Source organism: Streptomyces sp. NPDC004629, assembly GCF_042873595.1.
Lineage (GTDB): Bacteria > Actinomycetota > Actinomycetes > Streptomycetales > Streptomycetaceae > Streptomyces.
The window spans coordinates 1-57,671 of sequence record NZ_JBIALO010000003.1 but is presented as its reverse complement, the minus strand read 5'-3'; the positions used below and the strand labels follow the sequence as shown (position 1 = coordinate 57,671).

At 71.4% G+C, this 57,671-nt stretch carries 36 protein-coding genes and 1 pseudogene (1 of these 37 running past the window's edge); 30 read left to right on the top strand and 7 right to left on the bottom strand.

From position 1 onward, the window contains the following. Positions 1 to 557, top strand: the 3' portion of a protein-coding gene (locus tag ACFYTE_RS05545) for an ArsR/SmtB family transcription factor (protein ID WP_388705292.1). It extends 133 nt beyond the left edge of the window; the window shows 557 of its 690 coding nt (coding positions 134-690); its start codon lies beyond the left edge, outside the window; the stop codon is at positions 555 to 557. Between the two features lie 62 nt (positions 558 to 619). On the opposite strand, the gene ACFYTE_RS05540 is transcribed toward ACFYTE_RS05545, so the two are convergent. Further along, positions 620 to 1,792, bottom strand: coding sequence for a glycosyltransferase (locus ACFYTE_RS05540; RefSeq protein WP_388705290.1), 1,173 nt, complete (start codon positions 1,790 to 1,792; stop codon positions 620 to 622). Between the two features lie 185 nt (positions 1,793 to 1,977). On the opposite strand from ACFYTE_RS05540, the gene ACFYTE_RS05535 reads away from it, so the two are divergent. The 25 genes from ACFYTE_RS05535 to ACFYTE_RS05415 all read left to right on the top strand — a co-directional run bounded on the left by ACFYTE_RS05535 (position 1,978) and on the right by ACFYTE_RS05415 (position 48,648). Then, positions 1,978 to 3,495, top strand: a complete 1,518-nt coding sequence (locus ACFYTE_RS05535; protein ID WP_388705287.1) for a glycosyltransferase family 39 protein — start codon at positions 1,978 to 1,980, stop codon at positions 3,493 to 3,495. Positions 3,496 to 3,595: 100 nt separating this feature from the next. After that, complete coding sequence (locus tag ACFYTE_RS05530; protein ID WP_388705285.1) at positions 3,596 to 13,210, top strand: amino acid adenylation domain-containing protein; 9,615 nt, start codon at positions 3,596 to 3,598, stop codon at positions 13,208 to 13,210. A 14-nt stretch (positions 13,211 to 13,224) separates the two neighbouring features. Then, entirely contained in the window at positions 13,225 to 25,797 is a 12,573-nt protein-coding gene (locus ACFYTE_RS05525) for an amino acid adenylation domain-containing protein (RefSeq protein WP_388705282.1), read from the top strand. Next, positions 25,794 to 27,152, top strand: coding sequence for a serine hydrolase domain-containing protein (locus ACFYTE_RS05520; protein WP_388705281.1), 1,359 nt, complete (start codon positions 25,794 to 25,796; stop codon positions 27,150 to 27,152). The genes ACFYTE_RS05525 and ACFYTE_RS05520 overlap by 4 nt, the downstream gene beginning before the upstream one ends. Before the next feature lie 7 nt (positions 27,153 to 27,159). Then, positions 27,160 to 28,440 (top strand): MFS transporter, encoded by a 1,281-nt coding sequence (locus ACFYTE_RS05515; RefSeq protein ID WP_388705278.1) that lies wholly within the window; start codon positions 27,160 to 27,162, stop codon positions 28,438 to 28,440. A 226-nt stretch (positions 28,441 to 28,666) separates the two neighbouring features. Beyond that, positions 28,667 to 29,689 carry a guanitoxin biosynthesis L-enduracididine beta-hydroxylase GntD gene (gene gntD / locus ACFYTE_RS05510; RefSeq protein WP_388705275.1) on the top strand — a complete coding sequence of 341 codons (1,023 nt, stop codon included), beginning with the start codon at positions 28,667 to 28,669 and terminating at the stop codon, positions 29,687 to 29,689. A 62-nt stretch (positions 29,690 to 29,751) separates the two neighbouring features. After that, complete coding sequence (gene mppP, locus ACFYTE_RS05505) at positions 29,752 to 30,915, top strand: enduracididine biosynthesis enzyme MppP (RefSeq protein WP_388705272.1); 1,164 nt, start codon at positions 29,752 to 29,754, stop codon at positions 30,913 to 30,915. Then, complete coding sequence (mppQ, locus tag ACFYTE_RS05500) at positions 30,912 to 32,132, top strand: enduracididine biosynthesis enzyme MppQ (RefSeq protein WP_388705269.1); 1,221 nt, start codon at positions 30,912 to 30,914, stop codon at positions 32,130 to 32,132. The genes mppP and mppQ overlap by 4 nt, the downstream gene beginning before the upstream one ends. 91 nt (positions 32,133 to 32,223) lie before the next feature. Further along, positions 32,224 to 33,060 carry an enduracididine biosynthesis enzyme MppR gene (gene mppR, locus ACFYTE_RS05495; RefSeq protein WP_388705266.1) on the top strand — a complete coding sequence of 279 codons (837 nt, stop codon included), beginning with the start codon at positions 32,224 to 32,226 and terminating at the stop codon, positions 33,058 to 33,060. Positions 33,061 to 33,063: 3 nt separating this feature from the next. Continuing rightward, positions 33,064 to 33,999 carry an ArsR/SmtB family transcription factor gene (locus ACFYTE_RS05490; RefSeq protein WP_388705263.1) on the top strand — a complete coding sequence of 312 codons (936 nt, stop codon included), beginning with the start codon at positions 33,064 to 33,066 and terminating at the stop codon, positions 33,997 to 33,999. 35 nt (positions 34,000 to 34,034) lie between these two features. Further along, positions 34,035 to 34,250, top strand: coding sequence for an MbtH family protein (locus tag ACFYTE_RS05485; protein WP_362334231.1), 216 nt, complete (start codon positions 34,035 to 34,037; stop codon positions 34,248 to 34,250). Between the two features lie 59 nt (positions 34,251 to 34,309). Continuing rightward, entirely contained in the window at positions 34,310 to 34,981 is a 672-nt protein-coding gene (locus tag ACFYTE_RS05480) for a response regulator (RefSeq protein WP_388705259.1), read from the top strand. Positions 34,982 to 35,011: 30 nt separating this feature from the next. Continuing rightward, entirely contained in the window at positions 35,012 to 36,181 is a 1,170-nt protein-coding gene (locus ACFYTE_RS05475) for an acyltransferase family protein (RefSeq protein WP_388705256.1), read from the top strand. A 10-nt stretch (positions 36,182 to 36,191) separates the two neighbouring features. After that, a complete protein-coding gene (locus ACFYTE_RS05470) occupies positions 36,192 to 37,406 on the top strand; it encodes a sensor histidine kinase (protein WP_388705253.1) in 1,215 nt (404 codons plus the stop codon). A 145-nt stretch (positions 37,407 to 37,551) separates the two neighbouring features. Next, complete coding sequence (locus tag ACFYTE_RS05465) at positions 37,552 to 37,929, top strand: hypothetical protein (protein WP_388705251.1); 378 nt, start codon at positions 37,552 to 37,554, stop codon at positions 37,927 to 37,929. A gap of 11 nt (positions 37,930 to 37,940) precedes the next feature. Then, positions 37,941 to 38,858: an ABC transporter ATP-binding protein gene (locus ACFYTE_RS05460; protein WP_388705248.1), complete on the top strand. Its 918-nt coding sequence runs from the start codon at positions 37,941 to 37,943 to the stop codon at positions 38,856 to 38,858. A 47-nt stretch (positions 38,859 to 38,905) separates the two neighbouring features. Further along, positions 38,906 to 40,471, top strand: coding sequence for a hypothetical protein (locus ACFYTE_RS05455; RefSeq protein ID WP_388705247.1), 1,566 nt, complete (start codon positions 38,906 to 38,908; stop codon positions 40,469 to 40,471). 4 nt (positions 40,472 to 40,475) lie between these two features. Continuing rightward, positions 40,476 to 41,087, top strand: a complete 612-nt coding sequence (locus ACFYTE_RS05450) for a DedA family protein (RefSeq protein WP_388705244.1) — start codon at positions 40,476 to 40,478, stop codon at positions 41,085 to 41,087. 122 nt (positions 41,088 to 41,209) lie between these two features. Then, a complete protein-coding gene (locus ACFYTE_RS05445) occupies positions 41,210 to 41,980 on the top strand; it encodes a DUF998 domain-containing protein (protein ID WP_388705242.1) in 771 nt (256 codons plus the stop codon). Positions 41,981 to 42,338: 358 nt separating this feature from the next. Further along, positions 42,339 to 42,977: a hypothetical protein gene (locus tag ACFYTE_RS05440; protein WP_388705240.1), complete on the top strand. Its 639-nt coding sequence runs from the start codon at positions 42,339 to 42,341 to the stop codon at positions 42,975 to 42,977. Between the two features lie 33 nt (positions 42,978 to 43,010). Beyond that, entirely contained in the window at positions 43,011 to 44,270 is a 1,260-nt protein-coding gene (locus ACFYTE_RS05435) for a helix-turn-helix domain-containing protein (RefSeq protein ID WP_388705238.1), read from the top strand. A gap of 872 nt (positions 44,271 to 45,142) precedes the next feature. Further along, on the top strand, positions 45,143 to 45,424 hold the full coding sequence (locus tag ACFYTE_RS05430) for a hypothetical protein (protein ID WP_388705235.1): 282 nt from the start codon (positions 45,143 to 45,145) through the stop codon (positions 45,422 to 45,424). 397 nt (positions 45,425 to 45,821) lie between these two features. Continuing rightward, the gene (locus ACFYTE_RS05425) at positions 45,822 to 47,252 is read left to right on the top strand and encodes a DUF2252 domain-containing protein (protein ID WP_388705233.1); all 1,431 of its coding nucleotides are present in this window, start codon (positions 45,822 to 45,824) and stop codon (positions 47,250 to 47,252) included. Positions 47,253 to 47,429: 177 nt separating this feature from the next. Next, positions 47,430 to 48,242: a hypothetical protein gene (locus ACFYTE_RS05420; RefSeq protein WP_388705231.1), complete on the top strand. Its 813-nt coding sequence runs from the start codon at positions 47,430 to 47,432 to the stop codon at positions 48,240 to 48,242. A gap of 76 nt (positions 48,243 to 48,318) precedes the next feature. Continuing rightward, positions 48,319 to 48,648 (top strand): rhodanese-like domain-containing protein, encoded by a 330-nt coding sequence (locus tag ACFYTE_RS05415; RefSeq protein ID WP_388705929.1) that lies wholly within the window; start codon positions 48,319 to 48,321, stop codon positions 48,646 to 48,648. A 44-nt stretch (positions 48,649 to 48,692) separates the two neighbouring features. On the opposite strand, the gene ACFYTE_RS05410 is transcribed toward ACFYTE_RS05415, so the two are convergent. The 6 genes from ACFYTE_RS05410 to paaA all read right to left on the bottom strand — a co-directional run bounded on the left by ACFYTE_RS05410 (position 48,693) and on the right by paaA (position 53,794). Next, complete coding sequence (locus tag ACFYTE_RS05410; RefSeq protein ID WP_388705228.1) at positions 48,693 to 49,826, bottom strand: acyl-CoA dehydrogenase family protein; 1,134 nt, start codon at positions 49,824 to 49,826, stop codon at positions 48,693 to 48,695. Positions 49,827 to 50,120: 294 nt separating this feature from the next. Next, the gene (locus tag ACFYTE_RS05405) at positions 50,121 to 51,185 is read right to left on the bottom strand and encodes a 2Fe-2S iron-sulfur cluster-binding protein (protein ID WP_388705225.1); all 1,065 of its coding nucleotides are present in this window, start codon (positions 51,183 to 51,185) and stop codon (positions 50,121 to 50,123) included. Then, positions 51,185 to 51,772, bottom strand: a complete 588-nt coding sequence (gene paaD, locus ACFYTE_RS05400; protein WP_388705222.1) for a 1,2-phenylacetyl-CoA epoxidase subunit PaaD — start codon at positions 51,770 to 51,772, stop codon at positions 51,185 to 51,187. The genes ACFYTE_RS05405 and paaD overlap by 1 nt, the downstream gene beginning before the upstream one ends. Continuing rightward, positions 51,766 to 52,485: a 1,2-phenylacetyl-CoA epoxidase subunit PaaC gene (paaC, locus tag ACFYTE_RS05395; RefSeq protein WP_388705220.1), complete on the bottom strand. Its 720-nt coding sequence runs from the start codon at positions 52,483 to 52,485 to the stop codon at positions 51,766 to 51,768. The genes paaD and paaC overlap by 7 nt, the downstream gene beginning before the upstream one ends. Continuing rightward, on the bottom strand, positions 52,482 to 52,769 hold the full coding sequence (gene paaB, locus ACFYTE_RS05390; protein ID WP_351731070.1) for a 1,2-phenylacetyl-CoA epoxidase subunit PaaB: 288 nt from the start codon (positions 52,767 to 52,769) through the stop codon (positions 52,482 to 52,484). The genes paaC and paaB overlap by 4 nt, the downstream gene beginning before the upstream one ends. After that, positions 52,766 to 53,794 carry a 1,2-phenylacetyl-CoA epoxidase subunit PaaA gene (gene paaA / locus ACFYTE_RS05385; protein ID WP_388705216.1) on the bottom strand — a complete coding sequence of 343 codons (1,029 nt, stop codon included), beginning with the start codon at positions 53,792 to 53,794 and terminating at the stop codon, positions 52,766 to 52,768. Before paaA ends, paaB begins: the two co-directional genes overlap by 4 nt. Before the next feature lie 707 nt (positions 53,795 to 54,501). Between paaA and ACFYTE_RS05380 the strand changes: the two genes are divergently transcribed. The 4 genes and pseudogenes from ACFYTE_RS05380 to ACFYTE_RS05365 all read left to right on the top strand — a co-directional run. Beyond that, a complete protein-coding gene (locus ACFYTE_RS05380) occupies positions 54,502 to 55,167 on the top strand; it encodes a DUF5819 family protein (RefSeq protein ID WP_388705214.1) in 666 nt (221 codons plus the stop codon). Then, positions 55,164 to 56,381, top strand: coding sequence for an HTTM domain-containing protein (locus ACFYTE_RS05375; protein ID WP_388705211.1), 1,218 nt, complete (start codon positions 55,164 to 55,166; stop codon positions 56,379 to 56,381). Before ACFYTE_RS05380 ends, ACFYTE_RS05375 begins: the two co-directional genes overlap by 4 nt. A 186-nt stretch (positions 56,382 to 56,567) precedes the next feature. Further along, a complete protein-coding gene (locus tag ACFYTE_RS05370; protein ID WP_388705208.1) occupies positions 56,568 to 57,323 on the top strand; it encodes a TrmH family RNA methyltransferase in 756 nt (251 codons plus the stop codon). Positions 57,324 to 57,381: 58 nt separating this feature from the next. Beyond that, positions 57,382 to 57,671, top strand: a pseudogene (locus tag ACFYTE_RS05365) (IS982 family transposase); the annotation flags it as partial.

Here is a 57,671-nt window from a genome sequence, read left to right as displayed (position 1 = left end):
CCGTGGGAGGTGTGGAACGCATGCTGTCCACGCTGCATCCCCGCATCATCTGGAATCCGCCAGTGCTCGAGATTCACGACGGCCCCGACCAGGACATCGCCCTGGACGGACGGGGCCTGATCCTCAAGCCCTCGGTCTTCCTGCCGGCCATGGCAGGCCGGGGCGTCGAACTGGCGAAGCCTGCGTTGGTCTTCGCCGCGTCACCGAGCATCATCAACGGCTGGGACGAGAACCCGACGCCCGAATCGGGGCATGAGCGCTGGTCCCTCGGCGCACTCCTTGGAAACACCAGGGCAGCCGTGCTGCGGGCCCTGATCGACACCTCCACCACGTCACAGCTCGCGGAGCGCCTGGGAATTTCGCAGGGAACGGCCAGTCAGCACACTGCGGTACTGCGAGAGTCGGGGCTCATCACGACGCGACGTGTGCGTACCAGCGCGCTGCACACGGTGACCCCCCTGGGCATGGCGCTCCTCACAGGCCGGTTGCGCACCCGGCTTCCGGCCTTCTCGGGACACTCCGTCGAGCCGTCGGAGCCGGATTGCATGCTGTCGTAGGGGCGCGGAAACCGCGCACGAGGGGCCGCGAGGTGTTCGTGACGGGCGAAACCGTCCCTGCCTCAGCGATAGAGGAAGCGGTCCACGCAAAGGAAGCGCAGGAGGGAGACCAGGCAGAGAGCGATCGCCGTGGCCGGCACGGGAGTGAGGCCCACGCCTGACACGAGAAGCACCATCAGAGGGATGCGGACCACGAGATCGGCGTTGGCCAGGGCGATGAAGCTCAGCAGCCTCGTGTGGCGGCCGAGGCGCCCTCGGCCCCGGTACAGCAGCCTGTCGGTGAATACGAAGTTCCAGAGCGCCCCCACCTGGTTGGCGACGACCTCGGCGGTGGCGTAGTGAAGATCAGTGCTGTGGGTCAGGACCCACCGCACCGCCAAGTTCGGCAGGAACCCGGACAGGCCGATCGCTCCGAAGGCGAGCGCGCGGCTCGGCATACCGCCGGTGCGCAGGCGTATGAGGTGCCGCAGGAATCGCAGTCCCTCCCGGACGGTCGACTTGGACTCGCCCGCATGACGTACGCCGAAGTCGTAGGCCACTTCGGCGATGGCGTGGGGGCGGCAGCGGACGATCAACTCCAGCAGGATCTTGTATCCCAGGGGTCGCAGGGCCCCGGAGCGTTCGGCTCGGCCGACCAGCTCCCGGCGGATGGCGAAATAGCCGCTCATCGGGTCGCTGGTGTCCCGCAAGAGCCTCGGGAACAGGGCTTTGGCCAGCGAGGTCGACGCTCCCGAGACCAGGACGCGATATCTGCTGCCGAGTCCGCTGCGGTTACCGCCGTCGGTGTAGCGGCTGGCGACCACGAGCCCGGCGCCGCTCTCCTCGCCCTTGGCGATCAGTTGCGGCAGCAGGGCGGGAGGGTGCTGGAGATCCGCGTCCATCACCACGATCCACCGGGTGTTGCTGCGGGCGATGCCCTCCATGACGGCGCCGCCCAGACCGCCCACCGGATCGGCCCGATGGTGCACGGAGACCTCAAGGGGCAGTCGCGCGGCCTCCTTCTGGATCACCTCGGGGGTGTCGTCCGTCGAATCGTCGACGAAGAGCACCGAAGTCTCCTGCCCGGGTGGCACGGAGGCGGATATGCGGCTCAATAACTCGGCGATATTCGCGGCTTCGTTGTATGTCGGAATCACGATGGTGACCCCGTGCTCGGCGGTCGAGTCCGTGGCTTTGTCCGCCTCCGGGACACTGGGCTCCAGTCGGGACTCCGAGGGTGACGAACTGGTGGTCACCATTCCTCCCCAGGAGGGTGCGATTCATGCCGGAGGACGAGTTTCCGGGGAGGCGGCCGGGATCGACATCCTGTTTCGCTGACAAGTCAAGTTGATGGAGTCGCAAGGGGGCGGGCGCGAAGAATTTCCGGTGACCGTGCCACGTCCCATCAGGACCCATCGAGGGAGCCAGTGCCGTGTTGCCGATGACCGCCGAGCAACCGAGAACGCAGTCCACCGACTCCTTGGCCGTACGACTGCACCGACGTCCGGTATGGGCCGTCGCGGCGGCGCTGGCCGTCGTACTGCTGGCCTTCGCCAACGAGTACGGCTACCACCCGGACGAGATGTACTTCCGGATGCTGGGCGAACACGACCTGGCCTGGGGGTACGTGGACCAGCCCCCGATGCTGCCGCTGCTCGTCCACGCCTGCACCCTCGTCCTCGGCGACAGCCTGTGGGCGATCCGGGTGCCGGGGGCCCTGGCGGCGGCCGCGATCGTCGTCCTGGGCGCCTCGATCGCCGCCGAACTCGGCGGTCGGCGCCGAGCGCAGCTGATGACGGCCGCGGGGCTCGCGACTTCGGCGATGGTGCTCGGCTTCGCGCACTGGATCCTGACCAGCACGATCGACACCGTCGCCTGGTGTGCGGTCCTGCTGTTCATGCTGCGCGCCGTGCTTCGCGGCGACGGACGGTGGTGGCTGGCCGCCGGCGCCACGGTCGGCGTCGCCCTGTACGCGAAGTTCATCATCCTGCTTCTGCCCGTCAGCCTGCTCGCCGGACTGCTGCTGGTCGGGCCCCGGTCCGTGTTCAGGGACCGACGGCTTTACCAGGGGATGGCGCTGGCCCTCGTCATCGGGTCCCCGAACCTGATCTACCAGATCGCCAACAACTTTCCGCAACTGCAGATGGCGGAGGGGCTGGCGGAGGCGGACGGCTCGGTCAACCGCCAGGTGTTCTTCATCAACCTGGTCTTCCTGTTCGGACCCGCCCAGGCGTTCTTCTGGGTGACCGGCCTCATCAAGGTCTTCCGGGAGCGGCGCTGGCGGTACGTGCGGGCGCTGGGCGCCGGTTACCTGGTGGCCACCGCCGCCGCGCTGATGATCGAAGGCGGGCGTTCGGACTACACGGGCGGCTTCCTGATGGGCCTGTTCGCCGCGGGCTGTGTGATCGCCGAGCGCTGGACCGCGCACCGCAAGGGGCGGCTGGCCCTGGTGGCGGGCGGACTCGCCGTCGGCGGCGCGCTCCAGGTCGCGCTGGCCCTGCCCGTGGTGCCGGAGCGCAAGCTGGCCGACTTCCAGTACTTCTCCCTCTCTTTGGAGAGCGTCGGCTGGCCGCACGTAGTGCGGCAGGTCACCGACGCGTACCAGGCGCTCCCGGCGGCCGAACGGGACCGGGCCGTCATTGTGACGGAGAACTTCGGCGAGGCCGGCGCGCTCGACAGGTTCGGCTCGCCCTCCTCGCTGCCCGCCGTGTACAGCGGGCACAACCAGCTCTACGCGTGGGGCCCGCCACCGGAATCGGCGGACGTCGTGGTGGCCGTCGGAATCGACCGCGCCCTGCTCGACCGTGAATTCGAGAGCTGCTCGGTCGTTGCAGAACTCGACAACGGCCTCGGGGTGACGAACCCGGAGAAGGGCAAGAAAATCACCGTCTGCCGTGAGCCGCGCAGGCCTTGGATGAAGATGTGGCCCGATTTCCGGCACTACAACGGATACATGTGAGCCGCGGCTGCCCAGCCCTCGGGAAGGAAAGGGGGGATTTTCGGCGCGGAAACAGGGAAATCGGGATCGGATCATGCGGAATGGGCGAGGGGAAATATCGATGTTTGACGGGGAAAGCCAGCTGCTGGACGAACTGTTCGCCGAGCAGGCGGCCAGGACACCGGACGCGACGGCCGTCGTCTTCCAGGACAGGTCGCTCACCTACGCGGAACTCGACGCCGAGGCCGACGGGCTCGCCCGTCTGCTGGCCGACCGGGGCGCCGGTCCGGAGCGGTTGGTGGCGCTCGTCCTGCCGCGCTCGGAGCGAATGGTCGTGGCGATCCTGGCGGTCCTGAAGACGGGCGCCGGCTATGTGCCCGTCGACCCGGAGTACCCCGCCGAGCGCATCGGGCACGTGCTGGAGGACTCCCGCCCCGTCCTGGTCCTCACCGAAGAGGAGGTCGCCGGGCGGGTGCTCGGGCCGGCCAAGGACACACCCGTACTGCTCCTGGACGCTCCGGACGTCCGGAACCGGCCGGCCGCCCCTCCCGCGGCGATGCCGGTGCGCGGCCCCGGTTCCCGGTCGCCGCAGAACCCCGCCTACGTCATCTACACCTCCGGCTCCACCGGTCGCCCCAAGGGCGTGGTCATCCCGCACAGCAACGCCGTACGACTGCTGGGTTCCACCGACGCCTGGTACGCCTTCGGCGAGCAGGACGTCTGGCCGCTCTTCCATTCCTTCGCCTTCGACGTGTCAGTGTGGGAGCTCTGGGGCGCACTGCTGTACGGCGGCAGACTCGTCGTGGTGCCTCAGGCGGTCACCCGGTCTCCCCGTGACTTCCTGCGGCTCCTCGTGGACGAGCGGGTCACCGTGCTCAACCAGACTCCCTCGGCCTTCTACCAGTTGCTGGCAGCCGAGCGCGATGAACCGGAACTCGGCGACCGGCTCGCCCTGCGCCGGATCGTGTTCGCCGGCGAGGCGCTCGACCTGGGCAGGCTCGAGGAGTGGTACGAGCGGCACTCCGATGATGCGCCGGTCCTGGTCAACATGTACGGGATCACCGAGACCACCGTGCACGCGTCCTACATCGCGCTCACCCGCGAACTCGCCGCGCAGGCGGCGGGCAGCGCGATCGGCACGGCGATCCCAGACCTCTCCTTCCATGTGCTCGACGAGGGCCTGCGCCCGGTCGCCCCCGGGGAACAGGGCGAGCTGTACGTCAGCGGCCCCGGACTGGCCCGCAACTACGCGAACCGGCCCGACCTGACCGCTGAACGCTTCGTGGCCTGCCCGTTCGGTGTGCCCGGGGAGCGGATGTACCGCTCGGGCGACCTTGTCCGTCGCGCCCACGACGGCAGCGAGGACCTGGAGTACGTACGCCGCGCCGACGACCAGGTCAAGCTGCGCGGCTTCCGTGTCGAACTCGGCGAGATCGAGGCCGCGCTGACCCGCGAACCCACGATCGAGCAGGCCGCCGTCGTGGTGCGCGACGACCTCGCCGACGAACGGCGCCTGGTGGCCTATCTGCTGCCCGCGCCGGGGCGGCGGGTGCCCTCGCCGTCCCGGCTGCGCACGCTGCTGGCCGCCCGGCTGCCCTCGTACATGATTCCCGCGGCCTTCATCCTCCTGGACGCCTTCCCTCTCACCACGAATGGCAAGCTCGACCGCCGGGCCCTGCCCACACCGACTCGCGAGGACAGCGTGGACGCCCGGCTCGTCGCCCCGCGCACCGAGCGCGAACGGGCCCTCGCCGCCGTGTGGAGCGAGGTGCTCGGGCTCGACGAGATCGGTGTCACGGACGACTTCTTCGCGCTCGGCGGCGACTCCCTGTCCGCGGTACGCGTGCTCACCCGGGTCGCCGCGGCCACGGGTGTCGAGCTGCCCCCGCGTGCCCTCTTCGAGACCCCCACCATCGAACGGCTCGCCGTCCGGGCCGAACTGGCGGACGCCCACGACGGCGGCCCCGCGGCCGGCGCCATCCCCGCGGTGTGCGGTGCCGACGAGGCCCCGCTGTCCTTCACCCAGCAGCGTTTTTGGATCCAGCATGAGGCCGACCCCGGCGAGGTCGAGTACAACGTTCACTCCGCCCTGCGGGTCCAGGGGGCCCTCGACACCGGGGCGCTGCGCGCGGCGCTGCGCGAACTCGCCGTACGCCACGAGCCGTTGCGCACCACCTACTACGCCGCCGACGGACAACCGTCCGCCCGCGTGACCCCGGTCGCCGACACCGACGTGCCGCTCCGCCTCGTGGACCTGTCCGGACTGCCGCGGCACGACCTTGTAAGCGAACTGGAGCGTGTGCTGCGCGAGGAAGTGGACCGGCCCTTCGACCTGGCCAGGGGACCGGTGTTCCGCGCGCTGCTGGTGCGCCGCGGCGAACGCGACCACGTCCTCGCGCTCGGCGTCCACCACATCGCCACCGACGGCTGGAGCGCCGAGCTGATCACGGACGAGCTGAGCGCCCTGTACACGGCGGCCCGGCAGGGCACGGACAGTGGCCTGGTCCCGCTCCCGGTGCGCTACGCGGACTACGCCGCGTGGCAGCGCCACACCTTCGACGCCGCCCGGCGTGCGCCCCAACTTGCCTACTGGCGTGGTCAGCTGGACGGTGTCGTACCGCTGGACCTGCCCACGGACCGGCCGCGCCCGGCGGTACGAGGCGGGGCCGGTGCCGCCTACCGGTTCACGCTCGACCGGCAGCTCACCGACGAGCTCAGGCAATTGTCGGCGCACAGCGGGACCACGCTGTTCATGACCCTCGTGGCCGCCTGCCAGCTGCTGCTGTCCCGCTACAGCGGCCAGCGGGACATCGTGGTCGGCACCGCCCTCTCGGGGCGCGACCACCCCGCGCTGGAACGGCTCGTCGGAGCCTTCATCAACACCCTGGCCCTGCGCACCGACGTGGACGGCGCCCAGCCGGCCACCGAACTGCTCAGCCAGGTCCGGGACTGCGTGCTCGGCGCCTTCTCCCACCGTGACCTGCCGTTCGACCGGCTGGTGGAGGAACTGGCACCGGAGCGCGACCCCAGCCGTACCCCGCTGGTACAGGCGATGGTGCTGCTGCAGAACGCCCCCGTCGCGCCGGACGAGTTCGGCGGGCTGCGCACCGAGCGCGTCCCCCTGCCGCGCACTGCGTCGATCTTCGACCTCACCTTCGAATTCACGGAGCGGGCCGGGGCGCTCGACGTCATGGTCGAGTACGACACCGCGCTCTTCGACGAGTCCACCATCGCCCGCGCTGCCGGCCACCTGCGCACGCTCGCCTCGGCAATGGCGGCCGGCCCCGAACGCCCGGTGGGCGATCTGCCCCTGCTCGACGAGGACGAGCGCCGACTCGTGCTGGCGGACTGGAACGGCACGGCTGCCGAGCCGCCCACCCAGCTCCCGGTCCACCGACAGTTCGCGGAGCAGGCCCGCCGCACGCCGGACGCGGTCGCCGTCTCCTCGCACCGCGCCACGCTCACCTACGCGGAACTCGACGAGCGCTCCAGTCGACTCGCGCACCACCTCGGACGGTACGGCGTCGGCCGCGGGGTGCCGGTGGTGCTGTGCCTGGGACGCGAACCCGAGCTGCTTGTCGCGATGCTCGCAGTGCTCAAGGCCGGCGGCGCCTACGTCCCGCTGGCCCCGGACGTGCCGGCCGGCCGGCTGCGGCACATCGTCGCCGAGACGGATACGCCCGTCGTGGTCACCGGCGCGGCCGTCGCCGCGCGGCTCGACGCGGAGGGGGGCACGGCCGGCGCCTCGGTGATCGACCTGGTCCGGGACTGGCCCGCGATCGCTGCCCAGCCCGCCGACGCACCGCCCACCGACGCGGACCTGGACGATCCCGCCTACCTCGTCTACACCTCGGGGTCCACGGGGCGGCCCAAGGGGGTGGTCATCCCGCACCGGGCCCTTCTCGACTACTGCGCCTGGCAGATCCGTACCTACGGCATCGGTGCCGAGGACCGGTCCGCCTCCGTCGTTGGCATCGGCTTCGACGTGGCCATCGCCGAACTGTGGCCCTTCCTGTGCGTGGGCGGCCGCCTCGACCAGCCGTCCCAGGAGGTCCTGGACGACCCGACCACACTGGTCGACTGGTACATCCGCCGGGGTACCACCGTGACGTTCCTGCCTACACCGAGGGTGGAGTCCCTCCTGGACGAGCCCGCCCTGCCGGACACCCGGCTGCGTCTGATGGTCGTCGCCGGCGACGTGCTGCGGCGCAGGCCCCGGCCGGGGCTGCCGTTCACCATGGTCAACGGGTACGGCCCGTCCGAGGCGACCGTGCTCGCCACCACATGCGTCGTCCCGCCCCAGGAGGAGACGACCGACACCGGCCTGCCGCCGATCGGCCGTCCGGTCGACAACCTTGCCGCCTATGTGCTGGATCCGCGCGGTAACCCCGTCCCGGCCGGCGTGCCTGGCGAGTTGCATCTGGCCGGTGCCGGGCTGGCGCAGGGCTACCACAACCGACCCGACCTCACCGCGGACCGGTTCGTGGCCTGCCCGTTCGGCAAGCCGGGCGAACGCATGTACCGGACCGGCGACCTGGTACGCCGTCGGCCCGACGGGACGCTGGACTTCCTCGGCCGGATCGACAACCAGGTGAAGATCCGGGGTGTCCGTATCGAACTCGGCGAGATCGAGAGCGTGATCGCCGCACGCGAGGAGGTCGCCGAGGTCCTGGTGACGGCGCAGGAGACCGAGGCGGGATCACGGCGGCTGGTGGCATACGCGGTCGCCGAGAAGGGGCACGACATCGCCGTAGAGCGGCTGTCCGCCGCCCTCGCGGAGCATCTGCCCGCAGTGATGGTGCCCTCCGCGTTCGTGGTGCTCGACCGGATGCCGCTGACTGCGAACGGGAAGATCGACCGCCGCGCCCTGCCCCAGCCGGCCCCGGCCGGCTCCGGCGACGCGTCCTACCGGGCGCCCGCCACCGAAGCCGAGCGGGTGCTGGCCGAGGTCTGGGCCGAGGTGCTCGGCGCCGACCGGGTCGGACTCGACGACAACTTCTTCAGCCTGGGCGGCGACTCCATCCTCAGCCTCAGCGTCGTCGCCCGGGTCCGCCGCGCCGGCCTGCAGCTCACCTCCAAGGACCTGTTCCGCCGGCAGACCATCGCCGAACTCGCCCCGTACGTCGGCCGGCTCACCCGCTCCGACATCGCCGACGAGGCCGGTCCCGCCCCGCTCACCCCCATCCAGCACTGGTTCCTCGACGTCCGCGAAGGCTCGGGAGTCTTCCACCAGACCGTCACCGCCGAACTCGGCGACGACATCGACCTACCGTCGCTGCGCGCCGCCCTGGCCGCGCTACCGGCCGAGCACCCCGCCCTGCGAACGCGCTTCGCCCGGACCGCCGACGGCAGGTGGACCCAGCAGATCGCCGATGCCGAGCGCGGAGAGACCGTCCGTGTCGCCGACGCCGCCGACCCCGCGGTCGTGGCCGCGCACATGGCCTGGCTGACCGGCGCGATGGATCTCGAACACGGCCCGCTCTTCCGAGCCGTCGTCGCCGAATCCGCCGGCCGGCCCGCCCGGCTGCATCTCGCCGCCCACCACCTGGTGGTGGACGGGGTGTCCTGGCGCATCCTGCTGGAGGACCTGCGGACAGCCTACGGGCAGATCCGCGCCGGCGAGCGCGCCGGCCTCGGCCCGCGGTCCAGCACCGTGCCCCAGTGGTCCCGGCGGCTCGAAGCCTTCGTGCGGGACGGCGGCTTCGCCGGCGAACTCCCGCACTGGGCCGGAGTGACGGGCGAGGACGACCATGCCCTGCCGGCCGACGGCGACGGCCCGGACACGGTCGCCGAGACCCGCTCCGTCACCGTCCGGCTCGACGAGGCGATGACCAGGGCACTGCTGACCGACGTCCCGGACGTCTACCTCACCGAGATCAACGACGTCCTGCTCACCGCGCTCGCCCGGACCCTGACCGACTGGACGGGCCGACATCGCGTCGTGCTCGCCGTGGAGGGCCATGGCCGCGAGGAGCTCTTCGACGATCTCGACCTCAGCCGGACCGTCGGCTGGTTCACCTCCTACTTCCCCGTGGCCCTCACCGTCGACGCCGGCGACGGAGGCTGGGGCGACCTGCTGAAGTCCGTCAAGTCCCAGCTGCGCCGGGTGCCCGGGCGCGGCGTCGGCCACGGTGCCCTGCGCTACCTCGGCGCCGCCAAGGAACTCGCCCGGGACCCGCTGCCGCAGGTGGCCTTCAACTACCTCGGCCAGTTCGACGGGCTGCTCCGCCGTACGGACGGCGATCCGCTCTACCGCGCCGTGTCGCCCATCGGCCTGGCCGAGCAGCCCTCGGCCCGCCGCCTGCACGTCCTCGACATCGTGGGCCAGGTCAACGGCGGCAGGCTGGAGTTCACCTGGTCCTACTCCCGGCGCCGGCACGATGAGCGGACCGTCGAGGCCCTCGCGTCCGCGTTCCTGGCCCACCTGTCCGGGATCGTCGAGCACTGTGCCCAGCCCGGGGCGGGCGGCCGGGTGCCGTCCGACTTCCCGCTCAGCGGCCTCGACCAGGCCGCGCTGGACCGCGTCGTCGGCGACGGCAGGTCGGTGCGCGACATCTACCCGCTCACCCCCATGCAGAGCGGCATGCTTTTCCACCACCTCATGGACGCCGGCCGCGGTGTCTACCTGGAGCAGACCTCCTTCGACATGGCGGGAATCCACGAGCCCGAGCTGTTCACCGAGGCCTGGCAGCGGACGGTTGACGACCTCTCTGTGCTTCGGTCCTCCTTCCGCTGGGACGGCCTGCCCGAACCCCTCCAACTGGTGTACGGCCAGGTGCCGTTCCCCGTCGCCCATCTCGACTGGTGCGGCCTCGACGCGGACGCTGTGCGCCGCGCCCACGAGGAGTATCTGAGCGCCGACCGCGACCGGGGGATCGACCTCGGCGCCCCGCCCCTCTTCCGCGCCGTCGTGGCCCGTCTGGACGGCGGACGCGTGCGCATGATCTGGACCTTCCATCATGCGCTGCTGGACGGCTGGAGCGTCATGAGGGTGGTGCACGACATGCTCGGCCACTACGCCGAACTGGCCGGACAACGGGTGCCGGCGTCGCGCCGCACGAGCCGGCCGTTCGGGGACTACGTGCGATGGCTGAACGCTCAGGACACAGCCGCCTCCGAGGCGTACTGGCAGCGGCTGCTGGCCGGACGCGAGGCACGCACCCCGCTGCCCTACGACCGCCCGCTCCCGGCGGACGGCACGTTCCCGGTCTCCACTCACGACACCTCCGCGGAACTGCGGCTGCGGCTGACCCGGAGGACGACGGACCGCCTGTACGAGACCGCCCGCCGGGCTCGTATCACCGTCAACACCCTGATCCAGGGCGTCTGGGCGCTGCTGCTGTCCCGCTACAGCGGGGAGCGCGACGTCGTCTTCGGCGCCACGGTCGCCGGCCGCCCGGCCGAGCTGGAGGGCGCAGAGTCCATGGCCGGCCTGTTCATCAACACGCTGCCGGTGCGGGCGGACGTCGACGGCGAGGCCCGGCTCGGGGAGTGGCTGCGCCGCCTCCAGGACGAGCAGGCCGAGGCCCGCCAGCACGAGCTGGCGCCGCTGCACCGGATGCACGGCGGAGAGGGGCGTGCCGAACTGTTCGACAGTGTCGTGGTCTTCGAGAACTATCCCGTGGACTCCCCCTCCGGCGACGGCCCGCGCGTCCTCGCCGTCGAGTCGAGCAACAGCACCCACTATCCGCTGAACGTCGTCGTCTACGCAGAGGAACGGCTGTCGCTGCTGCTGCACTACGACACCGGCCTGTTCGACGCCGGCACGGTGGAGCGGATGAGCGGCCATCTGCGGACGCTGCTGGAATCCGTTGCCGCGGGCCCGCTCGACCGGCCAGTGGGCGACCTGCCGCCGATGGGTCCGGACGAGTACCGCACTCTGGTGACCGACTGGGCCGTCGGCCGCGCGGACCCCGTGGTGCCCCGCAGGGTCGAAGAGCTGATCGACCTGCATGCGCACCGCACACCCGACGCCCTCGCCGTGATCCAGGGGACGCACCGGGTGACCTACGGCGAACTGGAGCGCCGCACCAACCGGTTCGCCCATCACCTCAGCGCCCTGGGGGTCGGCCCGGAGACCGTCGTGGGCCTGGCCGCCGAGCGGGGCGTCGACGGCCTGGTCGGCCTCCTCGGCATCCTCAAGGCTGGCGGTACGTATCTGCCCCTGGACCCGGCCTTCCCCGAAGACCGGCTGCGTACGATGCTCGACGACACCCGGCCGCCCGTGCTGGTGACCCAGGCACATCTCGCCGACCGGTTCGGCGACCGGGACACGATCCTGGTGCTGCTCGACGGGGATCGCCCGGAGACCGACCGGTACCCGGCCACCCCGGTCCGCTCCGGCCGGGGCGCCCTCGACGAACTCGCCTACGTGATGTACACGTCGGGCTCCACCGGCCGCCCCAAGGGCGTGATGATCGAGCACCGGGGCCTGACCAACATCGCGCAGCAGTCGACCCGCGCCTTCCGCATCACCCCGGACAGCAGGGTGCTGCAGTTTTACACGATGAGCTTCGACGGCGGCGTCATGGAGGTGTTCATGACGCTGACGGCGGGCGCCGCCCTCGTCATCCCGGACGCCGACGCGCAGCGCAGCCCGGCGGTGCTGGCGCGGCACCTGCGGGAGGACCGGGTGACCACGATGATGGTCCCGCCCGCGGTGCTGCTCTCCCTGGACGCCGACGCCTTTCCCGAACTGTCCGTGGTGGCCTCGGCGGGCGATGTGCTGCCGCCGCAGACCGCTCGCCAGTGGAGCAGGGGCCGCATTCTGCTCAACGCCTACGGCCCGACGGAGATCAGCATCGCGGCCGCTTTCCACACGGTGGAGCATGAGACGGTCGGCCGGACCGTGCCGCTCGGGCCGCCGGTCGGCGGTTCCCGCGCCCATGTCCTGGACGAGCGGCTCTGCCCGGTGCCCGCCGGGGTGACGGGCGAGCTGTACATCGGCGGCACCGGGGTCGGCCGCGGCTATCTCGGCCGCCCCGACCTGACGGCGGAGCGATTCGTCGCCGACCCGTACGGGCCTCCCGGGGCCCGGCTGTACCGCTCCGGTGACATGGTGCGGTGGACCGGGGACGGACTGCTCGAATTCGCCGGGCGGGCCGATCATCAGGTCAAGATCCGCGGCTATCGGGTGGAACTGGGCGAGGTCGAGAACGCGCTGCTCGAACTCACCGACGTGGACAAGGCCGTGGTGGTCGCACGGGCCGAGGACGGCGGTGCCAGACGCCTGGTCGCCTACGTCGTGCCGGCCGCCGGACGGCCCGCACCGGACACCTCGGCACTGCGTGCCGCGCTCGCCGCGGAACTGCCCGCCTACATGGTGCCCTCCGCGTTCCTGGCGCTGACCGAGCTGCCGCTGCGCTCCAGCGGCAAGGTGGACCGCGGGTCGCTGCCCGCGCCCACCCGCGAGGACACCGTGTCCGCGGCCTACGTCGCCCCCCGCAACCCGACCGAGGAGGCGCTGGCCGGTATCTGGGCGCAGGTCCTGCCGCCCGGCCGGATCGGCGTCGAGGACAGCTTCTTCGACCTCGGCGGCGACTCCATCGCCAGCCTCCGGCTGATGTCCCGGCTCGGACACGCCTTTGGCGTCGACATCTCGCCGCGGGACTTCTTCGACGCACCGACCATCGCCGCGCTCGCCGAGCTCCTCCAGCAGAAGATCCTCGCGGACCTGGAGCAGGACGTCGCGCGCACCGCCCCGGCCACCGGCGAGGCACCGGGGGCCCGCTCATGACCTCAGGGGAACACGTGGAAACTCCTTCGACGCCCAAGTCCGCGACGGACCGTATGGCAGCGCTGCCCGACCGGCTCCAGGAGGAGCTGCGCCGCCGGCTGGCCGGCCGGGCGGGCTCCGGGCCACCGGCCGCCGCCGATGTCCTCCCGCGCATCGGCCGCGAGGGCCCGCTGGAGCTGTCCGCGGCTCAGCAGCGGCTGTGGTACCTGTACGAGGTCGACCCGCTCAGCGTCGAGTACAACACCCTGCGCGCCCTGCGCCTTACAGGCGAACTGGACGTCGAGGTCCTGGAGTCGGCCGTCCGTCGGCTGGTGGAGCGGCACGAGGCGCTGCGGACGACGTTCGCCACCGTCGACGGTGGCGGACGGCAGTTCGTCCGCCCGCAGACCGAGGCGTCCCTGTGCTACTCCCTGCCGTACGAGGACATCTCCGCCCCGGCCGGCCAGGACCGCGCGGCCGTGCTGGACGAGCGGATGCTCGAAGAGGCCCGCCGGCCCTTCGACCTGCGGCACGGACCGGTCTTCCGGCCGCAGCTGTTCAGGCTTGCCCCGCAGGAGCACGTGCTGCTGCTGAGCATGCATCACATCGTCACGGACGGCTGGTCGTTCGGGGTCCTGACCGACGACCTCGCCGCCCTCTGCACTGCCGGGCAGGACGGCCGGCCCGAACTGCCCGAGCTGACCGTCGGCCAGGCGGACGTCGCCGCCTGGGAGAACCGGCGCTTGGCGGCTCCCGGCGGCGCCGGCCGGCTGGACTACTGGCGCGAACGGCTGACCGGGCTGGAGCCCCTCGACCTGCCGACCGACCATCCACGCCCGCCCGTGCGTTCCGCCGAGGGAGCCGTCCACACCTTCGGCGTCCCCGAGGACGTGACCAGGCGGCTCCGGGAGTTCGGCCGGTCCCAGGGCGCCACGCTGTTCATGGTCCTGGCGGCGGCGGTGGACATCGTGCTGGCACGCTGGACCGGCCGGCGTGACATCGCCGTCGCCACCGCAGTGAGCGGCCGCGGACACATGGACACCGAGCGGCTGGTGGGCTGCTTTGTGAACACCCTGGTGCTGCGCACCGACGTCGACGAGGCCCTGCCCTTCTCCCGGCTGGTCGACCGGGTCAGGTCCGGGCTGCTGGACGCCTTCGCACACCAGGAGGTGCCTTTCCAGCGTGTCGTCGAGCTGCTGCGCTCCGAGCGGGACCCGAGCCGGCCGCCGCTGACCGAAGCGGCGGTCAACCTCCACAACGAGCAGACCGCGCTCCGGCAGCCGATCGGTCTGCGGATCGAGGACCTGCCCGTACCGCTGACCACCGCCACCATGGACGTGGCGTTCGACTTCTTCGAGCGCGACGGCGCGCTCGAAGGCCATCTCACCTACGCCACCGGCCTGTTCACCGAGCAGACGGCCGAGCGGATGGCAGGACATCTGCGGACTCTGCTGGAGGCCCTCGCGGACCCGGCCGACGCGGACACGGACACCCCGGTCGCGCGGCTGCCCGTCCTGGACGCCGAAGAGCGCCGCCGGGTGCTCGCGCAGTGGCCGGACAACGGACCGGGCGCGACACCGCGCACCGTCCCCGACCTGTTCGCGGACACCGTGGCCCGCGCCCCGTCGGCCGCCGCCGTGATCACCGACGAGGAGCGTCTCGACTACGCGGAACTGGACCGCCGTTCGAACCGGCTGGCCCGGCTCCTGACGGCCCGGGGAGCCGGGCCGGAGGACATCGTGGCCGTGGCGGTGCCCCGGAGCGCGGAGGCGGTCGTGGCGGTGCTGGCCGTACTCAAGGCGGGCGCCGCCTACCTCCCGCTGGACCCGGACCAGCCCGACGAGCGGCTGCGGCTGATCATCGAGGACGCCGAGCCCGTGCTGACCGTGACCACGAGCGCCCTCGCCGACCGGTTCTTGGCCCACTCCGGCCAGGTCGTGCTGGACGCCCCCCGGACCACGGCCCTGCTGCGGGGCCTGCCCGCCACCGCCGTCACCGACGCCCAGCGCACCACCCCGCTGCTCACGGCACATCCCGCCTACGTGATCTACACCTCCGGCTCCACCGGACGCCCCAAGGGCGTCGTGGTCACCCACGCCGGAGCGCACGGTCTCGTCGCGGGCCAGGGCGCCCACTTCCGCACGAGCCCGGACTCCCGGGTCCTGCAGTTCGCCTCGCTCGGTTTCGACGCGGCCTTCTCCGAACTCGGCATGGCACTCCTGCGCGGCGGCGCGGTGGTCGTCGTGCCCAAGGAGCGCATGCTGCCCGGGGAACCGTTGGCCGCAACTCTGCACCGGCACCGCGTCACCCATGTCACCCTGCCGCCCAGTGCCCTGTCCGCGCTCACCCCGGCCGAGGTGCCGGAGGGGCTGACGCTCGTCGTCGCCGGCGAAGCCTGCCCGCCCGAGGCGGCGCGGACCTGGTCGTCCGGGCGACGGATGATCAACGCGTACGGGCCCACCGAGGCCACGGTGTGCGCCACCATGAGCGACCCGCTGAACCCGTCGGCCATCGGCACCAGCGTGCCCATCGGCCGGCCGCTGTCCGGGGTGCGGGTGCGGATCCTCGACGCCCGGCTGCGTCCCGTCCCGCAGGGCGTCCCCGGCGAAGTCTATCTCTCCGGCCACGCGCTCGCCCGCGGCTATCTGGGCCGCCCGGACCTGACGGCGGAGCGGTTCGTCGCCGATCCGTACGGGACGGCGGGCACCCGTATGTACCGGACGGGGGACCGGGCGCTGTGGCGAGCCGACGGAGTCGTCGAGTACCTCGGCCGCGGCGACGACCAGGTCAAGCTGCGCGGCTTCCGTATCGAGCTGGGCGAGGTGGAGGCCGTCCTCGAACGGCATGAGGCAGTGTCCGGCGTCGCCGCCTCGGTACGGCAGGACGCGCGGGGCACCCGACGGCTCGTCGCCTACATCGTGCCCGCCCACGGCGACGTGCCGGACCCGGCGGCCCTGCGCCAGTACGTGCGCGAGCACCTGCCGGAACCCATGGTGCCCTCGGTCGTCGTACCGCTGGAGCGGCTGCCGCTGAACGCCAACGGCAAGGTGGACCGCCGGTCCCTGCCCGAGCCCGACCTGGCGGCGGCCGCCGCCGGCCGGGTGGCGCCGCGCAACGCCGCCGAGCGGACGCTGGCACAGATCTGGTCGGAGCTGCTCGGCATCCCGGAGATCGGCATCGACGACAACTTCTTCGACCTGGGCGGTGACTCCATCCTCGGCCTCCAGGTCGTCTCCCGGGCGCGCGAGGCCGGCCTGCGGCTCACCGCCAAACACACCTTCCTGCGGCAGACCGTCGCCGAGCTCGCGGCCGAGGCCCTGGCTGCGGCCGACGAGGAGCCGCAGCCCACTCCGGCCGGACAGTCGGCCGCCGACGGCGACATACCGCTGCTGCCCATCCACCACTGGTTCTTCGACACACTCGGCCCCAGCCTGGACCGCTTCAACCAGCACCTCCTGCTGGAGCTGGCCCCCGACACCGACCCCGACGCGCTGCGGTCCACACTCGCCGCCGTCGTAGGAGAGCACGACGCGCTGCGGCTGCGCGCCCGGCGCGAGCCGGACGGCTGGCGGCTGCGCCACGCCCCCGCCGCCCCGGCATCCGACGTGCTGCGGGTGACCGATCTGTCGGGTGCGGCGGATCCGGACACCGTCGTACGGGAAGCGGCCCTCGCCGCCCAGACCGGATTCGACCTGGCCCGGGGGCCGCTGCTGCGCGCCGAACTGTTCGTCGGCGCGCACCGCGCACCGCGCCTGTTCCTCGCCGCCCACCATCTCGTCGTGGACGGCGTGTCCTGGCACATCCTGCTCGCCGACCTGGAGAAGGCCTACCGCCAGGTGCGCGACGGCGGGTCGGCCGAACTCGGCCCGCGCACCACGTCCCTGGGCGAGTGGGCGGCCCGGCTCGCCGCGCACACTGCCGACGGCGGTCCCTCCGGCCAACTCGCCTACTGGCAGCGGGTACACCGCTCGATCGGCGAGGCGGGCCGCCTGCCTCTGGACACCGCCGAACCGGGCGCGAACACCGTCGCCACCGCCGGTACCGTGTCGGTCCGGCACGGCGCACGGAGCACCGACGCCCTGCTGCGCCACGTCCCGCGCGCCTACCGCACCCGCGTCAACGACGTCCTGCTCGCCGCGCTCGGCAGGGCCCTCGCCGACTGGACGGGATCCGCCACGGTCCCCGTCACTCTGGAGGGCCACGGCCGCGACGGTCTGTCCGCCGACGTCGATCTCTCGCGCACGGTCGGCTGGTTCACCTCCGTCTACCCAGTGGCCCTCGCCCTGCCCGCCGAGCGCGACTGGGGCACCGTACTCAAGAGCGTCAAGGAGCAGCTGCGCGCGGTGCCCGACCACGGGCTGGGCCACGGACTGCTGCGGTATCTCGACCACGGGCCCGCGGCGCTGCCCGCGGGCCCGGAGCCGCAGGTCAGCTTCAACTACCTGGGCCGGCAGGGCGTCCCGGGCGACGGTACCGGCCTGTTGCGGGGCACCCACCCCGTGGATGGTGCCGAGCGCGCCCCCGGACAGGAGCGCGGCCATCTGATCGAGATCAACGGCGAAGTACGTGACGGGCGACTGGAGTTCCGCTGGGAGTACTCCAGCACGGCCCACCACCGCGCGACCGTAGAACGGATCGCCGAGGCCTTCGTCGACGCGCTCGAAGCGATCGTCGAACACTGCGCCCGGCCCGGCGTCGGCGGATTCACCCCGTCCGACTTCCCGCTCGCCGCACTGGACCAGGCCGCCGTGGACCAGATCACCGCCGCCGACCCCGCGGTCGAGGACATGTACCCGCTGTCCCCGGCCCAGAGCGGCCTGCTCTTCCACTCCCTGGCCGCGCTCGCGGACGGCGCCCGCGACCCCTACACCGGACACTTCTCCGTGCGCGTGGGCGGGGTGCGCGACCCGGCGGTCTTCGGCCGGGCCTGGCAGCATGTGGTGGACACGACACCTGCCCTGCGCACCTCGGTGCGCTGGGACGACCTCGCTGAACCCGTCCAGGTAGTCCACACCGGCGCAGAGCTTCCCGTCAGTCACCTGGACTACCGCGGACTGGACGGCGCCGCGCAGGAGTCGGCACTCGGCGCGCTGTGGGAGGAACGCGAGGGGCGCACCGTCCCGCTGGACCGGGCGCCGCTGCTGCGGCTGCTCGTGGTCCGGCTGTCCGACAGCAGCGTGCAGTTGTTCTGGTCCGCCCAACACCTGGTGATCGACGGATGGAGCTTCTCCTCCGTCCTCGCCGACGTCTTCGCCGAGTACGCCCGCCTCACCGGCCGGCGGCCCGCCCACCGCCCGGTCGTGCGTCGCCCCTACCGGGACTACATCGCCTGGCTCGCGAGCCAGGACCCGGCGGCGTCCGAACAGCACTGGCGGCAGGCGCTGACCGGGCTGACGGCAGCCACCCCGTTGCCCTACGACCGGGCGCCGGTGCGCGCCCACGCGGCCCGCTCCTCCCGGGAGGTGCGGCTGCGCCTGTCGGCCGAACGCTCGCGACGGCTCTACGACAGCGCCCGCGGCGTCCGTCTCACGGTGAGCACGCTGGTCCAGGGCGCCTGGGCCGCGCTGCTGTCCCGGTATGCGGGAGAGGCAGACGTGTGCTTCGGCGCGACGGTCTCGGGGCGGCCCGCGGAACTGCCGGGGGCCGAGGGCATGGTCGGACTGTTCATCAACACCGTTCCGGTGCGGGTCCGGGTCGCCGCCGGGCAGGGGACCGCCGCCTGGCTGCGCGGCCTGCAGGAGGCCGCGGCCGAGTCGCGCAGCCACGACCACACGGCGCTCGCCGACATCCGGCGCTGGAGCGAACTGCCCCCCACGAGCCAGCTCTTCGACAGCATCGTCGTCTTCGAGAACTACCCGTACGACAGCGAGGCCGCCGCCCGTTCGGGCCTGGAGGTCGGCGCCTACCTCGGCGACGAGCACACCAACTACGCGCTCACGCTCACCGCGCACGCCGCCGACGAGCTGTACCTCGCGATCGGCTACGACCCCGCTCTCTTCGACACCGACACCGTGGAGCGCATGGCCGGCCATCTGGACACGCTGCTCGACGCCCTCGGCCCGGCCCTCGACACCGCCCCGGACACCCCGGTCGGCGACCTGCCCGTGCTGAGCGAGGCAGAGGCCCACACCCTGCTCGTCGAGTGGAACGACACCGGCGTCGAGGCGACCGAGCCCCGCCTGATCCACGAGCTGTTCGCCGAACAGGCCGCCCGCACGCCCGACGCGCTGGCCCTGACCGACCCCACGCACAGCCTGACGTATGCGGAACTGGACGGCCGCGCCAACCGGCTCGCCCACCACCTCACCGGCCTCGGCGTCCGCCCCGGCGCTGTCGTCGGCGTGCTCACCGAGCGCGGGACCGAGGCCGTGGTGGCCATGCTCGCGGTGCTCAAGGCCGGCGGCGCGTTCCTGCCGCTGGACCCGCAGTACCCGGCGGCGCGGCTGCGCCTGATGCTCCAGGACGCCCAGGCGCCCGTGGTCATCACCCAGGAACCGCTGCTGCACCTCGTCGCCGGTCACCCCGGCACCCTGGTGGACCTGCACCGCGATGCCGGGACCATCGCCGCGCGGCCCGCCACACCACCCCCCGCGGACGTCACCCCCGATGAGCTGGCGTACGTCGTGTACACCTCGGGCACCACCGGCCGCCCCAAGGGGGTCATGGTCGAGCATCGGCAGGCCCACCATATGGCGCGGGCCTGGGACCTGCGCCACGGGTTGACCGACATGCGCCCCCGCGTGCTGTCCGTGTCCAGCCTCTCCGTGGACCTGTTCTTCGCGGACTTCATGCTCTCGGCGCTCTTCGGCGGCACGATGACCGTCTGCCCGCAGGAGTCCGTCGCCGACCCTGTGGCGCTCGCCGACCTGCTGCTCGCCAGTGAGGCCCAGCTTCTGGTCACCGTTCCGTCGCTGGCCCACGCCCTGGCCGCTGAGTTCACCTGGCGGGGCTGCCGCCCCGAGGCGCTGCGCCTGCTCATGGTCGGCTCCGAGGGCTGGTCCGTCCCGGCGGCCGCCGAGGTGTGGCAGGCGCTGTCGCGGACTACCGTGGTGGTCAACGCCTATGGGTCGACGGAGACCACGGTCGACTCCGCGCACTTCGAGCTGGGCCGCGACCCCCTGGGGGAGGGTGCGTATGCCCCGGTGGGCCGGCCCCTCGCCAACACCTCCATCTATGTGCTGGACAAGGCGCTGCGCCCGGTGCCCGTCGGCGTCGCCGGCGAGTGCTACATCGGCGGCGACGGTGTTTCCCGCGGCTACCTCGGCCGCCCGGACCTGACGGCCGCGCGCTTCCTGCACGACCCGTTCGCCGAGCGGGCCGGCGCCCGGATGTACCGCACCGGCGACCGGGCACGCTGGCGGGCCGACGGAAACCTGGAGATCCTCGGCCGGGTCGACGACCAGGTCAAGATCCGGGGCTTCCGCGTGGAACTCGGCGAGGTGGAGGCAGCCCTGGCTCGCCACCCCCAGGTCGCCGAGGCGGCCGCCCGCGCCTGGCAGGACGACACCGGCCGCGGCCGGCTCGCCGCCTACGCGGTGCCCGCGCCCGGCGCCGACCCCGACCCGGCAGCTCTGCGCGCGTTCCTCGCCGATGTGCTGCCCGAGGCCGCGGTGCCGGCCGCCGTGGTGCTCCTGGACTCACTTCCCGTCCAGCCGAGCGGCACCGTCGACCGGCGCGCGCTCCCGCTGCCGGAGACGTACCTGGAACAGGAGCGCCCCTACACGGCTCCGCGCAACGACACCGAGCGTCTGCTCGCCGAGATCTGGGCGGAGGTCCTCGGCGTCCCCCGCGTCGGTGTCGACGACCGGTTCTTCGACCTGGGCGGCGACTCGATCCTCAGCATCCGGGTCATCTCCCGGATCCGCACCCGGCTCGGCCGGCACGTCTCGCCCCGCCAGCTCTTCGACACACCGACCGTGGCCGGGCTCGCGAGCGCGCTGGACGCCGTGGACGCCCCGGCCGACCGCGGCCGGCCCGGCCCGGTGCAGGCCGACCGGGGCGGCCCGCAGCCGCTGTCCTCGGCCCAGCAACGGCTCTGGTTCCTCCACGAGTTCGACCCGGCGAACGTCGAGTACAACCTCGTCACCGCACTGCGGCTGCGCGGCTCCCTCGACGAGGACGCCCTGCGTGCCGCGTTGGCCCGGATCGTCGAGCGCCACGAGCCCCTGCGCACCACCTACGCCACCGTCGAGGGACGGGCCGTGCAGGTCGTCCGGCCCGTCCCGGCGGCGACCGAGGGCCTGCTCGACATCGTGGACCTCGGCTCGGCGGACGGGTCCGACGCCGCAGCCGCCCTGCGCGAGCGGCTGCGGCAGGAGGCCGCCCGGCCGTTCGACCTGCGCACCGGCCCGGTGCTGCGGGCCACCCTGCTGCGCAGCGGCCCGGCCGACCACACCCTGCTGCTGGTCATCCACCACATCGCCACCGACGGCTGGTCCATGCGGATCCTCGCCGACGAACTCGGCGTCGGCTATGCCGCCCGGCTCGCCGGCACCGAGGCCGAGCTGCCCGAACTGCCGGTGCGCTACCGGGACTACGCGGCCTGGCAGCGCGAGACCCTCGCCGCCGACGGCACCGACCGCCACCTGGCGTACTGGCGCGGCAGGCTCCAGGGGATCACGCCCATGGAACTTCCGGTCGACCGGCCGCACCCTGCCGTGCGCGACTCCGCCGGACAGGCCCACCTCTTCCCGCTCGAATCCGAACTGGCCCGAGCGCTCAAGGAGTTGGCGAGGCGCTACGACGTCACCCTGTTCATGGTGCTGACGGCCGCGGTGAAACTGCTCCTCGCGCGCCTGACCGGCCAGGACGACATCGTAGTGGGTACGCCCGTCTCCGGCCGCGAGGGCCAGGAGACCGAGCGGCTCGTCGGGCTCTTCGTCAACACGGTGGCGCTGCGCTCGACCGTCGACGCCGACCGTCCGTTCGATGAGTTCCTCGCCGATGTCCGGACCACGCTGCTGGACGCCTTCGTGCATGAGAGCACGCCGTTCGACCGGATCGTCGAGGCGCTGCGGCCCGAGCGTGACCCCAGCCGCAACGCCGTCGTGGAGGTCATGGTCAACCTGGAGCGGGAACACCCCGAAGGACTCGCGCTGCCCGGCCTTGAGGTCGAGGAGATCCCGCTGACCAGCAGCGCCGTCAGCCACGACCTGAGCTTCCACTTCATCGAACGCGGCGATCGGCTGTTGGCCGCCATCGGCTACGCCACCGCGCTGTTCGACCCGGACACCATCGAGCGGATGGCTGGCCATCTGCGCGTGCTCCTGCAGGCCATCGCCGCCGCCCCGCACACCAGGATCGCCGCCCTGCCCCTGCTCAGCCCCGCCGAGGAGCGGGCCGCCCTGGAACAGGCCGGGGGCGCCCGGCCCGTCGTCCCTGGCGACGCGAACGGCCCCACCTTGCCCGACCTGTTCGAGGCCCAGGCCGCGCGCACGCCGACGGCGCGGGCGGTGACCGCCGGGGACCGGCACCTGACGTACGCGGAACTCGACGCGCGGGCGGACCGGCTCGCAAACCGGCTCACCGCGCACGGCGTGGGACCCGAGTGCCTCGTGGCCGTCGCCCTGCCGCGCGGCGCCGACCTGGTGGTGGCGCTGTTGGCCGTGCTGAAGGCGGGTGGCGCGTACGTGCCGCTCGACCCCGACTATCCGGCCGACCGGGTGGCGTACATCTTCTCCGACGCCCGCCCCTCGGTCCTGCTCACCGATAGTGCCGTACGGCATGTGCTGCCGCCCGCGGATCTGCCCGTCCTGCTCGTCGACGAGCCTGCGGCCGAGGAGCCCGGCGAGCCTTCCGGGTCCGGGCCGGCCGCCGCGGGACCGGGCCGCCCGGCGTTGCGCCCCGCTCACCCGGCCTACGTCATCTACACCTCCGGCTCCACGGGCCGGCCCAAGGGCGTGGTCGTCCCGCACCGCAACGTGGTGCGGCTGTTCACCGAGACCGCGCACTGGTTCGGCTTCGGCGCCGACGACGTGTGGACACTGTTCCACTCCTTCGCCTTCGACTTCTCCGTCTGGGAGTTGTGGGGGCCGCTGTTGCACGGCGGCCGTCTCGTCGTCGTCGACTACGACACCTCGCGCTCGCCGGAGGACTTCCTGGCGCTGCTCGCCCGGGAGCGGGTCACCGTGCTCAACCAGACCCCGTCGGCCTTCTACCAGCTCGTCCAGGCGGACCAGCGGGCCCGGGCCGGCGACCGCGGCGCCCCCGACCTGGGCGCGCTGCGCCGGGTGGTGTTCGGCGGCGAGGCCCTCGACCCGACCCGGCTCGCGGGCTGGTACGCCCATCACGCCGAGGACGCGCCGGTGCTGGTCAACATGTACGGGATCACCGAGACGACCGTGCATGTGACGCATCTCCCGCTGGACGGCGGCTCGACGGACCGGTACGGCGGGCGCAGCATGATCGGTGAGCCCATCCCGGACCTGTCCGCCCGCGTCCTCGACAGCGGTCTGCGGCCGGTTCCCCCGGGTGTCATCGGGGAGCTGTACGTGTCGGGCGAGGGCCTCGCGCGCGGCTACCTCGGCCGCCCCGGCCTGACCGCCGAACGGTTCGTCGCGGACCCCTGGGGGCCGCCCGGGGCTCGGATGTACCGCACGGGCGACCTCGTACGGCGCCGCCCGGACGGCGGGTTGGAGTACGTCGGCAGGGCCGACCACCAGGTCAAGATCCGGGGCTTCCGGATTGAGCTGGGCGAGATCGAGGCCACGCTCGGCGCCCATCCGGCCGTGGCCCGGGCCCATGTGACCGTCCGTGACGACCTGACCGGCGCACCACAGTTGGTGGCCTACGTCGTCGGCGCCCGGGAAATGGAGGTGAGCACCGCCGACCTGCGCGAGGCCGTGCGGCGGTCGCTGCCGGCGTACATGGTCCCCGGAGCCTTCGTCGTGCTGGACACACTGCCGCTGACAGCGAACGGGAAGGTCGACCGGCGCGCCCTGCCGGCGCCGGACGGCGAGGTCCGGTCCGTGAGTGCACACCGGGCGCCCCGGACGCCGACTGAGGAGAAACTGGCCGCCGTCTGGGCCGAGGTGCTCGGCGTGGAACGCGTCGGCGTGGACGACAACTTCTTCGAATTCGGCGGCGACTCGATCCTCAGCATCCAGGCGGTGTACCGCATCCGTCAGGCGGGCCTACGGGTGACAGCGAAGGACCTGTTCACCCGCCCGACCGTCGCGTCCCTCGCCGCCGTCGCCGAGGAGCAGCAGGCCGAGGCGGCCGGGCCGGACACGCTCCCGGACACCGGCGAGGCGCCTTTGACCCCCATCCAGCGGCACTTCCTGGACCACGGCGACCCGTCCCCGCACCACTACAACCAGTCCGTCACGGTGGAACTGGAGCCTTCCTGGAGCAATATGGACGAGGACGCGCTGCGCGCTGCGCTGTCGGCGCTGCCGGTCGGGCACGCGGCCCTGCGCACCCTCCTCGTCACAGGGGAGGACGACACCTCGGGCGGGGACGGCCGGCGCATGGACGTCCGCCCGCCCGGCGAGGCCGCCCGCACCGCCGTCCCGCTGGTGCGGCACGACCTGTCAAGGACGCCCGCGCACGACAGGCGTGCCGCCGCCGACCGGCTGGCGGCCGAGGCGGACGCCGCACTCGATCCGGTTGCCGGGCCCGTCATGCGGTCCGTGCTGTTCACCTTCGGCGCGGACGAGCGGCCGTGGCTGTTCCTCACCGTCCACCACCTGGTGATCGACGCGGTGTCGTGGCGCATCCTGCTGGACGACCTCACCACCGCATACGCACAGGCAGCCGTCGGCCGGCCGGTCGATCTCGGCCCCCGGACCACACCCTTCCGGCACTGGGCGGCACGGCTCGCCGCACACACCGCCGAGGGCGGCTTCGACGACGAGGCGGGCCACTGGTCCGCGCTGCCCGAAGGTGCCGGGATGCTGCCGGTCGACGGCGACGGACCCAACACGGTCGCCTCCCGCGACCACATCGAGGTTGTCCTGGATGAACACGACAGCGATGTTCTGCTGCGCAAGGCGCCCGGAGTGCTGAGGACCGGGACCGGTGACGTGCTCCTCGGCGCGCTGGCCGTGGCCCTCGGACGGTGGGCGGGCCGGCCGGACGTGGTCGTGGACGTCGAGGGCCACGGGCGCGAGGACCTCTTCGCGGACGTCGACCTCTCTCGGACCGTCGGCTGGTTCACCACGCTGTACCCGGTCGCCCTGGAGCTCCCCGAGGATGGGGGCGACGACATCACCGCACTGATGCGGTCGGTACGGCGCCGGCTGCGCGCCGTACCCGGGAAGGGACTCGGCTACGGCGCGCTGCGCACCCTGAGCCGGTCCGGCGGACCGGGACGAACGCTGGCCGAACGGCGGGACTCCGACGTGGTGTTCAACTACCACGGGCAGGTGGATGCAGGGACGGGTGCCGGAGCGCTGGTGCGCACCTTCCTGCCCGCGCTCGGCGCCGACCAGAGCCCCGACAACACGGCCTGGCATCTGCTGGACGTGGTCGGGGTCGCGAGCCAGGGAAGGTTCCGGTTCACGTGGTACTACTCCAGGAACATCCACCGGCGTGTGACCGTCGAGCGCGTGGCGCGGGACTTCACGGCCGTACTGAAGGCCGTCGCGGTCCGGGCGGCGGGCCGATGAGCATCCTGGACGCCGCCGTGCTGCGGCAGGAGCTGGGCCGGCTGTGCGAACGACACCGGGTGCCCGGGGCCCAACTGGCCGTCCGCCGCGCGGACACCACGGTGGCGGTGGAGTACGGGGTGCGGTCCCTGGGCGGCGGCGACCCCGTCACGGCCGGTACCGCCTTCCCGGTCGGATCCGTCACCAAGGCGTTCACCGCGGCCCTCGCCCTGGTGCTCGTCGAGGACGGCGATCTCGCCCTCGACGAGCCGCTCGCCGCGCATCTGCCCGAGTTCGGCGCCGGCGAGAAGGTCACCTTGCGTCAACTCCTCACCCACACCGCCGGTCTAGCGTCGGCCGTGGTGGAGCCGGACCCCGAGGTCAGGTGTACTCGGTCGCGCTGGGTGCGCGAGCACACCGGGGAACGCGATCTGGTCCATGCGCCGGGCACGGCCTTCTCGTACTCCAACGCCGGATACGTCGTCGTGGGCGCGCTTGTGGAGGCGGTCACGGGAATGGACTGGCGTGAGGCCGTCGGCGCGATCCTGCTGGATCCGCTCGGCATCGCACCGTCATTCGTCACCGGCCTTCCGGCGCGACCCGGACGGCCGGCGGCGGCCGGGCACACCGTACGGCACGGCCGCAACCGGATCGTCGTCGTCCCCGAACAGGCACTGCACCCCGTCGAGGACCCCGACGGCGGTCTGCAGGCGAGCGCCGCCGACCTGGTCGCCTTCGCCGGCCTCTTCCTCGACGGCGCCGTCGCGGGCGGACCGCTCGGCGAGGCCGCGGCGGCAGCCATGTGCTGCGACCAGCTCGACGACGTCCGTGCCGGACCGGCCGGGATGGCTGACGGCTGGGGGCTGGGCCTGGCCCGGTACACGGACGGCGGCGGACGCGACCGCTTCGGCCACGACGGCACGCTCGACGGTGTCTCCTGCCATCTGCGCCTCGACCCGGCCGACGGCACGGCGGTGGCCCTCACCGCCAACGCCAACACCGGGCAGCAGTTGTGGGACGAACTGTCCGAACGGCTTGCGGCCGTCGGCCTTCCGGCGGGCAACGGCACGGGCACGGCAGCGCTGTACGCGGCCGCCGAGGCTCCGTCGCCGCCCGACTGCCGGGGCACCTACGCGAACGGGCCGACCGTACTGACCGTGCAGCAGGCCGCGGACGGGCTGCTGCGGCTCGCCTCCGAAGGGAGCCCCGCCTACGCCCTGACCTGCCGTACGGGAGACGCCTTCAGTCTGCACGACATCGACGGCGGACCGCCGCTGTTCGCCGGCCGCTTCCTGCGCGACGCCGACACGGGCCGCACGGACGGCCTGCAGTTCTCGGGCCGGCTGGCGCGCCGTGTGCGACAGGGGAACGGATAGACACCCCATGGCGACGATCCGATCCCAGGGGACCGGGGGGGCGCACGCCACGCCGGTCCCTCTTTCCCGCAACCGCAACTACACGATCCTGTGGACCGGACAGCTCCTGTCGCAGCTGACGGCGGAGATTCTGGCCATCGCCCTGCCGCTGCTGATCCTGGCCGGCTCCGGCTCTCCGCTGCAGATGGGGCTGGCCTCCTCCGTCCTGTCCCTCGCCCAGATGGCGGCCGTCGTGCCGGCCGGCGTGCTCGCCGACCGCTGGGACAGGCGGGCGATCCTGCTGGTCAGCGCGAGCGCCCGAACCGCCGGGATGGCCGCCCTCGCGATCTCGCTCGCGCTGGGCCACTACAGCTTTCCGCTCGTCCTCGCGGCGGTGGCCGTGGAAGGCGTCTTCGGCGCGGCCTTCGACCCCGCCGAGCACGCGGCCCTCGCCCAGGTGGTGCCCGAGACACAGCTCTCCGCTGCCGTCGCCCGCAACACCGCCCGGCCCTACGTCGCCGCGGTGCTCGGGCCCCCGGCGGCGGGCTTCCTCTTCGCCGTGCACCCCGTGCACCCGTTCCTCGCCAACGCGCTGATGCTGGCGCTGTGCTGCGGCGCCCTGACGCTGCTGCGGCTGCCCCTGCGGCCTGCCCCGCCCGCCGACGCCCCAGCCCGCCGCGACACCCGTGCGGACGTGCTCGGCGGGTTCCGCTGGGTCCTCGGGCGGCGTGTCATCAGGACGACCCTGGTGTGGGTGATGCTGACCAACTTCGTCTTCGGCGCGCTGATGGTGGTCGTGCTCTCCCTGGCTGGCGAGGACGACGTGGGTGGGGGGGAGACGGGCCTGATGATGGGCTGCTTCGGTGTGGGCGGCGTGCTCGGCGCACTGGCCGCGCCCCGCCTGTACGCCCGGATGCCGGCCGCGCTGATCGTCCTCGGCTTCTCCTGGCTGGCGGCGGCCGGCACCACGGCCATGGCCTTCGTACCGCCGGGCGTCGAGCTGGGACTGCTGCTGGGGCTGCTCGCCCTGCTAGCACCGACCGCCAACACCGCAGTACTCACCTACCAGTTGATGGTCACCCCGGACGCACTCCGCGGGCGGCTGAGCGGACTGGCCGGCTTCTGCGGCGGCGGGGCGGGGGCCCTCGGCCCGGCGGCGGGAGGCTCGCTCATGGCGGTTGCGGGCGGCGGTACCTCGGCGCTCCTGGCATGCGCGGCGGCGTTCGCCGCGACAGCCCTGTTCGTCACGGCGAGCCCGACGATGCGCCGCTTCCCGTCCGTGGACACCGTTGAGCGGGCGGGGAAGTGACGATGTTTCGGCAGGGGCTGAAGTTTGTGGCGGGACCTCCGGGGATGTTGAGAGGCTTCACAAGGCACGGTCCGGACGGCCGCGCGGGGCGTGCTCGCAGGCCGTCCTCCCTGATGCCTCGCGCCGCGCGGGGCCGGACCGCTGTGCCCGCTGGCACCTGCGACGGCCTTTGAGCGTCGCGCCGTTTCTGCCGGAACAGCCACCCCACTGGCGGAGGTCGTACGTCGTGATCACCCATGCGCTGAATAAAGAGGAAATAACATCATTAGAGTCACTGATAGATGACATAGCAAGAGAGCATCACTCGGTGGAGTCCGCCGAGTTCCAGTTGGAGAGCCGCCTGTACGCGGCCGAACTGCCGCGTCGGCTGCGCAGCGCGGTCCTGGACTACCGGTCATCGGAGCGGTCGGCCACGCTCGTCGTCTCCGGCCTGCCGGTGGACGACGCGGCGCTCGGCCCCACCCCTCTCGACCGCACAGGCTCTTCGAGCGACACCGCCTCGCTCCGGCAGGACATCGCGTTCTTCCTGATCGCCGCGCTGCTCGGGGACCCAGTCGGCTGGGCCACCCAGCAGGACGGGCGCCTCATGCACGACATCTACCCGGTCAAGGAGCACGAGCACGGCCAGATCGGCTGGGGCAGTGCCGAGACCCTCACCTGGCACACCGAGGACGCCTTCCACCCGCTGCGCGCCGACTACCTCGGGCTGATGTGCCTGCGCAACCCCGACGGCGTGGAGACGATCGTCGCCGACGTCGCCGATGTGCGGCTGGACGATGACCTGCGCGCCCTGCTCTCTCAGGAGCGCTTCGTCATCAGGCCGGACGACGCCCACCGCCTCACGGGCGAGTCCGCAGCCGTCACCGGCCGCGGCGCCGAACTGCTCCGGCGCAGCCGCGAGCGCGTGGAGCGGGCTCTGGCCGATCCCACGCCCGTCGCCGTGCTGTTCGGCGACACCGACGACCCGTACCTGTGCGTCGACCCCTACTACATGGCCGGCAGCCAGGGTGAGGAGGAACAGCGCGCGCTCGATGCCCTGAGTGTCGCCGTCGACGCCGCGCTCACCGACGTGGTGCTCCAGCCTGGCGACATCTGCTTCATCGACAACTTCCGGGCCGTCCACGGACGCAAACCCTTCATGGCCCGTTTCGACGGCACGGACCGCTGGCTGCGCCGGCTGAACGTTGCCCGGGACCTGCGTCCGTCCCGTGGGGCACGGCTCGACGCGGAAGCCCGCGTCATCCACTGAGCGGCACCGCCGTCGAGTTCCGAGGGCGAGCCCATCTTCCCCCGACTACACGCGAGGTTGTTGTGACTGCTGCACCCGAGGTAGGCAACCGGCCGATCCTGCACGGCCAGGGCGAGGAAAACCTCACCCAGCTGGAGTTCATGGCCATCAACAGTGAACTCAACCTGGCCGACGGCCATGCCCGACAAGGGCTGACCCCGACCCAGGAGAAGATCATCAACGAGCTGCCCGCCCTCTTCGCGGAGAGCGCGGAGCGGCCCGTCGAGGAGCTGGAGAACGAGGCCCACGAAGCCTTCTTCCACTCGCTCGGCCAGCACAGCTATCTGTCCGGCAGCGGCCGTGTGCTGAGCTGCTACGCGTCGTCCGTGGCCATGGAGATCCTCGCCCGCACCCTCGCGACCTCCATCGACGCCATCGCGCTGGTCCACCCGACCTTCGACAACATCCCCGACATTCTGCGCGGCTGCGGCCTGCGCCTGGTCCGCCTGGACGAGGAATCGCTGCACTGCGGCGACCTGGCCCCCGAGTTCCTCGAGTCGGTCGGCGCGGTCTTCGTCACCACCCCGAACAACCCCACCGGCCTCGTGCTCTCCGGGGAACGCCTGACCCGGCTCGCCCAGCAGTGCGCCGAGCACGACGTGGTCCTGTGCCTGGACACTTCCTTCCGCGGCTTCGATCTGCGCGCCCAGTACGACCACTACGAGATCCTGGCTGCCAGCGGCTGCCGCTGGGTCGTGATCGAGGACACCGGCAAGCTGTGGCCGACCCTCGATCTCAAGTCCGGTTTCCTCGTCTACTCGGACAACCTCGGACTGCCGGTCGACCTGATCTACTCCGACATCCTGCTCGGTGTCTCCCCGTTGATCCTCACCCTGATCCGCGAATTCGCCACAGACGCCGCGTCCGGCGGCTTCGCCGACCTCCACGAGTTCATTGCCGGAAACCGGCGCATCGTGCGCGACGGACTGGCCGGCGTCGAGGGGATCACCTGCCTCGGCGACGACATCCGGGTGAGTGTGGAGCGCGTCCGCCTGGACAAGGGCTCGGCATCGGAGGTCTGGACCGAACTGCGCGACCAGAATGTCTATGTCCTGCCCTGCCGCAAGTTTCACTGGGCGAACCCGCGGGAGGGCGACGACAGTTTCCGCATCGCGCTGGCCCGGCCCGCGCAGCCCCTGGAGCGTGCGGTCCGCATGTTGCGCATCGCGCTGGAGTCGCGTCGATGACACCCCCCACCGTGGCACCCGCCGGGCAGACGGTGGCAGAGCATGCCAGTGCGATACGGCACTGGCGGCCGGGGATCGTCCAGGACGTCCCGCCGCCCGGCCTGATCGACCTCGGCCCCGGCTACCCCGACCCCGCACTGCTGCCGGTTGGTCTGCTGCGTGCTGCCTACCACCGCGCGCTGGACGAGTACGGCCCGGCCGCGCTCGCCTACGGTCACAACGCGGGTGCCCTCCCGTTGCGCGAGGCCCTGGCAGAGCGGGCCGCGCTCGCCGACGGGCACCCCTGCGGACCCGACCAGGTGTTACTGACAGCCGGCACGTCCCAGGCCCTGCACCTCCTGTCCGGCCTGCTGGGGCGCCCGGGAGACATGGTCATCACCGACCAGTACTCCTACGACCTGGGGCGGCGGATCTTTACCGACTGCGGGCTGCGCGTGCGCGCGGTGGCCATGGACGAGCTCGGCATGGATCCGGCGGCGCTGCGCGAGGCACTGCGCGCCGAGCACGCGGTGGGGCGACGGGTCGCCTTCGTCTACGTCAACCCCGCCTTCCACAACCCCACCGGCATCGTCGTCCCTCTCACCCGAAGAAGAGAGCTGCTCGATGTCACCCGGGAGCACGAGGCGGTGGTGATCGAGGACGACGCCTACGCCGAACTCACCTTGGACGGAGGGCAGTCCGTCCCTCCGTCGTTCGCGGCGCTGGCCGGCTACCGGGGCGTGCTGCGGCTCGGCACGTTCGCCAAGACGCTGGCCCCCGGACTGCGGCTCGGCTGGCTGCTCGGTGAGCCCGCACTGGTGGCGTGGCTCGGCGAGCACGGCATGCTCGTCAGCGGCGGCTCGCTAAACCACACCACGTCCCTGGCGGTCGCGACCGTACTGCGCGACGGGGACTACGACCGGCATCTGACCCGGATTCGGGCCGAGTTGGGCAAACGCAGGGACGCCCTGGCGGAGCCCCTGCGTGCCCTCCTGGGCGAGCGGATGGCCTGCCGGGTGCCCGGCGGAGGCTTCTTCCTGTGGCTGGGGCCGGGCGGCACGGACGCCGCCCGGGAGGAGACATACACCGCGGCCGCCGAGGCGGCCGGGGTACGGCTCGCACCCGGGTCCCGGTTCGGCGCCGGCGACAGGCCCCGGTTGCGGCTGGCCTACAGCTTCAACCCGCCCGCAGTGCTGACCGAGGCGGCGCACCGCCTCGCTGGAGCGTGGGCTGCTTGATCGGGTACCGGCCCCGGCCACCGTCGTACCCGCTCGTCCGTACCCGCCCCATCCCTCCCGCACACAACCGACACGGAAACGGGAACTGTTGATGTCTCCTGCCCCACACCAGGCCATCGCTCCCCAACCCCACGACATGGGCCCCCGCGGCTACAGCCTTCCCCTGTCGCCCTCGGGCAGCTCCGCCATGCTCACGCCTCCGCCCTGGCACTTCTCGGGCGACGTCATCATGGTCGACTACCGCGTCGATCCTGATGCCGCCGCGCGTTTCCTGCCGCCGGGGCTCACTCCGGGTGCCGACCCCGGCGCCGCCGCGGCCGTCTTCGCCGTCTGGCAGTGGTGTTCCGACTCGGGCGAAGAACTGTCCGACCCGTCCCGCAGCCAGTTCTCCGAGTTCCTGATCCTGCTCGGCTGTGACCACGAAGGGGCCGTCATGGCACGTTGCCCGTACGCCTGGGTCGACCAGGCCGTGCCCCTCGTGCGCGGCTGGGTGCAGGGCATGCCCAAGCAGTACGGCGCCATCCATCAGACCCGGCACGGGCTGGTGGGCCGGGCTGGCTCGCGCCGGGCCGAGGGCTCCCTTTTCGCCGGGAACCTCTCGGTGCACGGTCGGCGCGTCGCCGAGGCCGCCGTGACCCTGACCGGGCCCGCCCAGGAACCGCCCGCGCTGCACGCGGTCCCGCTCGCCCACAGTCTCGTCGCCCCCGCCTGGACAGCACCGGTCGAGCAGCCCGCTCCGCTGGCCGCCTCCGAGGTGACCGACGTCGAGTTCGGGGACATCTGGACCGGCACAGCCGAACTGGAGTTCTTCGACGCCCTGGACGAGGACTTCGCCGGGCTGCGGCCGGTCGAGGTCGGCGCCGGTCACGTCTTCTCGTACGCCGAGACACTCAAGGGAGGGCGCGCGCTGCCCCTCCGCGGGGAGTGACACATGCTGAGGATCCACTTCACCGCCGAGGACCTCGCCCGGCTGCGCATGTCGGCGGGCCTCGGACTGCTGACCGAGAGCGCGCTCGCCCTCCGGTTGTTCGCCGACAGCAACAACGTCATGTTCCACGGCTGGCGCCGGCAGCTGCGCGTCGAACTCGGGCCTCGCTCCGCGGTTTTCGAGACCCTGGCGCGCAGATACGAGTCGGTCGACGACCTGGTCAACCTCGTCCACCGCAGCGAGCGTCCCAAGGACATAAGCCCACGCCCGGTCAACCCCGCTCAGGCCGCCGTGATGTCCGCCCTGGCCGACTTCAGCCATGCGGCGGTGCGACCCTACTGGGCGAAGGTGCGCACCATTCTGGAGGCCGTCCGGGACACGAGCGGACGCATCATGATCGCCTCCGGCGCGGAACGGCTGCTCGGCAGTCTGCACCCGAGACTCCGCTGGCACGCCCCGGTCCTGGAACTCCATCGCGGCCCGGACCGGGACGTCTACCTCGCCGGCCGCGGGCTGGTGCTCAGTCCTTCGTTCTTCCTGCCCGAGCAGACGTGTCTGTTCGTGGAGGCGACGGGACCGAACGGAAGGCCGACGGTGCTCTTCCCGGTCAACAATCCGGCCAAAGCGGAGTTCAGCAGGCAATGCGCCGGAGACGTCGAGGCACTCGGCGCGCTCGTGGGGCACACCCGGGCCGCGGCGCTTCAAGTGCTGACCGAAAGCTGCACCACCAGCGAGCTGGCGAAACGGCTCAACCTCTCGCTCGCCGGGGCCAGCAAGCACGCCTCCATACTGCGCCGGGCCGGCCTGATCATGACGACGAGAAGCCGGAACACCGCGCTGCACACCCTCACCCCGCTCGGCGTGGCCCTGCTCGACAGCCGCACCCATGAGACACGCGGATCCGCGCCGGCCCGGCGGGTGCGCGTTCCCGCCGCCTGAGCCCTAGTTCCCGCCCGATCCAAGGAGGAGACACCATGAGCACCAACCCGTTCGACGACCCGGATGGCACGTTCCTGGTCCTGGCCAACGACGAGGGCCAGCACTCCCTGTGGCCGTCCTTCGCCGACGTCCCCGCCGGCTGGCTGGTTGTCCTGGAAGCGACGGACCGCCAGTCGGCGCTCGCATACGTCAATGAGCACTGGACCGACATGAGGCCTCGGCGACTGGCCGAAAGGATGGCCGAGAACTAGCCGGTCCACCCGCTAATCCGCGGATTCCCACTGTCCTTCGCCTGCAAGAATGGCCGACCGTGACGATTCGTGTGCTCATCGCTGACGATCAGGAGATGGTCCGCCGCGGTATGCGGCGCATACTCGAGAGTCAGCCGGACATAGAGGTGATCGGCGAGGCCGCCAACGGCATGGATGCCCTGGAGACGGCCAAGCGGCTGCGGCCCGACGTCGCTCTCCTGGATGTCCGTATGCCGCGCATGGACGGACTCGAGGTCACACGAAACCTGCTCGCCCCCACGGCCGACTTCCGGGGCAGGGTCGTCATCGTGACGACCTTCGACCTGGACGAGTACGTGTATCCGGCATTGCGCTACGGCGCCTCGGGCTTTCTGCTCAAGCGCTCCGGACCGACGCTGCTGGTGGAAGCCGTGCGTGCCGCGGTCGCCGGTGACAGCCTGATCAGCCCTTCCGTCACAGTACGGCTGCTCAGGCACGTCACCGGCCCCGGCCGAGGCTCTGGTGCGGCAGCCGGGCGTGAGGCCCCCGTCGAGCCCCTCACAAAGAGGGAGATCGAAATCGCCGGGAAGGTCGCCGAGGGACTGACCAACGCCGACATCGCGACGGAGATGTTCATTTCACCGGGCACGGTCAAGACGCATGTCGCCAGCATTCAGCGGAAACTCGGCGTGCGAAACAGGGTCGGAATCGCCGTGCGGGCGTGGGAGATGGGATACGCCACAAAGTGCTAGCCACGCATCGTTACTTCCAAAAGAGGCGACATGACCGTCGGAGACATAACCGCGACTCCTCATGAGAGACGTCCGCAACTTCACACCCTGACCAGCCTGCGCGTCATCTTCATGGCCCTGGTCTTCATCGTGCACGGTTCCTTCGAAATCGTCTTCAAGTCCTACGACTGGAGCCTGAACTACCTGGAAGGCGTCGGAACGTCGGGCCAGACAGCCGTTTCGTATTTCTTCGTCCTCTCCGGCTTCGTGCTCACGTGGTCCTGGAGAGAGCGGGACACAGCACGCACCTTCTGGCGCCGGCGCATCGTCAGGGTGTTCCCCAATCACATCACCGCTCTGGGATTCACCCTCGTCCTGGTTGTCTGCTTCATCCAACTTCCGGCCCTGTTCCCTCTGTTCACTCAACTGGTCCTGATCCAGGCCTGGTTCCCCTCACCCGAATACATCGACATCGCCAACACCCCGACGTGGTCGCTGTCCGCGGACATCGCGTTCTACGCTCTGTTCCCGCTGCTGCTGCCCCTGATCCGCCGGATCAGACCGGGGCGGCTGTGGTATGCGGCCGGTGCCGTGGTGGCGATCATCGTGCTGATTCCCGTGATCGCCCTCGCTCTGCCCGACACTCCCCCGAAGCCGCTGTGGCACACGTCGGAGAGCAGGTACTGGTTTGTGTATTTCTTCCCGCTCACGCGGATGCTGGAGTGCGTGCTTGGCATGCTGATGGCTCGCATCGTCATCATGGGCCGGTGGATCGGTCTGCGCCCGCTTCCGGCCGTGATGCTTCTGGTGGCGTCATACGCGATTTCGCAGCAACTGCCTTACCTCTTCCGCTACGCCGCCCTGATGGCTGTTCCCGTCGCCCTGCTGACCGCCTCGCTGGCGGTGGCCGATGTGGCGGGCCGCCGCACGTACCTGACCAGCAAGGTCATGATCCGACTCGGCGAACTCACCTTCGCGTTCTACCTGCTCCACCAACCGATATTGAAGTACGGCCATTTGATGCTCGGCTACACCATGGACGGAGGGGAGCCGAAGGGAAAGTCCTGGGGACCTGCGGGCGGCCTCACGTTTCTGGTCGGCACCTTCGCGGTCTCCCTGGCGCTGGCGTGGGTGCTGAACGTCTGCGTGGAGCGGCCGGCGGTGCGCCGCTGGTCCCGGCGCAAAACACCGGCGGCCGAGTCGGTGCGGGTCTCTGCATAGGCTGAGGACTATGACGAAGAGCGGTAGGGCGTTGGGACGTTGGCGGAGCTTAGGCATCTGGGCGGCGGTCTTCTGTCTGGGGCTGCCCGCCCTGCCCGGCCCGCCCATTGCTCTGCTTCTCGCCTTCTCGGCGTTCGTGGCCCTGTCGGTTCCGCTGCTTCGATGGCCGTGGGGAAGGATCACCGAGAACACCGCCGCGTACACGGCCCTCGCGGTGTCCCTCCTCACGGACGTCGCGTACGTCGGCAAGCCTGGCCTCGTCCTCCTGTGGATGCCCTTCGAGTTCGTGGGGCTGCTGGTGCTGACAGGGCGCCTGATCCGGCGGGCACGACCTCGTCGCCTGATCCCCGTCGCGCTCGTGGCTGTTCTCACGACGACCGCTCTGCCCCTGCGCTTCACTCTGCGCACCCCGGAGTCCGGAACGAGCGGGGTGGTGATCATGGTGTTCATCACGCTGATGCCGGTGGCCTGCGCCGCCGGCATCGGCGGTTACCTGCGGGCCACGGACCACCGCCGGCAACGGGCGGTGTTGCAGGCCCGCCGGGAACAACGGCTCCACATGGCCAGAGTCCTGCACGACTTCGTCGCCCACGAGGTGACGGGCATGGTGCTGGAGGTGCAGGCCGCCCAGGCGTCGGCCTACGACCCTGAACAGCACCAGGCGCTGCTCAGCCGGGTGGAGCAGGCGGGTCTACGCGCCCTCGACTCGATGGACCGCACTCTGCAGACCTTGCGCGAGGCGGAGGACGAGCACCATGGCACGCCGGGACAGGAGCCCGCTCAGCCGTCGACCCGGGTGTACGGGCTGGCGGACCTGCCCGACCTGGTGCGCAGGTTCGCCGAGTCGAGCTCGATCACCACTGAACTGGACCTTGCCGAAGAACTGGTCGGGATGCTCCCCCGAGAGGTCGAGGAGACCGCATACAGCCTGGTGCTGGAATCCCTGACCAACGTCCGGCGCCATGCCGCCTCGGCCCGGCTGGTCAGGGTGGCCGTCGAGCAGGCAGGAGATGCCGTGCTGCGTGTGTCCGTCACGAACGACGGGGGGAGCGGCAAGTCGCTGCACCCGCACCGCGAGGGCGGTGGCACGGGCCTTGTTGGGATGGACGAACGGTTCAAGATTCTCGGCGGGACGGTCACAGCCGGCCCGTCGGCCGACGGCTGGCAGGTCACGGGGACGCTGCCGCTGCCTTCGCCGGCGGCCGGGAACGCCGCTGCCCGCTGACTGCGTCACCGGATATCTGCCGAACGGCAGATGTCCGACGGGCTCAGAAAAACCATGCTGAGGGGGTCTACTGAGCTATCCGGAGGTACGCGTGTTCTCTCGTAGTTTGTCAAGGAGCGTCCTGGCAGCTGTTGTCCTGACCTCATTGGCCGTTCTCACGGGCTGCGCCGACGCCGGCGATGCGGCACCTGAAAAGAAGACCTTCTCCTTCGGCGGGAAGACGCTCAACGTCCGGTCCCACGGCATTCCCACGGATCTCGTCGCGAGCGACCGAGAGGACGTGGAGGTCACTCGGTGGTTCGACGTTCAGCCCGGAGCCAAGCCGCACTCCAGTTGGAAGCTCACGGACGGCATCCTGGATCTGCAGGCAGGCTGTAAGCGGTTTGCCAACTGCGATGTGCGCTTCCGAGTCGAGGTGCCGAAGTCCGTGAAGGTTCTGCGCAACGGCAGTGCCACGAAGCTGAAGGGCACACAGGCGGCGGCCTCGGCGCCGCTGACCGGTGTCAGGAACTTCGGGGCGTAGGGGGTCGCACCATGCTGGAACTCGTCGACATCACCAAGGTCTACCGGGGCGGTAAACGAGCCGTGGACGGGATGACCATGCGGCTGGAGACCGGAATGCTCGGCCTGCTCGGCCCGAACGGAGCCGGCAAGTCATCCCTCATGCGGATCGCCTCGACCGTGACCCGGCCGACCAGCGGCCAGGTCCTGTTCAACGGCACCGATGTGGTGGCCAAGCCGGACGTGCTGCGCCGCACCCTCGGCTATCTACCGCAGGACTTCGGGGTGTATCCCAACCTCACCTCGCGGGAGTTCCTCTCCTACCTTGCGGCCGCCAAGGGACTGTCGGCCCGCTCGGCCCGCTCCCGCATCGACGAACTGCTGGAACTGGTCAACCTCACCGAGGCGGTCAAGCGCCCCCTCGGCAAGTACTCCGGCGGCATGATGCGCCGGGTGGGCATCGCCCAGGCGCTCCTCGCCGACCCGAAGGTCATCGTCGTGGACGAGCCCACCGCCGGCCTCGACCCCGAGGAGCGGGTCCGTTTCCGGAACCTGTTGAGCGATCTCGCTGCGGACCGGGTCGTCATGCTCTCCACACACATCGTCTCCGACGTCGAGTCCGTGGCCTCCGACATCGCCGTGGTCGCGAACGGGCGACTCCAGCGTCGAGGATCGCCCGAGGAACTCCTGTCAGCGATAGAGGGACGGGTGTGGGAGGTCCTCGTCGACCCCGCGGACGTTCCCGTCATCCAGAAGCGGCAGATCGTCAGCCGGATGATCCGCACCTCGAGCGGAGTCCGCGTACGGCTCCTGACGCACGTGCCGCCGTACGCGACCGCCGAGCAGGTCGAGCCCGATCTTGAGGACGCGTACCTGGCCATCGTGAACCAAGCCGTTGTGCAACCGACCGCGCCACTGGCCACTCCCGCCGAGCCCACGGGATGGCAGTGATGCTGGAGACACTCATCAGGCTCGCCATCGGCGACTTCTGGGACCGGGTGCGACGGCCGGCGTATGCCGTCATCCTGATCGCCGCGGTCGGACTGGGCTATCTCGCCACACCCGCCAAGGAATCCGGTTGGGTGGTCATGCAGGTCGGTGCCTACCGGGGCACCTACAACAGCGCGTACATCGGCATGGTCGTCGCGCTGGCTGGGACAGTATGGCTCTCGCTCGGCGGCTTCTACGTCGTACGCAATGCGATCTCGCGCGACGAGAGCACCGGTGTGGGCAGGCTCCTGGCGGCGACGCCTCTGCGGACGTGGGCCTACCTGCTCGCCAAGTTCCTGAGCAGCGTACTGGTGCTGGCCTCCATGCTGGGCGTTCTCGTGGTGACCGCTGTGGTCATGCAATTGGCGCGCGGGGAATCCATGACGATCAACCCAGTGGAACTGCTGAGTCCCTTCGTGGTGATCGCCTTGCCGCTCATGGCGTTCACTGCGGCTGCGGCTCTCCTCTTCGAGACGATCCCGCTGCTGAGGGCAGGGTTTGGCAACGTTCTGTGGTTCTTCATCTGGGCGTTCATCGCGATCGGCGGCCAGTCCCCCGGCGCCCCGCTCGGCGGCATCGGAGTTCACAGCGTTGTCCAATCGCTGAGCACGAGCATGAAGGCGCAGGGCATCGACCTCGACAAAGTCGGCGAGTTCAGCCTGGGCCTGACTCTGATCGACAAGCCCCTGAAGACCTTCGAGTGGCACGGCTTCGACCCGAGCCCAGCGTTTCTGCTCAGCAGGTACGTGTTGATCATGATCGCCGTGGCGGTCGTCCTGTTGCCCGCCCTGTGGTTTCCCCGCTTTGACCCGGCGAGGGGTGGCGCCCTTGCGCGCCTGGGTGCGGACACCGGTACCGCGCCGGAAGGATCCGGGATGCCCGCCGTCGTCATGCGGGACGACCATACGGAGGAACGCTCTGCCGGGTTCACGAACATGCCGCAAGTTTCCGTGAAATACGGGAATCCCGCCCTGCGTCTGCTCTTCGGAGAAGTCCGCATCCTCATCCAGGGCATCCCGTTGTGGTGGTGGGCGGGTGTTCTCCTCCTCGCGCTCGTCGCCCAAATGGTCACCCCCGCCACCGGCGTCAGCCGGTTCCTGCTCCCGCTGGCCTGGATCTGGCCGGTCCTCATCTGGTCCCGGCTGGGCACCCAGCGTCACGAATCCGGAGTCGAGGCCATCCTCGGCGCCTATCCCTCCGCACGTAGCCGGGTGGCTGCGGAATGGGGAGCGGGCTTCCTGCTCACGGCCGTCGCCGGCATCGGTCCGGCGGCGCGCATGTTCACCGGATCGGACACCCAGGGCCTGGTCCACTGGTTCTGCGGGGCGCTCTTCATCCCCTCTTTCGCGCTCGTCCTCGGCACACTCAGCCGGACCCACCGTCTCTTCCAATTCGCCTATCTGCCCCTGTGGTACGGCACGGTCAACGGAATCGCGCCGGTCGACTTCATGGGCGCGATCCGGGCCGACGACGGCACCCCGGCGGGCATGTCACCGACGTTCCTGATCGTCGCCGCGGCCGTGATGCTCGGGGCGGTGTTCCTGTCGAGCACGGCACGCCGCGCAACGACGTGACCGCATGGGCGACTTGCTGTGGATCTACCCGCTCCTGGCGGTCATCACCCTCGTACCGTTGATCCCCAACTCCGCAGCACTGGCCGCGGCCGGCGCCCTCGCCGCCACGGGTCGCCTGAGCCCCGTACTGGTCATGGCGATTCCGCTCACCGCTGCAGTAGTCGGCGACCTGCTCGTGTACGTCGTCGGCCGTTGCGGAAGTCCACGGCTGCTGAACGGGCTCTCCCGATACCGACGCTGGCCCAAGCACACCAGGGTCAGGCGGGCTGCGCATCATGTGCGACGCCATGGCGTCGCGGCACTGATCGCCGTCCGGTTTCTCCCTGGAGGACGGCTGTTCGGCGGCCTGACAGCGGGGCTCACCCGCTTAGTCGCGTGGCGCTACGCCTGCGCGATGTGTGCGGCCGAAGCGATCTTCGTCTCATGCGCTGTGGGCATCGGATACTTCGGCGGAAGCATCCCGGGTATCCCGGCGAACGGATTCGCGGCTGTGGTCATGGGGCCCGCGGTGTCCCTCATCGTCGCTGTCAGCGTGCTGGCGGCTGAATCGACAGGTCGTCGCCGAAGGCACCGGCTGCAGGCGCCCGCTGGGACACACGAGGACTCTCGCCCCTGAGGTGTGACGGCAGAAAACCCAGGGGCGAGTTGAACGGCCCCGGCCCAGCCATGAACCGAATCCCCCGCGGCGGTTGGGCCGGGGCTCCGTACGCAGAAAAACGATCCGAAGAGGATGGACCCTTGAAGGACAGGATCGGCTGGCTCGCATGGCTCGCAGGTGCCCTTCAGTTTTTCTCGACGCACGCCGTCGTCGAGGCCGTCTGGCCGAGACCGTACAGCTGGGCCCGGAACAACATCAGTGACCTCGGCAACGTCTACTGCACCACGCAGTCGCAACCCGAACCGCGGTACGTCTGCTCGCCCGCACACGATGCGATGAACCTTTCGTTCATCGCTCTGGGAGCGCTGCTTGCCGTCGGCGTGGTCCTTGGCCGTTCCCTGTGGCGCGGTCGCTGGACCGCGAAGCTGGCCCGGTTCCTTCTCGCGGGCGCCGGCATCGGCTTCGTCCTGGCAGGTCTCGCGCCCGCCGACGTCAACGAGAACTCACATGTCCTGGGTGCTCTGCTCATCATGGGAACCGGCAACCTGGGCCTTCTGCTGGCGGGCGCCGGTATGTCGGGTGAGGTCGCGGCCGGACTGCGGTGGGCGACCGCCTTGCTCGGAGCTCTCGCGATCACCGCCATGTGCCTGTTTCTGTTCGGCAATTACCTCGGACTCGGCATGGGAGGCATGGAGCGGGTGGCGGCATTTCCCATTCTCGTTTGGACGCTCACGGCCGGGGCCCTGGGCCTTCTCCGCAAGCCCCGAATCGCGGTGGGCGAACGTAAGGGAGAAACGCTGTCAAAGCCGGGCCACGTGCTCACTTTGGCATCGCAATGGAAGCTCGCAGGCAGCAGCCACGACATCCGCGCCGAGGGACACAGCTGTCCCGGCGAAGCGCCGCTGCACTGACCTGGAAGCACTTGTTGGGCCTGGACCTCGACGACAGCCGGTTCGACCGCTCGTTTGCTGTCCCGGTTCCAGGCCCGGCTGGTCGCGCGCGATCGTCGACAGCGGGCCGTCCCACGGCGGGCGGATCCGGATGCCTGCCCGCTTCGTCCGTGGAGCCACTGACGCTGTCCAGAGGATGCGCACCAGCGGTACCGGCGGATGACCGCGACAGCCCGGCGTAGGCAAACCTGAAGCCCGGCAGGCCAGTTGGGTCAGAATGACAAAGTCGAACTGACATGCGATGATGTGCCTAGTTTCAGAAACGCCACCTCGATTGAGGTACGATTTCTGAAATCAACGTTGTCTGGAGGACCCGACCTTGGCCCAGCCCGACCGCCAGCAGTACGCTCAGCAACTCGCCGAACTCGATGTGTCCGCCGACCTGTTCACCGTGGTACTGAGCATGGCGCTGGAGGATGTGCGCGGGTGCACGGACTTCGACGCTCCGGCCACGCGGGGTTTCCTGTTCTGGAGCCGGGCCAACCGCTATCTGGCGGAGCTGCTGGTACCCGAAGAGAGGTGGGGACGCACTTCGCGGGACAGCATCCTGCGGGTCATCCACCCCGACCGGACCCACGCGATCACCGCTATCAGCGCGGAGGGCGGGGTTGCCGACCTGGACAAGCGGGTGCGCTCGAAGAACCCCAAGGGACCCGCCATGGCGCGGATGGTGGAGAAGAACGGCCAGCTGGCTTTCCTCTCCCGCGACGAGGTGGAGTACGGCGTGGAGCTGGACGAGCTCCCCACCTGGTGCCTCCTCTACAAGCGGGAGGAGGGGCTCATCAAGGCGGAGTTATCGCTGCCGGTGAAGATGAACGGCAAGTTCGTCGACGAGTGGCTGCACCGCATACCCATCAGCCTCCCGCCGATGGACGACCCCGGCTTCGACATCTCGCTGGACGAGCCCGGGGACGACCAGGGCCCGGAGGTCGTCGTGGAATTCCTGGGGGAGAATTAGCTGGTCAGAGCAAGGCATGGGAGTTGAGGCAACGTGTTCACGCCAGAGCGGCTGGTCCTCGCGCGCAAGCGCCGACGTATGAGCCAGGCCGCTCTGGCGGCGGCCTCGGGCCTGTCGCCGCAGAGCATCAACGCCTTCGAGAAGCACCGCAAGGTGCCGTCGGCGGAGACCCTCGCCTCGCTTGCCTGGATCCTGCGCTTCCCTGTGCCGTTCTTCCAGGCCCCGCCCGCCCCGGAGATGCAACTGGACGCGGTCAGTTTCCGGGCGCCGACCAAGATGAGCGCCCTGGAACGCGATGCCACCCTCAGCTCCGGCGCCGTGGCCTCCACCCTCAATGCCTGGCTGGAAGAGCGCTTCCGTCTTCCCGCTCCCAACGTGCCCACCTATCCGCACCTGACGCCGGAGCAGGCCGCCGAGCAGGTGCGGGCGGCCTGGGGACTCGGTGAGGCGCCCGTACCCAACCTGGTCCACCTGCTGGAGGCCAACGGCGTACGGGTGTTCTCACTGGCACCGGACTGCCTGGACGCGGACGCCTTCTCCACCACCCACGCAGGCACCCCGTACGTCTTCCTCAACACCCGAAAGACCGGTGAACGCGGCCGGTTCGACGCCGCCCACGAGCTCGGCCACCTGGTCCTGCACTCTGAGCACCGCATTCCCGGCGGTCGCGAGGGCGAGCCGGAGGCCAACGCCTTCGCCTCCGCCTTCCTCATGCCACGGGCCGGCATCATCGCCCAACGCCTCAATGACCCTTCAGCGGAGCGGATTCTCAGCGCCAAGCGCCGCTGGGGCGTCTCCGCCATGGCCCTGGCCTACCGGCTCCGCGCCCTCGGTCTGCTGTCCGAATGGCGTCATACCCAGACCGTCAAGAGACTCGCCCAGATGGGATACCGCAGCGGCGAACCCGGCTCCCTTCTGGCCCGGGAGAGCAGCCAGCTCCTGGCCAAGGTTTTCGACGCCCTGCGTACCAAGAGGATGACCGCTGCCGATGTTGCGGCCCAGATGGGCATCCACCCCGACGACCTGAACGACTACGTCTTCGGCCTCGTCCCCATTAGCGTCCCTGGTGAAGGCAGGACCTCGACCGCACGGCGCCCCGAACTGCGCCTGGTCCACGACACCACCCCGGCTGGGCACGCACAACCCGGCACCGCGCTCACAGCATCCGCTGCTTCCACGGCGGCCACAAAGATGACGAAGACGCCCTTCGAAGAACCGGACGACGACACCGTGCGTCCCACCCCCCTGCGGCGCCCCACCCGGTCTGGCCCCAGGACGCCTCAAGGCAGGTGACCGCGGTAACACGCCGCACCACACCCGGCTGGGCCCTGTTGCTCCGCAGGAGCGGTCCACCCTGCTTCTTCAGGCACCATGCGGTCCCGCAGGCGTTGGGCAGGGCATGAACGCACACAGTCACTCGTACGACGCGTGGTACCCGGGAGCGGGCGGCACGCCGAATCCCTTCACCGGCAGGCCCAGCCTGGTGCTGCACCCCCGAGGGTGGGCTCGGTTCGCGGACCGATGGGTGGTGGTGGCGTCCGCGCGGGAGCTGGCCGGGCTGGCCGACGGTCCCGACGCCGCGATCCGCCTCGCAGGCACACGCGGCTACCTTGCGGACAGCGTCGAGAACCACCGTCTGGCTGAGATGCTGCGTGTCCGGCCTTGGGACTTCGGCGCTGCGGGGGCTCCGCTGGTGCTCGGAGCCGAGGCGGTCCTGCCATGCGCGGACGGAGGCGTCGAGCTGTCCGGTGTCGAGTGCATCGAGGGATTCCAGAGGCTGGTCGTCCTCTCGCATGTCGCCCGCGAGCGGCCGGAACCGGACCTTGACCACGCCGACGTACGCGTGGAGATCGTCATGGGAGCGGATCGCGTACGGATCCGGCGCTTGAGCGAGGAAGCCGGCCAGTACACCCACGCCGTACATCCGCAGGACTGGCTTTCCCACTGTCCCCACCTCAAGCGCATCGCGGAGGAGTTCCGGGAAGAAGGCGGCTTCTTCGACTACCGCCGCGGCGTGGTCTCCGGCCCGCATCCCTGCGGATACAGCATGGAGGACGTCATCCGGGCCCTTGCGTGCACGGATGCGTCACCCTGGCCCACGCTGACGCATAAGGCCAGCACCCAGGAAGGCCTGGGTGGTGAAAGGAGTGTGCGGTTCCTCACCCGTGGGACACCGACGACTCCTCCAGTACGCCCCCGAGCTGGTGGCCTGGGCGGCTTGCCGCAAACTTCCCCTGGACCAGTTGCACCGCTCCGACCGGCACGCCGCGGACTGGAGCAGAGAAGTCCATGGGCCGTTCGCCGACATCGTCGCGGAGGTGGCTCACGACCTTGTCGATCGATACAGGCGCGTCTGCCCGGACACCAAGAAGTTCGTTAACGAGACCAAGCAGCTCGACGTGTGGCTCGACATCCTCGACCCGTCGTGGATTCGACGTCACCCCTGAATTCCTGCCCCAGCCTCTGGCCTGGGCCGCGGGAAAACTGACGACACAGCGCGGGAAACGATCTTCTCGCAGGGGCGTATAGCCGCTGACCAGCGAGTTCCGTCGGTGCCCCACAGTGACAGAGGGCCCATCGTGATCACGATGGGCCCTCTGTCATGCGTGGACGCGTCTTCTGCCGGGTCCCGCGTGGTGCTTTACGGAGGTCCCGCGCGGGGCTTTGCGGTGTGACGAGTCTCTCAGCAGCCGTGGGGGTGCGTTATCCACAGCCGGGCGCTTGTCCCAGCCGGTGCGGTTGTCCACAGCCGGGCGGTTGTCCACAGGGTCTGACGCGTCGCGGTCACCGGCGGTACGGTCGGCACGAGTTGATGTTCGTGCGTGCTCGGGGGAGGCGGTCGTGATGACCGAGGCAGGGGTGGAAGCGGCGGGTACGGCGGCCGGGCCGGGGCGCAGGCTTCCCCGGGTGCGCGGCTTCGCCGGATGGCCGTCGCAGGGGTCGCCGAAGGCCGAGGGCAAGGCGCTGCGGGCGAGCGTCCCGCGCCGCGCGCACAGCGCCCTGGACCTGGACGAGGGCCGCCCGGACACGGTGAGTGCGGTCGAGGAGTCCAACCGGGACCGCATCCCCGGCCTCGTACCGATACGGGTGGGCAGGATGGTGGCCACGCCCTTCGCCTTCCTGCGCGGTGCGGCGGGCCTCATGGCCTACGACCTGGCGCGCACGCCCATGACCAGGATCGCCACCCAGCTCTGCGGCGACGCGCACGCGGCCAATTTCGGCCTGTACGGCGACGCCCGCGGGGGCCTCGTGATCGACCTGAACGACTTCGACGAGACGGTGCACGGACCCTGGGAGTGGGACCTGAAGCGGCTCGCGACCTCGCTGGTGCTGGCCGGTCGGGAGGCGGGCGCCGACGAGGACACCTGTCGTGCGGCGGCACACGACACGGCGGGCGCCTACCGGCGCACCATGCGGCTGCTGGCCAAGCTGCCGGTCCTGGACGCCTGGAACGCCATCGCGGACGAGGAACTGGTCTCGCACACCGACGCCCACGATCTGCTGGGCACGCTGGAGCGGGTCTCGGAGAAGGCCCGCGCCAACACCAGCGGCCGGTTCGCGGCGCGGTCCACCGAGACCGTCGACGAGGGCGGGCGCCGGTTCGTGGACGCGCCGCCGGTGCTGCGGCGCATACCGGACGCCGAGGCGGCGGCGGTGGCGGCGTCCCTGGAGACGTATGTGACGACTCTCTCCGAGGACCGGCTGCCGCTGCTGGCCCGGCACGCGGTGCACGACGTGGCGTTCCGGGTGGTCGGCACGGGCAGCGTGGGCACCCGCTCCTATGTCGTCCTGCTGCTGGACCACCGCGGTGAGCCGCTGGTCCTCCAGGTGAAGGAGGCCCGCCCCTCGGCGCTGGTCCCGCATCTGGCCACGGCCGGCTTCGAGACGCCGCCCGTCGACCACGAGGGCCGCCGGGTGGTGCTCGGCCAGAAGCGGATGCAGGTGGTCAGCGACATTCTGCTGGGCTGGACGACGGTGGACGGCCGCCCCTTCCAGGTGCGTCAGTTCCGCAACCGCAAGGGCAGCGTCGACCCGGCCGCGCTCGCCGCCGACCAGTTCGACGACTACGGCCGCATGACCGGCGCCCTGCTGGCCCGTGCCCACTCCCACAGCGCCGACCCGCGCCTGATCGCCGGCTACTGCGGCAAGGGTGAGGAACTGGACGAGGCGGTGGCCGAGTTCGCGGTCGCCTACGCCGACCGCACCGAGGCCGACCACGCGGCCCTGGTGGCGGCGGTGCGGTCGGGGCGGATCGCGGCGGAGAGCGGGGTGTGACGGCGGCGGCCGGACGGGCGGCGGTCGGGGATGAGCGGGACGGGGCGGGCTCTTCGGGGTGCATGTGCGGTAAGTGGGCATGTGGGGGCGCAGAGTTACGGAGTGATGCCGGAGGTGTGCGTGGGGGATCGGTGCGCGGATCCCGCGGGCGTTCGGGGTGTGGCCTAGGCTGGCCCGGTGACGACCCCGGAAGCTGAGCAGTCCCAGGCGCCCCGGCCGGAGGAACGGCTGGAGCGGGCCGTGCGGGCCGCCGAACAAGCGCTGATCGAGTTCGAGATCGCGGTGGAGACCTTCCGCGTCGAGGTCGAGAACTTCTCCCGGCTGCACGAGCAGAAGCTGGGCCCCATGTATGCCCGGCTGGAGGAGCTGGACGCCCAGATCGCCGAGGCCAGGGCCGCCCGGACCGGCGATCTGGAGGACCTGCGCGCCGCGCAGGAGGCGCGCGCCCGCATCACGCCCATCCCCGGCGTGGAGGAACTGCTGCACGGCTGGATGGACGGGCACGGCCTGTTCCCGGAGGCCGCGGCGATGCTCACCGACCAGGCGGTGCGGCCCCCCGAGCGGGTGCGCCCCAGCGAGGAGGCCCGCAAGCTCTACCGCGAGCTGGCCCGCAAGGCCCACCCCGACCTGGCACAGCAGGAGGACGAGCGGGCGCGACGCGAGGAGTTCATCACCCGCGTCAACGCCGCCTATGCCCGCGGTGACGAGGTGCTGCTGCGCGAGCTGGCCGCGGAGTGGGCGGCGGGCCCGGCCCCCGCCGAGCGGCCGCCGAGCCGCAGCGAGGAGCTTTACGCCCGACTGGAGTGGCTGGCCCAGCGCAAGGAACTCCTCACCCTGGTCGCCCGCGAACTGGAGGACGGCGCGATCGCGTCCATGCTCCGCCTGGCCCCCGACGACCCAGACTCCCTGCTGGACGAGATCGCCGAGCGGCTTCGCGGCGATGTTGCCCGGCGGGAGGCGGAGCTGGCGGAACTCCTGGCGCAGGGGTAGCCCCGTCCGCCCCGGCGCGCCGCCCGGGGCCCGGTGTCCTTCGGGTAGCGTCGAGGTCATGAGTTTTGGAGCTGGTGTGCCCACGGTCGCGGTCGCGGACCTCAAGGACGGCGACTTCCTGCTGGACGTCCGCGAGGACGACGAGTGGCAGGCGGGCCACGCCGCGGGGGCGCTGCACATCCCCATCAGCGAGTTCGTGGCCCGGTACGGGGAACTGACCGAGGCCGCCCCGCAGGACGGCCGGGTCCATGTGATCTGCCGCTCCGGCGGCCGCTCGGCCCAGGTCACGATGTATCTGGTCCAGCAGGGCATCGACGCCGTGAACGTCGACGGCGGCATGCAGGTCTGGCAGGCCGCCGGCCGCCCGGTCGTCACCGACGAGGGCCGGCCAGGGCACGTCCTGTAGACGCCGCACCGGTAGACGCCTCACCGGTCGGCGCGCGGCGCGTCTCAGCCCAGGGGGTGCGCGGCGAGCAGGTCGCCCAGCGCCTCCTCGTGCGCCGCGGCCGGGCCGAGCGAGAGTTCCAGCTGCTTGGCCCAGGCGTGGTAGCGGTGCAGGGCGTAATCGGTGTCGGCGCCGAAGCCGCCGTGCAGATGCTGTGCCGTCTGCACCACCCGACGGACGCCCTCCGAGGCCCAGATCTTGGCCACGGCGATGTCGCCCTCGGCGGGCAGCGGCCCCCGCGTCCCCGAGCTGATCCGCCAGGCGGCCTGCCACAGCGTGGCCTCCATGGCGCGCAGGTCGATATAGCGGTCGGCGGCCTGGACGGCGACGGCCTGGAAACTCGCGATCGGGTGCCCGAACTGCTCCCGCTTGCCCGCGTACGCGCTCGTCATCGCGAGGACCCGCTCGCCCAGCCCGAGCGCCAGCGCGCACGTCCCGGTGGCCAGCAGCCCGCGCAGCCACTCCCACGCCCCGTCGGCGTCGATGACCTGGCGCGCCGCGATCCGCGCGGACTCCAGGCGCAGCTCGGCCAGCCGCTCCCCGCTGGTGGAGACCTGCTCGGCGAGGGCCACGCCCGCATGGCCGCGGGGAACCAGGGCGAGCACGGTCCGGCCGGCCTCGGTGCGCGCGGGCACCACCACGAGGTCGGCTCCGTACGCCCAGGGCACCGCCGTCTGCACCCCGTCCAGCACCCAGGCGTCGCCGTCCGGCCGTGCGGTGACGGCCAGTTCGGCCGGGTCGTGGCCGCTGCGCCCGCTTGCGGCGACGGTGAGCACGAGGGCGCCCCGTTGGGCGCGGGGCAGCAGTTCGGCCGCCAACTCCCTTCCGCCGTAGGTCTGTACGGCCGCGGCGGCGGCGCTGTGCTCCAGCAGGGGCACTCGCGCCAGCACCTTGGCGGACTCCCGCAGCATCAGGCACAGCGCGATGGCGTCCAGGCCCGCCCCGCCGTACTCCGCGTCGAGCAGCAGGCTGAGCAGGTCCGCCTCGGCCAGCCTGGTCCACAGCGGCCGGTCGACGTCCTCGGCGACGGCGCCCGTGGTGAGCGCGGGGCTCGGCACCGCGTCCGGTGCCACCCCGGCGAACACCCCCTCGGCCGCCTCGGCCGCCGCCAGCTGCTCCTCGGTGAAGGTGAAGTCCACGGTCCTGTCCTCCCGACGGCTCCGCTCGCCCAGTTTCTGACGGGCCGTCAAGATAGAACAGGTTCTAGAAGAAGGGAATGGTGCGGCGGGCGACACCCGGTCCGGAGGGGCGATCGGTCGGCTCCGCGCCGGCCGCCGCTGTCGGCGCCTGGTCGGGACGGCGCCCGTTCGGGATCGCGGTGCCTGGTCGGGGCGGCGCCCGTTCGGGTTCGCGGTGCCTGGTCGGGGCGGCGCCCGGTCGAGGCGGTCGGTGTCGGCGGGGGCGACCCGGGGGTGACGGGCGGTGGATGGTGTTCAGCGGTCGAAGTCCAGCTCCACCTCCTCCGTCACCGGATGCGACTGGCAGGCCAGTACGTATCCGGCCGCCGTCTCCTCGGCCTCCAGGGCGAAGTTGCGGTCCATGCGGACCTCGCCCGAGACCAGGAAGGCCCGGCACGTCCCACACACCCCGCCCTTGCAGGCGTAGGGCGCGTCGGACCGGTTGCGCAGGACGGTCTCCAGCAGCGACTCCCCGTCCCGGACCGGCCAGGTCCCGCCGCGACCGTCGAGCCGGGCGGTGACCGTGCTGTGCGCGGGGGCCGTGACGGGCACCACCGGCGCCGCACCCGCGTCCACATGAAAGATCTCCTCATGGATCCGCGTCCGGTCCACCTTGAGATCCCGCAGCGCCCGCTCGGCGCCCTGCACCAGACCGAACGGCCCGCACAGGAACCACCCGGCCACCGTGTCCACCGGCAGCAGCGCGGGCAGCAGCCCTCTCAACCGCTCCCGGTCCAGCCGCCCGGAGGGCAGGCCCGCCTGCTGCTCCTCCCGTGAGAGCACCGTCACCAGGTGCAGCCGCTGCGGATGGCGGTCCTTCAGGTCGGCGACCTCCTCCAGGAACATCGTCGAGGCGGCCGTGCGGTCGCTGCGTATCAGACAGAACCGGGCCTCCGGTTCGCGGGCCAGGAGCGTCGAGACGATCGACAGCACCGGGGTGATGCCGCTGCCGCCGACGATCGCCGCGTACAGCCCCGGGGCCGGCTCCAGGGTGAAGCGCCCGGCCGGGGTCATCACCTCCAGCTCGTCGCCGACGTTGATCTCCTTGAGCGCGTACGTCGAGAAGGCGCCGCCCTCCACGAGCCGCACCCCGACCCGCACGGTGGACGGGCCCTCGTCGCCGGGCGCGGGCGCGGGGGAGCAGATCGAGTAGGTCCGCCGGATGTCCAGCCCGTCGGTCCGGCGGCGCAGGGCGAGGTGCTGACCGGGCGCATGCCGGTACTCCTCGCGCAGCCCGGGTGGGACGGCGAGGGTGAGGGCCACGGAGTCGTCGGTGAGGCGGTCGACCGCGGCCACCGGGAGCGGGTGGAAGCGGGCCATCACAACTCCTTGAAGTGGTCGAACGGTTCACGGCAGGCCCGGCAGCGTCGCAGCGCCTTGCACGCGGTCGAGGAGAACCGGCTCAGCAGCTCGGTGTCGGCCGATCCGCAGTGCGGGCAGCGGACGGGTTCGGGCGCCTCCGGCAACTCCGACAACTCCGACGCCTCGAACGCCTCCGACGCCTCGGACGCGGTGGCGCGCGTCCGGGTCGGGCCGAGGGCGAGCGGGACCGGGTCCGATTCGCGTCGCACCCGCGGGGGAGCGATGCCGAACTCCCGCAGTTTGCGCCGCCCTTCGTCCGTGATGTCGTCGGTCGACCAGGCGGGTGCGAGCACCGTGCGCACGGTGACCCGGCGCATGCCGTGGCCGCGCAGCACCCGCTCGATGTCCACGGACATCGCCTCGATGGCCGGGCAGCCGGTGTAGGTGGGGGTCAGCTCCACCTCGACGGCGTCCGTGTCCCACAGGTGCACCGCGCGCACCACGCCCAGCTCCCGGAGGGTGAGCACCGGCAGTTCGGGGTCGGGCACCGAGCCCGCGAGGTCGAGGAGCTCCGCCTCCAGCGGCGTGGTCGTCGTCGTCACCATGACGCCCCCGGATGGCTGCGGTGCAGATGCTGCATCTCGGCGAGCATCCGCCCGAACGGCTCGGTGTGCAGGCCCTGCCGGCCCGCGCCCGCCGACCAGGCGCCGGTGCTCGGCTCCTCGGGGATTGTCAGGGTGGCCCGGCGCAGCACGGCACCGATCGACTCCAGCCAGGCTGCCTCCATGGCTGCCCCGTCGATGTCCAGGCCCGGCACCGGCCGGAACATCTCGCCGGTGAACCGCCACAGGGCCGCACAGGCCCGCGTCATCCGCTCACGGCTGACCTGCGTGCCGTCGCCGAGCCGCAGCGTCCACTGTTCGGCGTGGTCGCGGTGGTAGGCGACCTCCTTGACGGCCTTGGCGGCGAGCGGTGTGAACGGGCCCTTGCCGGCGGCCAGTTCGGCGTACAGCAGGTGCTGATAGGTGGAGAAGTACAGCTGGCGGATGATGGTGTGGGCGAAGTCGCCGTTCGGCTGCTCCACCAGCTGGAGGTTGCGGAAGGCGCGTTCCTCGCGCAGGTACGCCAGTTCGTCCTCGTCACCGGCCATCGACAGCAGCGCGCGGGCCTGGCCGAGCAGATCCAGCGCGATGTTGGCGAGCGCGACCTCCTCCTCCAGGACGGGCGCGTGGCCGGCCCACTCCCCCAGCCGGTGCGAGAGCACCAGGGCGTCGTCGCCGAGCGCGAGCGCGGCGGTCGTGGGCACGGTGGCGGTCACAGGTGCTTCACCCCTTCCGGGATGTCGTAGAAGGTCGGGTGCCGGTAGGGCTTGTCCGCGGCGGGCTCGAAGAAGGGGTCCTTCTCGTCGGGCGAGGACGCGGTGATCGAGGCCGCCGGGACGACCCAGATCGAGACGCCTTCGCCGCGCCGGGTGTACAGGTCGCGTGCGTTGCGCAGGGCCAGCTCCGCGTCCGGGGCGTGCAGGCTGCCGGCGTGGGTGTGGGAGAGGCCGCGGCGGGAGCGCACGAAGACCTCCCACAGGGGCCAGTCGGTGTCGGTCATGCCCGCGCTCCTCGTGTTCCGCCGTTGTGCTCGGCCGTTGTGCCGTTGTGCTTGGCCGCGTGGGCCGCGGCCGCCTCCCGGACCCAGGCGCCCTCGTCGTGTGCCCGGCGGCGCTGGGTGATCCGCTGCTCGTTGCACGGGCCGTTGCCCTTGAGGACCTCCCAGAACTCCGTCCAGTCGATCGCACCGAAGTCGTGGTGCCCCCGCTCCTCGCTCCACCGCAGGTCCGGGTCGGGGAGGGTGAGGCCGAGGGACGCCGCCTGGGGCACGCAGATGTCGACGAAGCGCTGGCGCAGCTCGTCGTTCGAGTGGCGCTTGATCTTCCAGGCCATTGACTGGGCCGAGTGCTGGGACGCGTCGTCGGGCGGTCCGAACATCATCAGGGACGGCCACCACCAGCGGTCCACCGCGTCCTGGGCCATCGCGTGTTGCTCCGGGGTGCCGTTGCTGAGGGCGAGCAGCAACTCGTACCCCTGGCGCTGGTGGAAGGACTCCTCCTTGCAGATGCGGACCATCGCGCGTGCGTACGGGCCGTAGGAGCAGCGGCACAGGGGGACCTGGTTGGTGATCGCCGCGCCGTCCACCAGCCAGCCGATGGCGCCGACGTCCGCCCAGGTCAGCGTGGGGTAGTTGAAGATCGACGAGTATTTCTGACGACCGCTGTGCAGCTTGTCGAGCAGTTCCTCGCGGCCGGTGCCGAGCGTTTCCGCGGCGCTGTACAGGTACAGGCCGTGGCCCGCCTCGTCCTGGACCTTGGCCATCAGGATGGCCTTGCGGCGCAGCGAGGGGGCGCGGGTGATCCAGTTGGCCTCGGGCTGCATGCCGATGATCTCGGAGTGGGCGTGCTGGGCGATCTGCCGGACCAGCGTCGCGCGGTAGGCGTCGGGCATCCAGTCGCGGGGCTCGATGCGCTCGTCTGCGGCCACGGCGGCGTCGAAGGCGCGCTCGTACGCGGCCGTGGCGGCGGTGTCCTCGGCGTCGTACGCCGCCGTGCCGGCCGTGCGGTGCGCGGCTGCTGTGGCCATGCGGTCCCCCTGACCTCGGGATCTTCCGGAAATCCGGCACCGACCGATCGTTCGGTCCGTGCGATTCCATGGTGGGTGAGCCGCCGTGAGGTGTCAACCGCTGTGGACAACCCTGGCGACGGCCTGTGGACAACCCGAGCAAGCCGGGCGGGGCGGGGCCGCTCGGGTCTCCTGCCGGGCGAAGGAGTGGTGACGGCCACGTCCGCGAGCTGTGATTGTGGGCTGCGCGCGGCGGGTGGGGCTGAGTACCGTTCCGTGCGAGCGCCGACGAGTAGGGTTCGCGGGCCGTGCGCGGCCCGCGACGGCGGCCGGACGACGGAGCGGTACGGGAACGGGGCGGAATGGACGCGTACGACGGAGACTCGCACGCCCCGCAGGGGCCGGACGGGGCGGACGGGGCGCCACCGCCTCAGGCGCCTCGCGGCCCCGCGGCACACGGCGCGGGAACCGCACCGTCCGCCTCCGCGCTGCCCGCACCGTCCGTACCGGCACCCTCTGCCGCCGAGCCGCCGTGGACTGCGTCTGCTGTGACGACGGAGGCCGGGTCCGAGCCCCTGTCCGGACCCGAGCCGGGGGACGGGCCTGAGCTGGGGGACGGACCCGGGCCCGGGGACGGGGGCGGGGCGGTGGCGGTTCGGCCGCGGTCGGGGCGGGACGGCCCGCCGGGCGAGCAGCGGGCCGGTCACCGCGCCGCCGGAGACGGCCCCGTGCCGCCCGTCGCACGCCGTGCTGGTGTCGCCGCGCTGTCCCCGCCGTACCAGATCGGTGCCGCCCTGGCGCTGGCGCTCGTCGCCGTCGCGGCCTGCGTGCACCTCGCCATGGTGTTCCTGAGCGTCGCGCCCGCCAACACGGTCACGAAGCAGCACGGCAAGGCGATCGAGGAGTGGATCTACCCGGAGTTCGAGCAGAACTGGAAGCTGTTCGCGCCGAACCCGTTGCAGCAGAACATCGCCGTCCAGGTCCGGGCGCAGGTCCGCACGGCCGACGGCGACATCGAGACGACCGGCTGGTACGACCTGTCCGCGCGGGACGGCGAGGCCATCGACGGCAGCTTGTTGCCCAGCCACACCGAGCAGAACGAACTGCGCCGGGCCTGGGACTTCTACGTCGCCACGCACGACGGCGACAACCGTCCCGTGGGCCTGCGCGGCGCGCTCTCCGAGCAGTACGTGCGGCGGATCGCGGTGATGCGGCTGTACCGGGAGGACGCGGCCGGCCGGACGGGCACCGTCCAGCGCGTCCAGGTCCGCTCGCGCACCACCAATGTGCCGCCGCCCGCGTGGAGCGATGAGAAGGTCTCCGACACGCCGGTCCACCAGGTGCTGCCGTGGTGGACGGTCACGGCCGACGAGGCCGCGGGAGGCGTGCGGTGAATCGTCTCGCCCTGTCGGTCTCGCGCGGTATCGCCCGCGTCACCGAATCCCCGCTCGGCCCCTACCAGTCCGCCGTCATCCGCATCGGCTTCTCCGCGACCTGGCTGCTGTTCCTGCTGCGCGAGTTCCCGCACCGCCAGGAGCTGTACGGGCCCGACGGCCCCTGGAGCTGGGACCTAGCCCGGCAGCTGACCTCGGTCAACGAGGCGTTCACGGCGCTGCTGTGGTCGGAGGGGCAGATCTGGTTCGAGATCTGCTACCTGCTCGCCGTCGTCTCCGGCGTCCTGCTGCTCCTGGGCTGGCGCTCGCGCACGTCGTCGGTGCTGTTCATGGTCGGCGTGCTCTCGCTGCAGAACCGCAGCGTCTTCATGGGCGACGGCGGCGACAACGTGCTGCACCTGATGTCGATATACCTGGTGTTCACGCGCTGCGGTCAGGTGTGGTCCCTCGACGCGCGGCGGGCGGCGCGCAGCGAGGCGGCACGCGCGCGTGGAGAGCAGGTCCGCGACCGTACGGGACCGGTGCTCTGGGCGGGGTTCGGCCTGGTGCTCTGCGCGGTGACCCTGGCCGGCCGGCTCGGCAGCGGCTGGCTGGTGCCCGCCCTCCTGTGGACGGTGTGGGCGGCGCTGGGACTGTGGTGGCTGGTCGGGCGGTTCGCGGCGGGCGGTGAGCCGCGGATCCTGCTGGATGTGATCGCCAACGTCGTGCACAACGGCGCGCTGTTCGTGATCATGGCGGAGGCGTGTCTGATCTACGCCACGGCCGGCTGGTACAAGATCCAGGGCTCGCGCTGGCAGGACGGCACCGCCGTCTACTACCCGCTCCACCTCGAATCCTTCTCGCCCTGGCCCGCGCTCGCCGACCTGCTGTCCGCCAACGGCACCGTGGTGATGCTGGTGACGTACGGGACGGTCATCGTGCAGGTCGCCTTCCCGTTCACGCTGTTCAACCGGCGGGTCAAGAACGTCCTCCTGGCCGCGATGATGACGGAGCACGCGGTGATCGCGGTCGTTCTGGGGCTGCCGTTCTTCTCGCTGGCGATGATCGCGACGGACGCCGTCTTCCTGCCGACGTCGTTCCTGCGCAGGCTCGGCTGCCGGGTGGTACGCATGCGGCTGGTCCGGCCCCGGGGCGGTGGCGGCGCCGCCGCGCGGGCGACCGGAACGGAACGGGAACCCGAGCCGGAGCCGTCCGCCGGGGTTCGGCAGCCCTGAGCCCTCGGCGGCTCACGCGGGGGCCGCAAGCCCTGCGGCCCCCGCGCACGGGAGGACAACGCCTCTCGGACGCCTCTTGGCGGTCCCAAGGGCAGGGCCGGCCCTCCGCGGGCCCGCCCACCGGAGGGCTCCCGCCGACGTTCCGCGCCGCAGAAGGCGTCGCGCCGTCCCGCGTAGGCTTCCGGCATGACCGACCCCGTGACCCTGTGGCGCGCGCACGCCGGCTCCGCCGTGCTGCTCGACGGCTTCCACGCCCTCAAGCACGCCCTCCGTTTCGGAGCCGAGGTCCCGGTGGCCGTCACCACCGACCGGGCGGCGGCGCTGGCCCTGGCGCAGGAGCTGGCCCCGGACGTACGCGATGCCCTGGACGCCCTGCTGGCCGAGGTGCCGGAGCCGACGTACGCGGCCCTGGTGGCGCGGCCGCATCCGACCGCCGTCGCCGCCCTGGCCGCACGGCCCTCCCGGGAGGCCGGTCTGCGGGTGCTCGCCCGCTCGCCCCGGCAGGCTCCCGTCGTGGTGCTCGACAACCCGCGCAACCTGGGCAACGCGGGGGCCGTGATCCGGCTCGCCGCCGGTTTCGGGGCCACCGGGGTCGTCACCACCGGCACGCTCGACCCCTGGCATCCCACGGTCGTGCGCGGCGGGGCGGGCCTGCACTTCGCGACCGTGGTGGAGCGGGTGGCCGTCGAGGAACTGCCGCCCGGACCGCTGTTCGCCCTCGACCCCGAGGGCGAGGACATCCGGGGCACGAAGCTGCCGGACGACGCCGTGCTGGCCTTCGGGTCGGAGCGCAGCGGGCTGTCCGCCGCGGTGCGCGCGCGTGCCGACCATCTGCTGGCCCTGCCGATGCGCCCCCAGGTCTCCAGCTACAACCTCGCGACCAGCGTGGCCATGACGCTGTACCACTGGAGCGCCACCGGGGGCGCACCCCGCTCCGCCTAGATGAATGAGTCCAAGGGTTCGCCTGCGGACATGGCGCGAGGGCGCCCACTGTCAATGTGTGACGAAAGACCTGGACACCCTCGCAACGGCACTCTATGCCCGGATCGACGACGAGTTGAAGGCTTCGCCGTGGCTGGCCCCCTGGCGCCCGAAGACCGGGATCGCGCCCACGCTCAGTGACGCGGAACTGCTCACGCTCGCGGTGATGTCAGCGCTGCTCGGCTACACCTCCGAGCGGCGCTGGCTGCGCCGCGTCGACCGGGACTTCCGCGGCCTGTTCCCCTACGTGCCCCGGCAGTCCGGCTACAGCAAACGTCTGCGCGCCGCGTCCTCGCTGCTCACCAGCAT

Bases quoted from the DNA above. Each gene is read 5' to 3' on its own strand.
- ACFYTE_RS05535 (WP_388705287.1), top strand. From the start codon at position 1,978: ATGACCGCCGAGCAACCGAGAACGCAGTCCACCGACTCCTTGGCCGTA.
- ACFYTE_RS05530 (WP_388705285.1), top strand. From the start codon at position 3,596: ATGTTTGACGGGGAAAGCCAGCTGCTGGACGAACTGTTCGCCGAGCAG.
- ACFYTE_RS05520 (WP_388705281.1), top strand. From the start codon at position 25,794: ATGAGCATCCTGGACGCCGCCGTGCTGCGGCAGGAGCTGGGCCGGCTG.
- ACFYTE_RS05515 (WP_388705278.1), top strand. From the start codon at position 27,160: ATGGCGACGATCCGATCCCAGGGGACCGGGGGGGCGCACGCCACGCCG.
- mppQ (WP_388705269.1), top strand. From the start codon at position 30,912: ATGACACCCCCCACCGTGGCACCCGCCGGGCAGACGGTGGCAGAGCAT.
- mppR (WP_388705266.1), top strand. From the start codon at position 32,224: ATGTCTCCTGCCCCACACCAGGCCATCGCTCCCCAACCCCACGACATG.
- ACFYTE_RS05490 (WP_388705263.1), top strand. From the start codon at position 33,064: ATGCTGAGGATCCACTTCACCGCCGAGGACCTCGCCCGGCTGCGCATG.
- ACFYTE_RS05485 (WP_362334231.1), top strand. From the start codon at position 34,035: ATGAGCACCAACCCGTTCGACGACCCGGATGGCACGTTCCTGGTCCTG.
- ACFYTE_RS05475 (WP_388705256.1), top strand. From the start codon at position 35,012: ATGACCGTCGGAGACATAACCGCGACTCCTCATGAGAGACGTCCGCAA.
- ACFYTE_RS05470 (WP_388705253.1), top strand. From the start codon at position 36,192: ATGACGAAGAGCGGTAGGGCGTTGGGACGTTGGCGGAGCTTAGGCATC.
- ACFYTE_RS05460 (WP_388705248.1), top strand. From the start codon at position 37,941: ATGCTGGAACTCGTCGACATCACCAAGGTCTACCGGGGCGGTAAACGA.
- ACFYTE_RS05450 (WP_388705244.1), top strand. From the start codon at position 40,476: ATGGGCGACTTGCTGTGGATCTACCCGCTCCTGGCGGTCATCACCCTC.
- ACFYTE_RS05425 (WP_388705233.1), top strand. From the start codon at position 45,822: ATGACCGAGGCAGGGGTGGAAGCGGCGGGTACGGCGGCCGGGCCGGGG.
- ACFYTE_RS05405 (WP_388705225.1), bottom strand. From the start codon at position 51,185: ATGGCCCGCTTCCACCCGCTCCCGGTGGCCGCGGTCGACCGCCTCACC.
- paaD (WP_388705222.1), bottom strand. From the start codon at position 51,772: ATGGTGACGACGACGACCACGCCGCTGGAGGCGGAGCTCCTCGACCTC.
- paaB (WP_351731070.1), bottom strand. From the start codon at position 52,769: ATGACCGACACCGACTGGCCCCTGTGGGAGGTCTTCGTGCGCTCCCGC.
- paaA (WP_388705216.1), bottom strand. From the start codon at position 53,794: ATGGCCACAGCAGCCGCGCACCGCACGGCCGGCACGGCGGCGTACGAC.
- ACFYTE_RS05370 (WP_388705208.1), top strand. From the start codon at position 56,568: ATGACCGACCCCGTGACCCTGTGGCGCGCGCACGCCGGCTCCGCCGTG.